This is a genomic window from Cohnella laeviribosi DSM 21336 (genome assembly GCF_000378425.1).
GTDB lineage: Bacteria > Bacillota > Bacilli > Paenibacillales > Paenibacillaceae > Cohnella > Cohnella laeviribosi.
The window spans coordinates 57,672-114,998 of sequence record NZ_KB899809.1; the positions used below are offsets into that span (position 1 = coordinate 57,672).

Annotated in this window: 55 protein-coding genes and 1 pseudogene (2 of these 56 running past the window's edge); 8 read left to right on the top strand and 48 right to left on the bottom strand. The window is 56.0% G+C overall.

Annotated elements, in window-relative coordinates; translation table 11 throughout:
- The 7 genes from F560_RS0101575 to F560_RS0101610 form a co-directional block, all read right to left on the bottom strand.
- On the bottom strand, window positions 1-73 hold the 5' portion of the coding sequence (locus tag F560_RS0101575; protein WP_019003944.1) for an ABC transporter substrate-binding protein. It extends 1,292 nt beyond the left edge of the window; only the first 73 of its 1,365 coding nucleotides appear in the window; its start codon is at window positions 71-73; the stop codon falls past the left edge of the window.
- Window positions 74-217: 144 nt separating this feature from the next.
- Window positions 218-1,609 carry an ABC transporter substrate-binding protein gene (locus tag F560_RS0101580; RefSeq protein WP_019003945.1) on the bottom strand — a complete coding sequence of 464 codons (1,392 nt, stop codon included), beginning with the start codon at window positions 1,607-1,609 and terminating at the stop codon, window positions 218-220.
- Window positions 1,606-3,459: a cache domain-containing sensor histidine kinase gene (locus F560_RS0101585; RefSeq protein ID WP_019003946.1), complete on the bottom strand. Its 1,854-nt coding sequence runs from the start codon at window positions 3,457-3,459 to the stop codon at window positions 1,606-1,608. Before F560_RS0101585 ends, F560_RS0101580 begins: the two co-directional genes overlap by 4 nt.
- On the bottom strand, window positions 3,456-5,024 hold the full coding sequence (locus tag F560_RS0101590; protein ID WP_019003947.1) for a response regulator: 1,569 nt from the start codon (window positions 5,022-5,024) through the stop codon (window positions 3,456-3,458). Before F560_RS0101590 ends, F560_RS0101585 begins: the two co-directional genes overlap by 4 nt.
- A gap of 291 nt (window positions 5,025-5,315) precedes the next feature.
- Complete coding sequence (locus F560_RS0101600) at window positions 5,316-7,283, bottom strand: glycoside hydrolase family 127 protein (protein WP_033395649.1); 1,968 nt, start codon at window positions 7,281-7,283, stop codon at window positions 5,316-5,318.
- 194 nt (window positions 7,284-7,477) lie between these two features.
- Window positions 7,478-8,701: an MFS transporter gene (locus tag F560_RS0101605; protein ID WP_019003950.1), complete on the bottom strand. Its 1,224-nt coding sequence runs from the start codon at window positions 8,699-8,701 to the stop codon at window positions 7,478-7,480.
- Window positions 8,702-8,761: 60 nt separating this feature from the next.
- Window positions 8,762-9,217, bottom strand: a complete 456-nt coding sequence (locus F560_RS0101610; protein WP_019003951.1) for a CBS domain-containing protein — start codon at window positions 9,215-9,217, stop codon at window positions 8,762-8,764.
- Between the two features lie 120 nt (window positions 9,218-9,337).
- Between F560_RS0101610 and F560_RS0101615 the strand changes: the two genes are divergently transcribed.
- Window positions 9,338-9,763: a MarR family winged helix-turn-helix transcriptional regulator gene (locus tag F560_RS0101615; RefSeq protein ID WP_019003952.1), complete on the top strand. Its 426-nt coding sequence runs from the start codon at window positions 9,338-9,340 to the stop codon at window positions 9,761-9,763.
- Between the two features lie 16 nt (window positions 9,764-9,779).
- Here the strand turns inward: F560_RS0101615 and F560_RS0101620 are convergent, their stop codons facing one another.
- From F560_RS0101620 to F560_RS0101650, 7 genes are all read right to left on the bottom strand, one after another.
- Complete coding sequence (locus tag F560_RS0101620; protein WP_019003953.1) at window positions 9,780-10,577, bottom strand: patatin-like phospholipase family protein; 798 nt, start codon at window positions 10,575-10,577, stop codon at window positions 9,780-9,782.
- A gap of 23 nt (window positions 10,578-10,600) precedes the next feature.
- Window positions 10,601-11,212 carry a sterol desaturase family protein gene (locus F560_RS22220; protein WP_019003954.1) on the bottom strand — a complete coding sequence of 204 codons (612 nt, stop codon included), beginning with the start codon at window positions 11,210-11,212 and terminating at the stop codon, window positions 10,601-10,603.
- A 91-nt stretch (window positions 11,213-11,303) separates the two neighbouring features.
- Entirely contained in the window at window positions 11,304-11,984 is a 681-nt protein-coding gene (locus F560_RS0101630; protein ID WP_026298039.1) for a LexA family transcriptional regulator, read from the bottom strand.
- A gap of 134 nt (window positions 11,985-12,118) precedes the next feature.
- The gene (locus F560_RS0101635) at window positions 12,119-12,652 is read right to left on the bottom strand and encodes a tubby C-terminal domain-like protein (protein ID WP_156828855.1); all 534 of its coding nucleotides are present in this window, start codon (window positions 12,650-12,652) and stop codon (window positions 12,119-12,121) included.
- Window positions 12,653-12,682: 30 nt separating this feature from the next.
- Entirely contained in the window at window positions 12,683-13,567 is an 885-nt protein-coding gene (locus tag F560_RS0101640) for a hypothetical protein (RefSeq protein WP_026298040.1), read from the bottom strand.
- 20 nt (window positions 13,568-13,587) lie between these two features.
- A complete protein-coding gene (locus tag F560_RS0101645; RefSeq protein ID WP_019003958.1) occupies window positions 13,588-14,655 on the bottom strand; it encodes a DNA glycosylase AlkZ-like family protein in 1,068 nt (355 codons plus the stop codon).
- Window positions 14,652-15,617, bottom strand: a complete 966-nt coding sequence (locus tag F560_RS0101650) for a helix-turn-helix transcriptional regulator (protein ID WP_019003959.1) — start codon at window positions 15,615-15,617, stop codon at window positions 14,652-14,654. Before F560_RS0101650 ends, F560_RS0101645 begins: the two co-directional genes overlap by 4 nt.
- Window positions 15,618-15,815: 198 nt before the next feature.
- Here F560_RS0101650 and F560_RS0101655 point away from each other — a divergent pair, with 198 nt between their 5' ends.
- On the top strand, window positions 15,816-16,598 hold the full coding sequence (locus tag F560_RS0101655; protein WP_033395666.1) for an IclR family transcriptional regulator: 783 nt from the start codon (window positions 15,816-15,818) through the stop codon (window positions 16,596-16,598).
- Window positions 16,599-16,632: 34 nt separating this feature from the next.
- Here F560_RS0101655 and F560_RS0101660 read toward each other — a convergent pair whose 3' ends face one another.
- The 11 genes from F560_RS0101660 to F560_RS24410 all read right to left on the bottom strand — a co-directional run bounded on the left by F560_RS0101660 (window position 16,633) and on the right by F560_RS24410 (window position 27,100).
- Window positions 16,633-17,877 (bottom strand): Zn-dependent hydrolase, encoded by a 1,245-nt coding sequence (locus tag F560_RS0101660; protein WP_019003961.1) that lies wholly within the window; start codon window positions 17,875-17,877, stop codon window positions 16,633-16,635.
- Window positions 17,867-18,397, bottom strand: a complete 531-nt coding sequence (locus F560_RS0101665; RefSeq protein ID WP_019003962.1) for an L-2-amino-thiazoline-4-carboxylic acid hydrolase — start codon at window positions 18,395-18,397, stop codon at window positions 17,867-17,869. Before F560_RS0101665 ends, F560_RS0101660 begins: the two co-directional genes overlap by 11 nt.
- 35 nt (window positions 18,398-18,432) lie before the next feature.
- Window positions 18,433-19,158 carry an ABC transporter ATP-binding protein gene (locus F560_RS0101670; RefSeq protein WP_019003963.1) on the bottom strand — a complete coding sequence of 242 codons (726 nt, stop codon included), beginning with the start codon at window positions 19,156-19,158 and terminating at the stop codon, window positions 18,433-18,435.
- Window positions 19,155-19,931, bottom strand: a complete 777-nt coding sequence (locus F560_RS0101675; protein ID WP_019003964.1) for an ABC transporter ATP-binding protein — start codon at window positions 19,929-19,931, stop codon at window positions 19,155-19,157. The genes F560_RS0101670 and F560_RS0101675 overlap by 4 nt, the downstream gene beginning before the upstream one ends.
- A complete protein-coding gene (locus F560_RS0101680) occupies window positions 19,931-20,899 on the bottom strand; it encodes a branched-chain amino acid ABC transporter permease (RefSeq protein ID WP_026298041.1) in 969 nt (322 codons plus the stop codon). Before F560_RS0101680 ends, F560_RS0101675 begins: the two co-directional genes overlap by 1 nt.
- Window positions 20,900-21,772 (bottom strand): branched-chain amino acid ABC transporter permease, encoded by an 873-nt coding sequence (locus F560_RS0101685; protein ID WP_019003966.1) that lies wholly within the window; start codon window positions 21,770-21,772, stop codon window positions 20,900-20,902.
- A gap of 64 nt (window positions 21,773-21,836) precedes the next feature.
- Window positions 21,837-22,964, bottom strand: a complete 1,128-nt coding sequence (locus F560_RS0101690; protein WP_019003967.1) for an ABC transporter substrate-binding protein — start codon at window positions 22,962-22,964, stop codon at window positions 21,837-21,839.
- A 258-nt stretch (window positions 22,965-23,222) separates the two neighbouring features.
- Window positions 23,223-23,942 carry a YebC/PmpR family DNA-binding transcriptional regulator gene (locus F560_RS0101695; RefSeq protein ID WP_019003968.1) on the bottom strand — a complete coding sequence of 240 codons (720 nt, stop codon included), beginning with the start codon at window positions 23,940-23,942 and terminating at the stop codon, window positions 23,223-23,225.
- A gap of 490 nt (window positions 23,943-24,432) precedes the next feature.
- Window positions 24,433-25,611 carry an SLC45 family MFS transporter gene (locus tag F560_RS0101705; RefSeq protein ID WP_019003970.1) on the bottom strand — a complete coding sequence of 393 codons (1,179 nt, stop codon included), beginning with the start codon at window positions 25,609-25,611 and terminating at the stop codon, window positions 24,433-24,435.
- A complete protein-coding gene (locus tag F560_RS0101710) occupies window positions 25,608-26,354 on the bottom strand; it encodes a glycerophosphodiester phosphodiesterase (protein ID WP_019003971.1) in 747 nt (248 codons plus the stop codon). The genes F560_RS0101705 and F560_RS0101710 overlap by 4 nt, the downstream gene beginning before the upstream one ends.
- Before the next feature lie 161 nt (window positions 26,355-26,515).
- Window positions 26,516-27,100, bottom strand: coding sequence for a hypothetical protein (locus tag F560_RS24410; protein WP_019003972.1), 585 nt, complete (start codon window positions 27,098-27,100; stop codon window positions 26,516-26,518).
- 277 nt (window positions 27,101-27,377) lie between these two features.
- Here F560_RS24410 and F560_RS24415 point away from each other — a divergent pair, with 277 nt between their 5' ends.
- Window positions 27,378-28,622, top strand: coding sequence for a copper amine oxidase N-terminal domain-containing protein (locus F560_RS24415; protein ID WP_019003973.1), 1,245 nt, complete (start codon window positions 27,378-27,380; stop codon window positions 28,620-28,622).
- Between the two features lie 100 nt (window positions 28,623-28,722).
- On the opposite strand, the gene F560_RS0101725 is transcribed toward F560_RS24415, so the two are convergent.
- Window positions 28,723-29,397: a GOLPH3/VPS74 family protein gene (locus tag F560_RS0101725; RefSeq protein ID WP_019003974.1), complete on the bottom strand. Its 675-nt coding sequence runs from the start codon at window positions 29,395-29,397 to the stop codon at window positions 28,723-28,725.
- 184 nt (window positions 29,398-29,581) lie between these two features.
- Window positions 29,582-30,619, bottom strand: coding sequence for an ABC transporter substrate-binding protein (locus tag F560_RS0101730; RefSeq protein WP_026298043.1), 1,038 nt, complete (start codon window positions 30,617-30,619; stop codon window positions 29,582-29,584).
- A 233-nt stretch (window positions 30,620-30,852) separates the two neighbouring features.
- Between F560_RS0101730 and F560_RS0101735 the strand changes: the two genes are divergently transcribed.
- Both F560_RS0101735 and F560_RS0101740 read left to right on the top strand, forming a co-directional pair.
- The gene (locus F560_RS0101735) at window positions 30,853-31,833 is read left to right on the top strand and encodes a FecCD family ABC transporter permease (protein ID WP_026298044.1); all 981 of its coding nucleotides are present in this window, start codon (window positions 30,853-30,855) and stop codon (window positions 31,831-31,833) included.
- Window positions 31,830-32,885: a FecCD family ABC transporter permease gene (locus F560_RS0101740; protein ID WP_019003977.1), complete on the top strand. Its 1,056-nt coding sequence runs from the start codon at window positions 31,830-31,832 to the stop codon at window positions 32,883-32,885. Before F560_RS0101735 ends, F560_RS0101740 begins: the two co-directional genes overlap by 4 nt.
- 840 nt (window positions 32,886-33,725) lie before the next feature.
- Here F560_RS0101740 and F560_RS26165 read toward each other — a convergent pair.
- The 4 genes and pseudogenes from F560_RS26165 to F560_RS0101760 form a co-directional block, all read right to left on the bottom strand.
- Window positions 33,726-34,523, bottom strand: a complete 798-nt coding sequence (locus tag F560_RS26165) for an enolase C-terminal domain-like protein (RefSeq protein WP_281167159.1) — start codon at window positions 34,521-34,523, stop codon at window positions 33,726-33,728.
- 72 nt (window positions 34,524-34,595) lie between these two features.
- Window positions 34,596-34,928, bottom strand: a pseudogene (locus F560_RS26170) (starvation-sensing protein RspA); the annotation flags it as partial.
- Between the two features lie 20 nt (window positions 34,929-34,948).
- Window positions 34,949-35,761 carry an SDR family NAD(P)-dependent oxidoreductase gene (locus tag F560_RS0101755; protein ID WP_019003981.1) on the bottom strand — a complete coding sequence of 271 codons (813 nt, stop codon included), beginning with the start codon at window positions 35,759-35,761 and terminating at the stop codon, window positions 34,949-34,951.
- Window positions 35,762-36,029: 268 nt separating this feature from the next.
- Window positions 36,030-37,001, bottom strand: coding sequence for an iron-hydroxamate ABC transporter substrate-binding protein (locus F560_RS0101760; protein WP_019003982.1), 972 nt, complete (start codon window positions 36,999-37,001; stop codon window positions 36,030-36,032).
- Between the two features lie 272 nt (window positions 37,002-37,273).
- Here F560_RS0101760 and greA point away from each other — a divergent pair, with 272 nt between their 5' ends.
- A complete protein-coding gene (gene greA / locus F560_RS0101765; RefSeq protein ID WP_019003983.1) occupies window positions 37,274-37,750 on the top strand; it encodes a transcription elongation factor GreA in 477 nt (158 codons plus the stop codon).
- Window positions 37,751-37,793: 43 nt separating this feature from the next.
- Here the strand turns inward: greA and F560_RS0101770 are convergent, their stop codons facing one another.
- The 9 genes from F560_RS0101770 to F560_RS0101810 all read right to left on the bottom strand — a co-directional run bounded on the left by F560_RS0101770 (window position 37,794) and on the right by F560_RS0101810 (window position 46,238).
- Window positions 37,794-38,891, bottom strand: a complete 1,098-nt coding sequence (locus F560_RS0101770) for a glucosaminidase domain-containing protein (protein ID WP_019003984.1) — start codon at window positions 38,889-38,891, stop codon at window positions 37,794-37,796.
- Window positions 38,892-39,096: 205 nt separating this feature from the next.
- Window positions 39,097-39,723 carry an FMN-dependent NADH-azoreductase gene (locus F560_RS0101775; protein WP_026298045.1) on the bottom strand — a complete coding sequence of 209 codons (627 nt, stop codon included), beginning with the start codon at window positions 39,721-39,723 and terminating at the stop codon, window positions 39,097-39,099.
- A 172-nt stretch (window positions 39,724-39,895) separates the two neighbouring features.
- Window positions 39,896-40,555, bottom strand: a complete 660-nt coding sequence (locus tag F560_RS0101780) for a response regulator (RefSeq protein WP_019003986.1) — start codon at window positions 40,553-40,555, stop codon at window positions 39,896-39,898.
- A gap of 2 nt (window positions 40,556-40,557) precedes the next feature.
- Entirely contained in the window at window positions 40,558-42,216 is a 1,659-nt protein-coding gene (locus tag F560_RS0101785) for a GAF domain-containing sensor histidine kinase (protein ID WP_019003987.1), read from the bottom strand.
- 40 nt (window positions 42,217-42,256) lie between these two features.
- Window positions 42,257-43,222, bottom strand: coding sequence for a 2-hydroxyacid dehydrogenase (locus F560_RS0101790; protein WP_019003988.1), 966 nt, complete (start codon window positions 43,220-43,222; stop codon window positions 42,257-42,259).
- Between the two features lie 110 nt (window positions 43,223-43,332).
- Window positions 43,333-44,595: a molybdopterin molybdotransferase MoeA gene (locus F560_RS0101795; protein WP_019003989.1), complete on the bottom strand. Its 1,263-nt coding sequence runs from the start codon at window positions 44,593-44,595 to the stop codon at window positions 43,333-43,335.
- Between the two features lie 134 nt (window positions 44,596-44,729).
- On the bottom strand, window positions 44,730-45,203 hold the full coding sequence (locus F560_RS0101800) for a glutathione peroxidase (RefSeq protein ID WP_019003990.1): 474 nt from the start codon (window positions 45,201-45,203) through the stop codon (window positions 44,730-44,732).
- Window positions 45,204-45,418: 215 nt separating this feature from the next.
- Window positions 45,419-45,922 carry a ferritin gene (locus F560_RS0101805; RefSeq protein WP_019003991.1) on the bottom strand — a complete coding sequence of 168 codons (504 nt, stop codon included), beginning with the start codon at window positions 45,920-45,922 and terminating at the stop codon, window positions 45,419-45,421.
- A gap of 88 nt (window positions 45,923-46,010) precedes the next feature.
- Window positions 46,011-46,238 carry a DUF1450 domain-containing protein gene (locus tag F560_RS0101810; RefSeq protein ID WP_019003992.1) on the bottom strand — a complete coding sequence of 76 codons (228 nt, stop codon included), beginning with the start codon at window positions 46,236-46,238 and terminating at the stop codon, window positions 46,011-46,013.
- Between the two features lie 177 nt (window positions 46,239-46,415).
- On the opposite strand from F560_RS0101810, the gene F560_RS22240 reads away from it, so the two are divergent.
- Window positions 46,416-46,829, top strand: a complete 414-nt coding sequence (locus tag F560_RS22240) for a FixH family protein (RefSeq protein ID WP_156828857.1) — start codon at window positions 46,416-46,418, stop codon at window positions 46,827-46,829.
- 50 nt (window positions 46,830-46,879) lie between these two features.
- On the opposite strand, the gene F560_RS0101820 is transcribed toward F560_RS22240, so the two are convergent.
- From F560_RS0101820 to F560_RS0101835, 4 genes are all read right to left on the bottom strand, one after another.
- Window positions 46,880-47,569 (bottom strand): sulfite exporter TauE/SafE family protein, encoded by a 690-nt coding sequence (locus F560_RS0101820; protein WP_019003994.1) that lies wholly within the window; start codon window positions 47,567-47,569, stop codon window positions 46,880-46,882.
- Window positions 47,550-49,775 carry a heavy metal translocating P-type ATPase gene (locus tag F560_RS0101825; protein WP_019003995.1) on the bottom strand — a complete coding sequence of 742 codons (2,226 nt, stop codon included), beginning with the start codon at window positions 49,773-49,775 and terminating at the stop codon, window positions 47,550-47,552. Before F560_RS0101825 ends, F560_RS0101820 begins: the two co-directional genes overlap by 20 nt.
- 87 nt (window positions 49,776-49,862) lie before the next feature.
- Entirely contained in the window at window positions 49,863-50,813 is a 951-nt protein-coding gene (locus F560_RS22245) for a radical SAM/SPASM domain-containing protein (protein ID WP_051088283.1), read from the bottom strand.
- Window positions 50,814-50,836: 23 nt separating this feature from the next.
- Entirely contained in the window at window positions 50,837-51,262 is a 426-nt protein-coding gene (locus F560_RS0101835; RefSeq protein ID WP_019003997.1) for a GNAT family N-acetyltransferase, read from the bottom strand.
- Between the two features lie 363 nt (window positions 51,263-51,625).
- On the opposite strand from F560_RS0101835, the gene F560_RS24815 reads away from it, so the two are divergent.
- Window positions 51,626-52,216 carry an SDR family NAD(P)-dependent oxidoreductase gene (locus F560_RS24815; RefSeq protein ID WP_083931926.1) on the top strand — a complete coding sequence of 197 codons (591 nt, stop codon included), beginning with the start codon at window positions 51,626-51,628 and terminating at the stop codon, window positions 52,214-52,216.
- On the opposite strand, the gene F560_RS0101850 is transcribed toward F560_RS24815, so the two are convergent.
- The 4 genes from F560_RS0101850 to F560_RS0101865 form a co-directional block, all read right to left on the bottom strand.
- The gene (locus F560_RS0101850) at window positions 52,140-52,556 is read right to left on the bottom strand and encodes a PaaI family thioesterase (protein WP_019004000.1); all 417 of its coding nucleotides are present in this window, start codon (window positions 52,554-52,556) and stop codon (window positions 52,140-52,142) included. The two genes, F560_RS24815 and F560_RS0101850, sit on opposite strands and share 77 nt — an antisense overlap.
- Before the next feature lie 71 nt (window positions 52,557-52,627).
- The gene (locus F560_RS0101855; protein ID WP_019004001.1) at window positions 52,628-54,313 is read right to left on the bottom strand and encodes a long-chain-fatty-acid--CoA ligase; all 1,686 of its coding nucleotides are present in this window, start codon (window positions 54,311-54,313) and stop codon (window positions 52,628-52,630) included.
- A 30-nt stretch (window positions 54,314-54,343) separates the two neighbouring features.
- Window positions 54,344-56,128 (bottom strand): acyl-CoA dehydrogenase family protein, encoded by a 1,785-nt coding sequence (locus tag F560_RS0101860; RefSeq protein WP_019004002.1) that lies wholly within the window; start codon window positions 56,126-56,128, stop codon window positions 54,344-54,346.
- Window positions 56,129-56,155: 27 nt separating this feature from the next.
- Window positions 56,156-57,327, bottom strand: the 3' portion of a protein-coding gene (locus F560_RS0101865; RefSeq protein WP_019004003.1) for an acetyl-CoA C-acyltransferase. 13 nt of this gene lie beyond the right edge of the window; only the last 1,172 of its 1,185 coding nucleotides appear in the window; the start codon falls outside the window, past its right edge; the stop codon is at window positions 56,156-56,158.

A 57,327-nucleotide genomic window follows, 5' to 3' on the forward strand; every position in this document is an offset into this window, starting at 1 on the left:
CCGAACAGGCGGAAACAAGCAGCATCAAGACAAGCCATACCGCAACAGCGCCTTGCCAAGTCTTTCTTTTCATGTTTTAAACCTCCCTCAAGTAATCGAAGCGCTTTCAACTTCGATATCTAATATACCTTCAAGAAACGGCCGAAAAATTGTAACAAATTTTGATCCTTGTAGATTTTTTAAAAAAAAGAAAACGGAGTAAACCCGTCTCCGCTTCCTATGTTCCGTCAGTCCTATTTTGTTCGAATACCGGTTTCAATCGATCCGAGATTTCGTCCAGAGCCTCACTGGCCGTTTTGTCTCCAAGCCAAACCGGATATAAACCTTTGGTGACCGTCGGGTACACCTCGGCTTGATTTTTCAGGTAATAACCGACGCCGGGCACGCCATTTTCGATCAGTTGCCTCATCATCGCATTTTTGAAGCCCGGAGGATGCGCGCGGGGATTGGAATCCACCCATCTGGCGATCAGTTCGGGATCGGTATACCATTTTTTTAGCACCGGCATCCATAAACCATCCGAGTATAATTCAAGCGCCTTTTCCGGATCGGTCAGCCACTTGAACAAAAGCCAAGCCTCGTCCGGGTGTTTGGAGGATTTAAAAATGACCGTTGCTCCCGCTAAACTAACCGTTATGCTCTTTTTCAGTTTAGGCAGAACACCGATATCAAAATCAACGCTTGCTCTTCCAAGATCAAGATTGATCCACTGCCCGTCAATGATCATAGCGGCCAACCCGGACTGCAAGGCAACACTCAACGCAGGCATCGATTTCGAATCAAATGGAGAAGGGGCTACATGGTGCACATTCATCAGATCGGCCAATTTCTGAATGGCTTCCGCCGACTCCGGACTATTCAGTATGAAACGGTTCCCGTCCGGCGTGACCCAGTCGCCGCCGTTGCTGAATATAAAATTATTTAAAGGCTCCGACCAGGTTTCGAACATAACGCCGTATTGAACGATGTTGTTCCTGTCGAATTGCGGATGATGCGCGTTGCGTCCATTTCGATCCAGGGTCAGCGTCTTGGCCGCTGCCACAAACTGCTCCCAAGTCCATGCTTCCTCGCTCCTGGATGGCGGGGCCGGAACGCCGGCTTTATCCAACAAGTCCCTCCGGTAAAACAAACCAAAACATTCGCCCGCCGTGCTCATTCCCCATGCAAAATTCGGGTCTCGCCCGTACCAGATGTAGTCCAAGAAATCTTCCTTCTTGACAGTCGGGTCTTTTTCTAAAAATTCATATATATTATGAAGCTTATCTTGCTTATCAAATTGCTCTCCCAAATCGGTTGTCATGTACGCGATATCCGGCTCCTCGTTCAACACGGACATCGCCTTCAGCTTGGTGTTGTAATCCAAATTAGGAAGCTGAACGCTTTCAACCGTGATCCACGGATACATTTGCATGAATTTATCTAAAGTACTCTCAATCGCTTTTTTCTCTTCGAGCGATCCCCAATATGTAAATCTTAACGAAACGCGATTTCGCTGTTCTGTCATTGCCGGATTGGCATGTTCATCCCGTTTTCCCCAAAAAAAGAGAACCCCTACGAAGAGGCCAATGACCAGGATACCCGCTAACAACAGTACGTACCTGTTCTTCATCCCGCTTCCTCCCTTTTAACAATTTCCAGAGGCATTCGAACGGTGACAGTGGTTCCCTCGCCGGGTGCGGATTGAACGGTTACGCCGTAATTTTCGCCGTAGATGGCTTGAATTCGCCGGTACACATTGTTTAGGCCCACACTGCCCCCGTTCTGGTTCATCAGCCGTTCGACCTGATCGCGGGTCATCCCCTTCCCATTATCCTGTACAATAAAAACACGGACATGATGTTCGATATAACACTTTATGGTTAGCTTCCCCTTCCTGTCTAAGCGTTCGAATCCGTGAATAAGCGCATTCTCGATAATAGGCTGCAAGAAAAATTTCGGGACCGTCGTTTGCAAAAGAACGGGATCTACATCGAACTCAATCGTGAATTTTCCTTCAAACCGCTTGGTCATGATCGAAATATAGCTCTTTAGGTAAGTAAAATCCTCTTCAAATGTAACAAGGTTGTCTTTCTTGACGATATATTTCATCATGTACGACAAACCTGTAATCAGCTCGCTAATCTCGTCCTCTCCCTTTTCCAGGGAAATCAGACTGATTAAATTCAAAGTATTGTGCATAAAGTGAGGATCCAATTGCAAATTCAGCGATTTGATTTCCGCTTCTTTCTCGCGGATTTTGATGCCATAGTTCTCTTCGATCAATTTCTGGATTTTATCGTTCATGTCGTTGAACTTACGCATCAGCACTCTGAATTCAAAGCTACCGTGCTCTTTGAATTTGACTTGAAATTTCCCTTCCCCCGTAATCAAAATCGCCCGAATCATCGTCCGAATCGGATGCGTGATAATGCCGGACAAATAGGAAGATAAGCCAATAAAAAGCAGCGTTAATACCCCCGCCGATATCAGCATATTGCGTATATAAGTGCTGATGATCGGATCTAGCAGCTCGTTCGGCGGTATAACGGCAATCGTGTACCATCCGGTAATGGAGGATTGGTCGAAACTAACGACCCTCTGTTTTCCTTCAATCTCCAGCATGTCAACGCCTGTTTTCTCCGTCACAACTTTGCGCAGATCAGGCCAGCCCACTCGCTCGGTCAGCCATTGTTGGTCCCGGTGCGAAATTACCCTTCCGGAATCGTCGATTACGAAATAAAAGCTTCCTTCCGTAGGCAAGCTTCCTGTAAAGACATTTGTAAATAATGATTCTTTAAAATTGACAATCAAGACCGGATTTTCTACTGACGAATTGAAGGCCGATTCGTTTCTGGGAAAAGGAATATTGATTTTGCAAACGGCGGATAACAAGTATTTATAATCGATCTCAGTGTTCCTTAAGTAATCGACATTAAACATCTCCGAGAAATTATAAGTCGGGATCCATACGATACGTCCGTCCCCGGCGTAAGCAGCATCGAACAATGCGCTTTCCCGAAAAGCGCCTTTCGGGATGAAGTTTTTTCCATGTTCACTGTTGGAAGAAGAATCCTGCCCGAATGTGAAATAGGTAGTGGCCAATTGAACCGAATAGATGTCTTGAGACTGAGCGAAATATTTATTTAGAATCTTGGTGATCCTTAAATCCGCATCCAAAATCTGCTCTCGGTTCCCGGGATCGATGCCGGCGAAAATCGTCTTGAAATCGGGATCCTCCGCAAACGCGATGATCATCTCCCTGACCCTGGAGAGTTTCGAATCGATGATCTCATTATTTTTCCTGACGATCGTATATGCGTCTTTTTTCGCCATGTCCATGATCGTATCTTTTCCGAGATTATAGTAACTCACGCTGAATAGAACGATAGGAACCGTGATTAAAATGATATAACTTATGATCAGCTTGGTTTGCAAACGGCTATTCCGAATCGCATTTATGAGCGAAGCTAGCATATTCATCCTGTCTTCACGCTTCCCGACGATTGCCTGAACGTATTCGGGGTTATGCCCGTTTCCCGTTTGAATACTTTGTTAAAGTATGCAGCGTCATGAAATCCTACCTTGAGCGCAATATCGGAAATTTTGTCGTCGGTTTCGAGCAGCAGCCGCTTGGCTTTCGAGATTCGCAAACGAATCAAGAATTCGGAAAAACCGATGCCCATATGAGTTTTAAAAAAATTACTGCAATAGGACGGGCTAAGACGCAATTGCCGTGCCATAGAATCCAGCGAAATATCGTCCATGTAGTGCTGTTCCAGATACTCGATACAATGTCTGACAAGAGCGGCATTTTTGTTGTTCTGCAATTCCAGAACCGCATCGGACCACTTCAAGAGAAACTCCTTTACCGCATATTGGACGGATTGAATGTCTTCGCAAGAAGCGATTCTCGTCTTCATCTTCTGCTCGTCATCGGATAAGGCCGATTCGGACAGTATGCCTTTTAATTGCATGCCGATTCGCATGACAAAGTGGATCAAATCCGTCTTTAAGACATCCGGGTCGGGAAACGGCGCTTTGGAAACCTGTTTGAACATCGACATGACCGTTTCGGATACCAGTCTCCAGTCAGAAGCGCGAATCGCTCGCAAGAGAATCTCTTCTTTTCCTATGAGTAAAGACGAAGTGCTTTGGACAAAAGGACTTGTCATTTGAAAAGGAATAAGGGAGTTCGAAAAATAATAGAATCTATGCCGCAATGCGATCTTCGCTTGGCCATACGCCTGTTGAATATTTGAAACAGAGAGTGCCATCTGGTCACTAATTCCAACCGCGAGCCGAAACGTAAATTTGTCTTCGATTTTCTCTAGGAAAAGCTGAAGGCCTTTATTCATATGGGTCAAATGAATTCCTGTTAGAGGAGAACGCAATCCAACCAAGGCTACCCATTCACGGGAGGGTGTCTTGATTATAAAAATCACTTTCGCTTCAAGTCCTCTAAGCTGCTCATCCAATTCCCGTCTCAAAACATCATTGACCTGCACGGAACATTCGGGTGTACGATCAGAACCGAAAGCGAGCACAATGCCAAAGCCTTGTTCCTGCAAGATTTGGCCGATATCGGTTTCCATCTGGTTGGTTAATTGTCCCGAAAGCAGCATCTGAAACAGGTGATCCCGATAGACGGAAGATTTTAAACGCAGGTCTGCTTCTTTAGCCAGCGCATTCTCGATTAGACCCAGAATATGCTTGATCTCTTGAAGGCCAATCGGTTTTACCAGATAATCAAGAACGCCATGGCGCAAGGCATCTCGTGCATACTGAAATTCGCCGTAACCTGTCAGTAAAACCATCTTAATGTGCGGCATCCGCTCGGCGATTCGCTTTACAAGTTCGATCCCATCCATTCCCGGCATTCGAATATCTGTAATCACCGCATCGATGTCCACTGACTCGAGGACATTCCATGCGGACTTCCCGTCGAATGCTTCATAAACCACGTAATTCTCCCGAAATCTCTTAATCACGCCGGCGAGAGAATGTACTTGCCGAGGTTCGTCGTCAATAATCAGCAGAGATACCATGAGCTTCACTTCTCCCAAATGAGTATGCTTTACAGAATGTAATCGCTTCCGATTTGCGAGGAGAACGTGCCTTGCTCGCTTGATTTATGATTATACAGGATTTTTACGGAATCCGGTTTCATCGTTGAATCCAAACACCCGTCTGATAAAGCGGTTTCAAAAACCAATGTAGCACCTTTTCGATATACGGGGATTGAAGAATATTTTAAATCTTGTACTATTTTTTGCCCCCTTCCATTCTGTTTAAAAAGTAAAGCCTTCTTCACATTCGAAGAAGGCTGTAAATTCAGATTAGGCTTCTTCAACCCAGACTTTCATCTCCCCGACACCGCGATTGGCCCAAGCGAAGTACGGAATGAACGTCGCGTTAACCTTTTCCAGCGTATACTTTGCTTCCCGTTTGTATAACGCATCTCCCCAATTATCCGTATTTCGCCTCAAAGCGGTCGCTTTTATGGCAACCATTCCGTCTATTGGACGGTTGGTTTCCTCAAGCGAGAACTCCGCATCTTTCGGAAGAAGCAGATGATGCAGATTCGCCCCATTGTCCGCTTCTTCCAAGCAATATACAAGCGGCCCCCGTTGAATGGCAACCTTCCCGGCCGTATGACGGATTAACGGATGGCCATACACGCGGTTTATCGGCATAGACAACGTCAAGTCCACCTGATCGCCCGATTTCCATTTGCGACTCAGCCTGATATAACCATCGGTTGTGAGATCCTTAACGGGCTCAAGAACGCCATTCACGTAAACCTCCGCATGATCGCACCATTCCGGGATGCGAAGCGCCAATGTCGCCGTAGTCTCCGAATCCGTACCGACAGTAAAGCGAATTTTCCCGTTCCAGGGATATTCGGTTTCTTGTTCCAATACAAAGCGAGTACCGTCGATGTCGATTTCCGCCATTCCCCCGATGTATAAGTGAGTATATATGGTTCTTCCTTGAACGGTATAGATATACTGTCCCAAAGAGGCCAAAAGACGGGCTACATTAGGCGGACAACAAGCGCAGCCGAACCAGGGCTGCCGCTCCGGCTTTACGTGGTGGTAGATATGGTTTGCCGTACAGACATGCGGGTTCACCTCAAGCGGATTGACGTAAAAGAATCGTTTCCCGTCGCGCGACATACCGCCGACTACTGTATTATAAAGCGCTCTTTCCAGCACGTCCGCGTATTGACTCTTGGGCTCCAGCATCAGCATGCGGTACGCAAAGAAAATTAAGCCGATGGACGCGCAAGTTTCCGCATAAGCCGTATCATTCGGCAGATCATAGTCTGTGGTAAATGCTTCACCCCGGCTTTGCGAGCCGATCGCTCCGGTAATATAGAGATTCCTGGATACCATGTTTGCAAATAACCGTTTGCAGGCCTCATACATTTCGACATCGCCGGCTTCCGCGGCAACATGCGCCATTCCCGTCCCCATATAGACAAACCTTACCGCATGGCCGATCGCTCTGTCTTGTTCTTTGACCGGCTTATGGGCCTGGCTGTATTCTTTCTCATCGATCATAAACGAGTTTTCCCAATGTACGGTTCTTCCCCGTTTATCCGCCTCGATGTCGTAAAAATGAGGCTGTTTCCCTCGCTCCTCCAAGAAAAACCGGCTGAGATTTAAATACCTGACATTGCCCGTGGCTTCATAGAGCTTCATCAATGCAAGCTCAATCTCTTGGTGTCCGTCATAACCCTTAAGTTTTCCTTCCTCAGGTCCGAAAACGCTGTCAATATGGTCGGCCAGTTTGCAAACAACGTCTAGCAGTTTTCGTTTGCCCGTCGAATAATAGTAAGCAACGCCCGCTTCGATCATATGACCGGCACAATAAAGTTCATGGCACTCGCATAGATTTGTCCAACGCTTTCCCGGTTCTTTCAATGTGTAATACGTATTCAGATACCCGTCGTCATGTTGAGCTTTGGCAATCAAGTCGATCGTCTCGTCTGCGATTTTCTCCAAGTGGGGAGCATTACGGGTTGCCAGCAAATAGGCGACAGCTTCGAGCCACTTCGCCACGTCGCTGTCTTGAAATACCATGCCGTAAAACTCCCCTTGCTCTTCGCCCGCGGCGATCTTGAAATTGCGAATCGCATGGCTCGGTGGCGCATGCTGAATCCGGTCATTCAAAGCATCCCATTGGTAAGGGATGACGACCTTCTCTACCAAATCGATATACGAAGACCATAACGAATCCCGAATCCGCACATGGTTCAACGGAACCATTCGAGACTTCTCTAAATTCCCCTTTGCAAGCATGCCTAAACCTCCCTAGCTGTTTTACGCCTCTGCTCTCAAGACAATGGCGATACCCCATTGTAGCAATCTATTAGAACCAGGGAATAAAAGGATTTCATTATTTTTGTACTATAAAAAATGAAAAAGAGACGCAGTTTTATGAAAAGCTGCGTCTCGCTTGCATTTGGGGGTCTGCGATCGTGTTCAAACGAATCTCAATGGGCCGCTGCATGGTCCACATGCTTCACATGCGCATGATTGATTCCGATGAACAGGACCGAAACGATAACAAACGCCGCGCCTACAAGGAACGGCACATGCGGATTGTATCTCTCCGCCAACTTGCCTGCCAGATAGGGGGCCGCAGCGCCTCCGATAAAGCGTAAGAAGCTGTAAGCGGCGGATGCGGTCGAACGTTCAACCGGGGCGGCATTCATCACGGCCGTCGTAATCAACGTATTGTTGTTGCCCAGCAAGGCGCCGGCAATTACGATCGCAGCGATGACCAGCCATTGCGTCGACGTCCAAATGCCCATAACGGCCAGCACGGCCGCGAACAGCGTCAACATGGCGCACATGGATTTGACCGTACCGAACCGCCCTTGCAGCTTCGGCGCCATGAAGACGGACGTTACGGCCAACAAAATGCCCCAGCCGAGAAAGACGTAACCCAAACCGTGTTCATCCAGATCCAAAACAAAAGGCGAATAGGCAAGCAGCGTGAAGAAGCCGAAATTATACAGGCAGGCCGTCAACCCAAACACGACAAGCGAACGATGCTTCATCGCGCGGAACGGTTCCAGCAGGGACGTTCTTTTCGCGGCGGTTGACGCCTTTACGTTCGGCATCATCAAGATCAGGCCGATAAACGCGATCGCCATCAACGACGCAACGCCCAGAAACGGCCCTCTCCAATCGATCGCGCCCAGCCATCCGCCCAGCAGCGGACCGACCGAAATGCCCAACCCGATCGCCGCTTCATATAAAATGACGGCTTTTGCCGCGCTGCCGCTAGAGAGCGAGACGATAGCGGTTAGCGCGGTCGCGACGAACAGCGCGTTGCCCAATCCCCAGCCCCCGCGCATCCCGACCAACACGTCGATCTGGCTTGAAAACCCGCCCAATGCCGAAAAAAGGGCAATGACGAAAATCCCCAACAGCAGCGTCCATTTGATGCCCAGTCTGGATGAGACGGCGCCCGTAATCAGCATGGCTACGGCCATAACCGCATTATAGCTGGTGAACAACAGGGTCACTTCGCTTTCCGAAGCGTTCAGTTTTTTGGCGATGGCAGGCAAAATCGGATCCACAAGGCCAAGGCCCATAAACGCAATGATGCAAGCGAAAAAAACCGCCCATACCGCTCTCGGCTGCTTAAGAATACTGGCCTCTTCCGGCGCAAGCGAAGCTTGCGAAGCGGTTGAGGCCGACGGTGGCATAACGGATGACATCTTTGGCTTCTCTCTCCCTTGCCTCATTTCGAATTTGCGAATCTGCCGTTACAGCAGCGCTTTGAAGGTATGCCGGATAATATCTCCGCGGCTGATGATCCCGACCAATACCCCGTTGCGCTCGACCGGCACTTTTTTGATTCGTTTCTTCCCCAGAATAGCGGCAAACTCTTCAACTTCCTCGTCCCAGGAAACTTTAATGACCTTTCGCGTAGCAATGTCCAGAACATTCAGATCCAGCAGATTCCGGGCCCTTTCCTCGAACTTCTCATGGTCGCCTTTAAATACCGCCGCAAAGTAAAGCGAATCAATGACCACGTCCTTATGCTTGCCGATATATCGCATAATATCGCCGTCGCTGATGTAAGCGACGATTTCGTTTCGGTCGTTCACCACGGGCAGCCCGCTGATCCGATGCTCGATGAACTTTTCGATAACCGCGCGCACCGTGTCGTTCTGCTTGACTTTGTGCACGTGGCGGATCATAATGTCGTGCGCCTTCAAATCCGTCCCCCTCCCTCTCCCTCATTTGCAAATCTCCTCAACAAGTTGTATTATGCAAGTATATGATTGTATTATACAACTATCCAGGACGATGTTCAATACGCTGCGAGGTGCTACAGCATGCAGGAAAATGCGATAGAGACCATTGAGCTCGAAATGGCCGTCCTGTTTCGCCGATTTACGTCGATCACCCATAAAAAATTCGGCAATCTGGACCGGTCCGCCTACCTTTTGCTTCATCAAATCTCCGCTCACGGTTCGGCCGGGGTCAAAACCTTGGCGGACGAGTTCCGTTTGGACATTTCGACGGTCAGCAGACAAACCGCGGCTCTTGAGAACAAAGGATATGTATACCGTATACCCGATCCTTCGGACAGGAGATCCTACTTTCTGCAAATTACGGAATTGGGGAAAAAGGAATTGCTCGCATGCAAGCGCGCGCGATTGGCCAGAATCACGAAGCTGTTGGAAAATTGGTCCGAAGAAGAACGCGAATTGTTCGGACGGCTGTTGCGGAAATTTAACCGCACGATCATTGAAGAATAAGGAACCCGTTGCCCGTTTACGGATTGGTCCTGGATTGCCGCGCCATTTGCCGCTTCAGCTCGCCGATGATGCGTTCGGCCGCTGCCTCGCCGGCTTCGATGCATTCCTGCCATTTCGAAAAATCAAATGCCGGAATATGCCCGACTTCCGGCCGGATGACGACATCGGCGAGGCGGAGGCTGCTGTGCCTTCTTTCGGCCGTCATGAGGCTGTAGGACCGGTACACCACTTCGATCAGGTTGCGCGGCGGCTTCTTCTCGTGTTCCCGCGACACATCGACCGCAATGACCAATTGGCCGCGCTCCCGGTCCAGTTCCTCCACGGGCAAGTTGTTCAACACGCCTCCGTCCACCAGCATCATCCCTTCGTGCAACAGAGGAGAGAAGATCCCCGGAAAGGCCGTTGTCGCCCGAAGCGCCGTCAGCAGATCGCCTTTGTCGAAAACCACCTGCTTGCCTTCCATCAGATCGACGGACACCGCTTTGAACTGGATGGGCAAATCCTCGATTCGAACGGAACGCTTTCCCTGCTGCCTGAGCAGCTCGTTCACGGCGGCATGAATGCTGTTGCCGGCAATCAATCCGCGTTTGCGGATGCCGACATCGATCAGGCGGTATTTGGGCGTCTTCTGGATAAAAGCTTCAAGGGTATCCGGCCGAACGCCCGCCGCGTACAGCCCCCCCACGGCGCCGCCCATGCTGGTGCCCGCGATGCGGTCAACGGCTATCCGGTGTCTTTCGAATGCCTTCAGCACGCCAAGGTGGGCGAGCCCGCGGACCGCACCGCCTCCCAAAACCAAGCCCACTTTCCCCATACCTAAGCTCCTTTTTGGCAAATTCACCCTTCGTTACGGAAAGACGAGGAATTTTCCGTTTCGGTACCCGCTTTCCTTGCCGGCCGATCGCTCTCTTTGTGGGTTCCCATAGCATAATCCAGGACAGGGTGCGACACTCCGTACCAAGCGTATTCGTCTTTATAATGATGCAGCAAATGTTTCTTTTTCATCCATCTTCCCCATGCCGTCCGAGGAACGACCGGCCGGTGCGCCGCGTAGTGCATCCATTGATAATAGAGTTGGAACAAAAGCGTGCCGGTCACGACGGGCGCAACGACGGAAATCCGGCGAAACAACAGCCATACGAGCGGAATATAGACGCAATAAATCAAAATATCATAATGGACCGGGCTGAATAAATATTTCATCTCCTGCGGCTGCCGGTGATGCTCGGCATGCCCCCGGTACAATACGGGCAAAAGCCTCGGAAACTCGTGCAGCAAATACCGGTGCACGACGTACTCGGCAACGGCGTAAACCAGCGCGCCCAAAGCCAGCGCGAGGATCGTGGCATAGCCGTCGAAATAATAGCAGCACAGCGTTACGCCGACGATGCTCAAAGCGGAAATAAATCGAATGACGCTGTGGGTATAAAACTCGCGATACTTGAACATGGAAGATGCTCCTTTCGTTATGAGATGTATACGAGACGTAAACATTTCACCCGAAAGACCCAAAAACAGAACAAACGAAGGCGGCTTGCGCCTATACCGAAAAAGCCTCGCTCAGAAAATCCGACAGCATTTCCTTTTCCTCGCCGGAAAGATCCGCGATCGATTTCAGCAGCTTGGAGACGAGCTCCGTAACCTCAATGCCCAGATCATCGTTCAACGTTTGGATCGCCGTTCCCAGAACGGTGCCGATAAACATCGTCATGCCCGTCTCTTTGCTCGGCGCCTTTTGAACGCTGTGGTGAATCAAGGACTCGGTTTTGCCTCCGAGCTTCTTCAGGTACATCATCAGCAAGCCGATCGCATAAGCGCAAAAATGAATGCGCGTGTTCCTTTTCGAGATTTCATCGATCATTTTCCGGAGCGCCTCGTTGAGACTGCGGTTCTTCAAATCCTTAAGCAGCCTCGAAAGATTCCCGACCGTCTTTTTCCAATCCGCGGGATCGAAGGTTTCGTTTCGCGGCTGGTCAAAAAGGTCCAACGCTTTGGACGTGGGAACGAACACCACCTGGGAGCGTCCGGTTTCCTTCGCATTCACCTCGTAGCTGCGCGAAATAAAGCCCAGTTTTTCGATTTCCTTCAGCATGTCGTAGGCCGTCCATTTGCTGACGCCGATCGATTTGGCCAAGGTTTCGTAGTGAATGGGCAAATTCGTTTTCCTATACAAGTCGGTCAATTTATGCAAAAATTGCAGGCGCCGTTTCGTAAGCGACACGACCACACCTTCTTCCCTTCGCCGCCGCCGCAAATGAAAAGGTATTTTTGGGTTTTTTGTGATTCAATCGTAGCATCGAATCCGAACAACGTCAAGACGAATGCAGCGTTTTTTACGCAATAAGCCAATCTCGGTCAATACAGGGTATGGAATAAACGGTCAAGGCATGCGGCGAAGATCGGACACAGCGCATCCCCGTGCATGACGATTTCCCGTTTGATCCCCTTGCCGAAGGAGACATTCTTCATTTCGCATATAATGGCGTTTCCGTTCGAATTCAAGATTCGGGTTGTTCGATCCAAGAGGTCCTTCGATACGGTGTACGTTTGGCCTTCATGCACCAATTCGAATTTGGGATGCGTGGCGATTTTGGATTGATCCCGCAGCGTCGACGTTACGCTTTCTCCGCCTTCGCGCGTTACGGTGACCGTCCACTTCTTTCTCCCAAACCATGAGGAACCATCGACGATTTCGACCGATGTCCCTGCTTGCAGATCTTCTCCTTTCAGGCTTAACTCCCAATGGTCGATTGCCCAGCTTAACGCTCGATTCATCTTATTTTTGTAGGTCTTTCGGATCGAACCGATTGCCTGATCGTGCTCATCCTTTAGGAGGATCGGCGCCGTTGACCGTTTAAGCAAAGGCCGGTTGTAAACATATTTCTTCATGATAAACCCCATTTATGCGTTTCGTAACTTTCAGAGAATCCCGTACGACCTCAGCGTCTTTAGCCGTTCCACCGTTATCCAGCCGCGCCACTCCGCTTCTCCGCCGGAACTAACCGGCGGCCAGTTGATCGGCCATCCTCCGTCCTCCTGCTGCTGGCAGACAAGGGCCCGCAGGTGCTTTTGCACATCCGCATCCGAAATCAACTTGTTCGCGTAGCTGTCGCGAGCCGGCGCCCAATCCAGCACTTTGTGGACGTAGCCTTCGGCCTCCGGGTCCCGCTCGATCGTGCCGGGGCGGCTCAGCCATTCGTCAACCGCGGGCCAATATGCGCTTGCCCTCTCCTGTTCCGGAGTATGCTGCAAAAACACGATCCATTGTACGCCGTCATGATATCCGGCCGGCTTCTCCTGATCGAAAACGCGCCATATATACGCAACGTTTTTCAGAAACCATTCCTCCCGGTAAAAATCCGTCCGCAGCTTCTGCTTGTAAAGCAAACCGACGATTCGGCCGGTCGGGTTGATCGAAGGCCGGTCGTCGCGTTCCGCCGCCCACCACGGCGCATGCGGATAATCGCCCGCGCTTCGAAAGACAAACGGGATTCCGCCGTCCTGCAGCGTAATGTCCCGCAAATACCGGACGATGCCTTCCAAAATTTGCGGATCGAATCCGTCCACCTCGTCCATGATGGTTAGCGCCATTTCGGTCGGCACGGGCTGGCTGTGCGGACAGCGGATGTCCGGTTCGAGCGCGTTTCCGAATCCGCCGTCCCGATTTTGGTAAGGGCGGAGCGCCTCGATGACCGCCTCTTTCGAGCCCTCCTCAAAAAAATATTCGTACCGTCTCCGGTCAAGAAGCCGCGCGTATTGATAAAGAAACGACTTCGCACGTTCAAGTATTCGACGATTCTCCATGAATACGGATGCCTCCTTGTTCATAACGGTTTTCCGTTATACATGACGATGTTGTGGCGTTCGGGCGAATAGATTTTTCTTACCGCATCCAAGATCTCCTCTTGCCTGCGTTCGGCTTGATCCGGAGGCAGCTCCACCAATATGTCCTCAACATCATGAGGCCCGATCCTCCAATGCCCCAATACCGCGCCTTGGAACGTTCCGTCGATCAGCAAAAACTGCAGCACTTCGTACCCTTTGTACCGCCGCTGAAGCTCATCCATATGCGCCCGCACGAGAAAATCCGACTTGTCCAGCATAAACACGCATGGCGGAATATCCGAGGGAACAAGTCCTTCCGCATCTTTCGCGTAAACGAAGCCTTCTCCAATGCCTTCCATTTCCGCCGTAACGATCTGGCCTCCCTCCACCAAGGCCTCAATCCCTTGACGGATGGCTTTGGCGGGCAGTTGCGACCAGCTCTTAATATGGGCTTCTGTTGCAAAAACCATCGCTTGGATAAAGGAATGGAGAACCTCGGAAACGGCTTGCGCGTATCGGCCTCCGTCAGCATTGATCTCAAACCATTCCGTGGCAAAATCGAACCATCCCGTATCCCAATCCGTATCGGGCTGATGCTCGTAAACGAGGAACGCCTCTTGCAACGCCTGCAGCGCTTTCGAAATTTCGCCGGCCGGGTAGCCTTCCAGTTCCTGCTTTAATTGCTCTTTCGACAATCCTCCCGAAGTCTTAAGCACCGTCAAAATATCATCGTGGATCGGCTTTGCTTTGGCCAACGGCTTGCGAAAGGCGACGGCATACCGCTCCAAATCTTCCTGAAGCACATACCCGATGCGCCCGCCGCAAAATCTTCCTTTGATGATCGCATTTCGTTCCCTAAGCTTGCCGGCAAGTCCATCGTCGTCAAACAGGGTTCGATGCACCAGTCTCGGCGGATCGCCAGGGCGGGTGTTATGTACGGGCGCCACGGGCTGCAGCAGCTTGAACAGTTCAAGATACTCCGGCTCGTCGTCCGGACTTTCGATGGGCGCAAGCAATCGCTGCCTTCTCAGCCGTTCTCCGATCACTTGCTCGTAGGACAGTTTCAACCCTTTTCCCTCCCGGATTTCGGATCGAATCGGTAGCGGTCGCCTAATCGATTCGCCATTTCAAATAGCTCGTTTCGCAAATGTTCGGGCTCGATCACTTCGGCGTCCAGACCCAGCGTGAAGAAAAAGCGCACCGCCCATCCCCACTCTGAAGCAGGACACCTAAAATCCAGTTCCCATTCCTCTTCGGATACCTGCTTGACGGAATCGCCAATGTGAAAGTCCTGTTCGGCAAGCAACGCTCCCCGGTAAGTCAATTTCGCGAGAATGCGTATGGAAGATTCGGGCCGATCTCCCCGTTTCCCTTCTTGCCGCCGGCCTTTCCCGGGTTCATCCCCCGGCTCATCGATCCTTTCGATTTGTTCAAAGCGATCTACGCGAAACGTTCGTTGTTCCTCGTGCGCGGCCGAATACGCCTCGCAATACCAGAAACCGTGCGCCGCGTATATTCTTCGGGGCAACAGCTTCAGCCAGCGGCGATGGTTTTCGGAACGGTAGAGGACATGAATCCAGCGCGATTCGGCCGTATGTTCCAGTAAGGCGGATAAATGAGGCGTCTTCGCCCTTCGCTCCGGCACCTCGATTTCAACATGCGCAAGGACCGGTTCAATTTGCTTCAAGGTCTGTTCCGGCAAAATGGCCCTGATTTTGTCCGCCACGGTCCATCTTGCCTCGCGGAACGGGGTATCGGCCATTTTCGTCAAGCTGCGAAGCGCAAACAGAACGGTCAAGGCTTCCTGGGCATTGAGCTGCAAAGGAGGCAGTTGGAAGCCCTCCATCAGGCGAAAGCCGCCCGCAGGACCCGGTATGGCGTACAACGGAACGCCCATTTCCGAAAGCGACTGCATATCCCGCAAAATCGTCCGTTTGGACACTTCGAATTTATCCGCCAGCCTTTGCGCGGTTTCCGGCCTTTGCTGCAAGGCGATCAGGATCGCCAGCAGCCTGTCCTTCCGTTTCAACTGGATCCCCCCGCTTCTGAACCCATTATAGCACCCTAATGGTGACACAAGGGTTGTCACCATTTTTCGAACCATACGGATTTCCTCGCCCGTTTCCCTTATATCACAATCCTATTGACATTATCAAAGAAAGCAAAGAACATGGAGGATGTAGAGAAAAATCCATGCCGGCCGCAAGGCATGTTGGAGGTCATCCGTTTGAGCGACAATAAACCGCGCCTGATTCAGTCCGTGAAGCGGGCTCTCGATATCATCAACTGTTTCGATTCCTTAAACGTCCAACTGTCGCTTAGCGAAATCAGCGAGAAACTCAATTTGAACATCAGCACCGTATACGGCATTCTGAACACGCTTTGCGCGTACTCCTACATCGACAAAAACCCGCACAACGGCAAATACAAATTGGGGCTGGAATTCCTGCTGAAAGCCAACCTCGTCTCGCAAAGCCTGGATCTGAAGGAAATCGGCCACCCCTTTCTGACCGAACTGACGAAGAAATACCATGAAACCTCCCATTTGTACGTGTATCAGAACGAGCAGATTTTTTGCGTAGACAAGGTGGAATCCCCCAGCACTTACTTTATTATCAGTTCAAGAGCGGGAAGCAAGCTGCCCATGCACGCATCCGCGTCGGGCAAAGTCTTTTTGGCGAGCATGCCCGAAGAGGAGCTTCAGACTTTTCTGAAAAAGTACAAGCTGACGAAGCTGACCGACAAAACGATTACGGACAAAAGGCAGCTCATGAAAAATTTGCAGCAGATTCGGGAATTGGGTTACGGGATCGAAAACGAAGAGATTGAGGAAGGGGCCTACAGTATCGCCGCACCCGTCAAAGATTCGGCCGGCCGCACGATCGGCACGATCAGCATGGTAGGTTCGATTTCGCGCATAAAAGAGAACGAGGAACCGATTCGGGCGGATTTGCTGAAAGCCGCAAGCGCCATCTCCTGTCAATTCGGGTATCAGTTCAAGACGAATTAGACATGGAACAGGAGCCGCTCGCGGCCGGTTTCGTTCATGGCTTTCGTTCATTGGCCAACTGGAGAAGCGTATAATAAAGCACTTCCGCTCCCGCGCCGCAATCCTCCTGCGAGCTCCACTCCTTCGGGGAATGGCTGATGCCTTCCCGGGAACGGACGAAAATCATCCCGATCGGCCATCGCGATCGGAACTGCATGCCGTCATGGCCTGCCCCGCTCGGCAATGCTGGCGGCTGCTCGATCCCGGCTTTTCGGCAAGCCGCCTCGATAGCCGCCATGATTTCCGGAGAGCAAGGCGCGGGCGCCACCCGTTGCAGCGTGCGGACCGCCAGTTCGACTTGATGCGACGCGCAGACCCGGTTGCCGTATTCCTGAATGCTGCTTTCGAGCGCATTCCGGACCGCTTCATCGATATCCCGCAAATCCAGCGTGAATTCCACTTGCTCCGGGATGACATTGACGCCGCCCGGAGCGGCCCCGATTTTCCCGACCGTCGCGACCGCGTTCGGATACTTGCCGGCCTCCCGGTAAATCCAATTCATCCATTCCGAAGCGGCCCGCAGAGGGTCCCTTCTCATGTTCATCGGCGTCGCGCCGGCGTGGCCCGCTTGACCGGTCAGCGTAAACTGCAGCCAGAGCGGCCCCGCAATGCCCGAGACGACCCCGACGGGCAGACGATGTCTCTCCAGCACGGAGCCCTGTTCGATATGAAGCTCCACGTAGGCTTTTACCTGCCGCGGATCTTTCGCCGCTTGACCGATGCGGTCGGGATCGTAGCCCGCCGCCCGCATCGCGTTGGCGATGGACAGATGCCGCTCGTCCTTGTGCCGTTCCAAATCTTCTTGCCGCAGCGTTCCCGCAAGTGCCCGGCTGCCGATCATGCCGAACCCGAATCTGGAGCCTTCCTCATCGGTAAAGGCGACGACTTCGATCGGATGATCGGTGGCGATTCCTTTTTCCTCCATGCTTTGCAGAGCTTCGATCGCCGCCAGCACGCCGAGCGCGCCGTCAAACTTGCCGCCATGGGGAACCGTGTCGATGTGGGATCCGGTCAGGACGGCCGGGGCCAGGGGGTCGGCGCCTTCCCGGCGCCCGATCACATTGCCCGCACTGTCTTCGCGAACGGCCAGTCCCGCTTCTTTCATGTAAGAGATCACCCGATCCTTGGCCCGCCGCTCTTCTTCGGTAAACGAAAAGCGGGTGACGCCCCCGCTGTCCTGCTTTCCGATTTCGCCCAGTTCCATCAGCCGATGCCACAATCGGACGGCATTAATCTCCATTGTCCCCACGTCCCTCTTCCGCCGCCTTTTCCTTCATCTGGAACCGGAAATGGCAGTGGCCTTCTCTCAGCAGATACTTGTCGTGCTCCACTTCGAAATTGGCGTTATACCCTTTGGCAATGGCCGGGTCGATCATCTGGCAATACAAAATGCCGTATTCCTCCATCCCGTCCTTCTTCCACTGGTCGCCAAACGCGCATCTTGTAAACGTTTGTTCGATCTCCTGCGGATGATACACCGTTTCGTATTCGAACAAGTCGCTTCGTCCCATATCGTAATGGGGCAAATAATTGAGCATGTCGTTCGGATGTCCGGCTGCGGCCGCCCGGCGGGCGATATCTCTTCCCCGCTCCTCGCCGAACGCCCGCACGCCTTCCCGGACCGCTTCTTTCCCCTCTTCCCCGAACCGGTCGACGACCGCTTTGGCGACGTGGGCAAACAGCTTGGCCATAATCGTGTACGGCGATACCGGCTCCAGGCTCTCATCCTGCTTGATGGTTTTTTGGTTGGCTTCGCTCATCGTCAAGCTCCTCTCCAATCGTTATGATTCATTCTTCAATGCATGCCGAGATAAACCGTTTTGACGACAGCATTGTTTTTTAATTCCTCGGCGTCGCCCTGAACGACAATGCTGCCGGTCTCCATGACGTAGCCCCGATTTGCGGCCGCCAGCGCCATCTTGGTGTTCTGTTCCACCAGCAGCACGGATACCCCTTCCCGGTTCACGCTCCGGATCGCCCGGAAGATTTCCTTCACGATAAGCGGCGCAAGCCCCATGGAAGGCTCGTCAAGCAGCAGCAGCTTCGGTCTGGCCATCAGCGCCCGGGCGATCGCGAGCATCTGCTGCTCCCCTCCGCTCATCGTTCCCGCGAGCTGATTTTTTCGCTCCGCAAGACGGGGAAACAGTGAAAACATCTGCTCGATGTCCTGGCGGATAGCCGCTTTGTCTTTGCGGATATAGGCGCCCATTTTCAGATTCTCCAGCACCGTGAGATCGGCAAAGACGCCTCTTCCCTCGGGCACGTGGGAGATGCCCCGCTGCACGATCCGGTGCGGTTCCAGCTTCGTGATCTCGCTTCCTTCGAACCGGATGTTCCCCTGGCTGGCTCTGACGATGCCGGAAATGGTGCGCAAGACGGTCGTTTTGCCGGAACCGTTCGTGCCGATGAGCGCCACGATTTCGCCTTGATAAAGGCGGAGATTCACCTGTTTAACCGCCGGAATCGCCCCGTACTTGACGCACAGGTCGTTGATTTCCAATAATACGCGATTCTCCGTCAATCCCAATCGTCCTCCCCGCCCAAATACGCGCTGATCACTTTGGGGTTTTGCTGAATTTCGGCCGCGCTGCCTTCGGCGATTTTGACGCCGTGATCCAGTACGACGATCCGGTCGGAAATGTTCATAATCAACCCGATGTCGTGCTCGATCAAGACGATTTCAATGTTGAACTCGCGGGAGAGCTGCCGGATTTTCTCCACCAGCTGCTTCTTCTCGGCCGGATTCATCCCCGCAGCGGGCTCGTCCAGGAGCAGCAATTCGCAGCGGGTGACAAGCGCCCGCGCCATCTCCAGCAGCCGCTGCTCCCCGTAGGGCAGGCTTCCGGCAAGCACGTCGAGTTTATGGTCCAAACCGACCGCCTTGAGCACCTCGACGCATTCCTGCGCGATCGCGGCACGCCTTTCGCGCCGCCGGCCCGTAAGAAAAATCGCCTCCAGCACGCTTTCCGTATTGCACTGGGGATGGGCGACCAGCACGTTTTCCAATACCGTCATGTTTTTGAGCAGCCGGGCGTTCTGGAACGTGCGCGCGATGCCGATTTTGACCCGTTCATAAGGCTTCAGCTTGTTGATGACCCGATTTTTGTAGGTGATTGTTCCGGACGTGGGCCGGTAGATGCCGGTCAGCAGGTTGAACAGCGTCGTTTTCCCCGCCCCGTTCGGACCGATGATGGCCAGAATTTCGCCCGTCCGCACACTCAGATCGATGTCGGTCAAAGCATGCAAGCCGCCGAACCGAATGGACACCTTTTCCAGCTTCAGCAATTCGTCCATTATTTTCGCCCGCCCTTCTGCGCCAAACCGTAAAAGTTGTATTTCCGGTGTTTTTCACCCCAGAAGCCCGAAGGTTTGAAAATCATCATGAGAATAATGGCCAATCCCAGCAGCATCATCCGGTAATCGTTCATGTAGCGAAGAATCTCCGGAGCGAGCACCAGAAGGATGGCGCCCAGGATCGACCCGGGAAGGCTGGCGGTGCCGCCCAGAATGACCATCGCCAAAATATTGACCGAATCCAGATACCGGAAGGAATCCGGGCTGACGTAGGAAATGTAGGCGGCCCAATACGCGCCGGCGACTCCGGCGAAGCAGGCTCCCAGGCTAAAGGCGAGCAGCTTGTATGGGTTCGGCCGGATTCCGACCGACTGGGCGAGCGTCTCGTCTTCGCGTATCGTCAGCAGATTCAGGCCGATCCCCGAATGGACGATGCGGTTGATGATAAAATACGTCAATAAAACCAGCGCCAGAATCAGATAATAAAATTCGATCTTTTCGGTGAAGGCGTGCCCGAACAGGCTTGGAGCCGGTATTCCGGGCAGCCCCATCGGCCCCCGGGTGACGTCGACCCAGTTCACGAAAATCAAACGGACAATTTCGCCGAATCCGAGGGTCACGATGCCTAAATAATCCCCTCGAAGACGAATGACCGGGCTTCCCAGCAGCAAGCCGAACAGGCCGGTCACCGCAGCGGCCGCGGCCAGCGCGAGCCAGAACGATGCCGAGCCGTGAAGCATGATCAGCGCGGCGGTATAAGCGCCGATTCCGTAAAATGCGGCATGCCCGAGCGCGAATTGCCCGGCATAGCCGACGATCACGTTCAAACTCAGCGAAAGTATCGCGTAAATGCCAATGATAATCGCAATATGCAGGATATAATCATCGATTTGCTGCAGCAATAAAGGCAAAAGGATGAGCAGCCCGACGATCGCGAATCTGCCGGCACGGCTTCTCAAGTCGACCACCTACACTTTGTTGATATCTTTTTTTCCGAGGATGCCTGTAGGCCTGATCATGAGCACGATAATCAGAATGGTGAACGAAATGACGCTTTGATATTGCGTCGAAATATAGGCTCCGCCCAGGTTTTCGACGACGCCGAGCAGGATGCCGCCCAGCATCGCCCCCGGAATGCTGCCGATGCCGCCCAGAACCGCGGCCGTAAAGGCGTTGATCCCCGCCATGTACCCCATGGTCGGATATACCGCATTATAATAAATCCCGACCATGATCCCGGCGCAGGCGGCAAGCGCGGAACCGATCGCAAACGCCAGACTGATCATATGATTCGTATTGATCCCCATCAGCGCCGCATTCGTCAGGCTCATCGAGGTGGCCCGCATCGCCGTGCCGGTTTTCGTTCGGGTGACGAACAGATGCAGTCCCAGCATCAAGATAAAGGAAAGGACCAGAATCAAAATCTGGATTTCCGAAAAGGTGATGCTGCCGACGGTAACGGTGCCGCGGCCGAACGCGGTCGGAAACGGATGCATTTCCGTGCCCCACAGCTTTTGCGCCAGACTGACAAGAAACGTGGACACGCCCAGCGCGCTGATCAGCGGAACGATGCGGTCCGCCGTGCGCAGCGGCCGGTAAGCGACCCGCTCGATAACGACGCCGATGGCCGAAGTTGCGGCGGCGGACAGCAGAAACGCAAGGTACAGGGGCATGTGCAGATGCTTCATAAAAAACAGCCCCAAAAAGCTGCCGAACATAAAGATGTCGCCATGGGCGAAATTCACCATTTTAAGAATGCCGTAGACCATCGTGTACCCGAGGGCGATCAAGGCGTAAATGACCCCGATGGTCAAGCCGTTAACCAACTGTTGCAGGAACATACGAACATCCTTTCAAAAAAAGTAGAGCAGGAAATCAAGCGACGATCCCGCCCTACCATTTCAATCATTGATAAAGTTCAAAGGCCCCGTTGCGGATAGTCAGACGTTCGGGAGTCGTCACCACATCCCCGTTTTCGTCAAAGCTCAGCACGCCGGTAGGTCCTTTATAATCGTGAAGTGTTTTCAAATATTCTTTGATTTTCTCCCGGTCGGCGCCATTGTGCTTGATCGCTTCGATCACGACGGACGTCGCCACGTACGCGTAAGCGGCGTAAGTGTCCGGCTTGCTGTTGTATGCGGTTTGGTAGGCCTCGGCAAACTTGGTGGCTTCCTCGTTGTCGCCGCCCGGATAGAAGAAGCCGATCAGCTTCATGTTTTCGACCGCATCTCCGCCCAATTCGAGCAGCGCTTCGGAATACAGGCTGTCGACGCCGATATAGTCCGTTTTCAATCCGAGCTTCTGCGCCTGCTGGGCAATCAGAGCCGCCTCGTTGTAAAAGCCGCCGATAAAGATGGCATCGGGCTGCTTCTCCTTGATTTTCGTCAGCACAGTGCTGAAATCTTTATCGCCCGGATTGTACGATTCTGCCGCAACGATCTCGATATTGTTTTTCGGAGCGGCTTCTTTATACACATCCAGCAGCCCCAGGCCGAAATCGGACTGTTCGTAAATCAGCGCCACTTTGCGGTAGCCCAGCTCCTTGGACCAATCCGCCAAATAGGCCGCCTGGAACGCGTCGGTCGTAATGACGCGGAACGTGTACTCGCCAGCGTTGGTCACCGCAGGCGCGCTGGAAGACGGCGAAATTTCCACGATCTTGTTCTTGTTGTAGATCGGCGCCGTCGCCAGCGTGGCGGAGCTGTTGAAGTGCCCGACGACCGCCAGGATGTCCTTATCGGTGACGAATTTGTTGGCGACGTTCACCGCCTCGTGCGGATCCCCTTTATCGTCCTGAATCACGATTTTGACTTTTTTCCCGTCGATGCCGCCGGCATCGTTCACCTGCTTGGCCGCCAGCTCGGCGCCGTTTTTGAACGCTTCTCCATATTGGGCTTGAGTGCCGGAAATCGGAGCGGCCAAGCCTATTTGAATGGCGCCGTCGGCATCCTGTTTGCCTCCGTTCGCGGAGCAGCCGGCCAGCAAGGAAGCCGCCAATGCGATCGACGCCAAGATCGACCCTGTTTTTTTCATGTCCAATTCCCCCAAAACTTTTATTAATCCTATGAGATAAGTACGTTTTAATTATAATGCTTTTTCTCGGAAATACAATATTTTTTTCTGCATCGTCACAATTGATTTGATAATATCAAATTTTAACCGTTTCGAAAACGAAAATAAAGACTTGTTCTCCCTGATCGTCAGGGGAACAAGTCTAATTTGAGCGCATGTTTATTCTCTTATTCCGGCTTGGCTTCGGGGCGAATGCAAGGAGAGCGCGTCTTCGGCCGCTCACTCGCCCAAATCGACGTTGTGATAGACCTGCTGCACGTCTTCCAGGTCTTCCAGCGCGTCGATCAGTTTCTCGAATTGCGCCTTCGCGTCTTCCGGAAGCGTCACGTACGTTTGCGGGAGCATAGTCAGTTCCGCGACCGTAAATTCCGTGATTCCGGCGTTTTTGAACGCTTCCTGCACGGCATGGAACTGGTCGGGGTCGGCATACACGATGACGGACTCCTCCTCTTCCACGACATCCCTCACGTCGACGTCCGCCTCCAGCAAAATTTCAATCGCTTCGTCCACCGTCTTGCCCGTCAGGCCGATCACGGCCGTCTCGTCGAACATATAAGCGACCGAACCGTTGACCCCCATGTTTCCGCCGTTTTTATTGAATGCGGCGCGAACCGATGCGGCCGTGCGGTTCACGTTGTTGGTCAGCGCGTCGACGATTACCATCGATCCGTTCTGGCCGAACCCTTCGTAGCGAAGCTCGACATAATTTTCGTCGGAGGCGCCTTTCGCTTTCTCCAGCGCCCGGTCGATGATCGCCTTGGGCACATTGTACGTTTTCGCCCGTTCCAGCACCACTTTCAAAGCGCGGTTCGACTCCGGGTCCGGTTCGCCTTTTCTGGCGGCAGCATAAATTTCAATGCCGAATTTGGCGTAAATGCGGCTTGTATTCGCATCTTTGGAAGCTTTTTTTTCTTTGATATTGTTCCATTTGCGGCCCATTCTCGATTTCCTGCCTTCTTTATTTTTTACATTGAACATTATACATCAAACAAGCCCGCTCGGCGACATGCTCTTCGGCAAGGTGCCTCAGCCCGGCGTCTTTCGGTTGACGGGAATCTTGCAAATGCTCGAATACGTATCGTTGGCCCGTTTTACAAGACCGCCCTACCTTGCCATCAAGTTTGCATATAAAAATATGTATCCTACTACTGGAATGAAAGGAGGGAAATCTAATTGGCCGTATTTATTTGGGCTTCGGGCGCGCTCCGGTCGCGGTGGCAACCGATGCAACGGTCAACCTTTTTGTAAACAACCGGTCGGCAACCGTGCAAACCGGCAGAGCGATCCTCTGGAATATGGAGACGGTTCCCAAAACGGAGGACAGCTCGGAAACCGAAAATCCGTAACGCCAAACAGACCGTCCCGTTTGTTCGGGGGAACGGCCTGTTTTTTTGCGGGCAACAGATGAAAATATCATCGCCCTTCCGGCTTACGAAGAAGATCCGGCGGACATGCCGTTATGTTTGACGCGCGTCAGGAACAGCAGCGCCAGCAGCATGCCGCCGGCCGCGCAGACGAACAGCGAGCCGTAGCCGAACGTGTCGATGACCAGACCGAGCAGCGGCGGCGAAGAAATCGCGGCGAGCGAGGATGCGAGGTAGTACAGCCCCGTTCGCGTGCCGATGCTTCGCTCGCTGCCGGTCGACACGACAAAAGGATAGGAATTGATATTGATGCACGCCCAAAAGATGCCGCCAAGCGCCAGCAGCATGCGCAGCACGGCCAGCGTCTCGACCAGCGGAACGGCGGCGAATACGAGAAACAGCCCGCACACGCCGAGTGTAATCGTTTTTTTCTTGCCGAAGCGGTTGCCGAGCCAGCCGCTCGGAATCGCGAACAGCACGAAGAACAGCGAGAAAAACGTCAACGAGAACGAGGCTTCGCTTTCCTTCAGCCCCAATTGATGCTTGCCGTACAGCGTGAACAGGGCCTCGACGCCTTGATACGAAACGAACCAGCAGAAGATCGCCAGAAGCAGCATGACGGTCGTGCGGTCCAGCTCGCCGCGCAGCCTGATCCGCTGCGGCTGTGCCGCAACCGGCACGACCGCATCCCGGCTTTCCTTGACGGAGCGATGCAGGATGAGAAGCGACAACAGCGTAATCGCAGCCGCCGCCAGAAAGGGAAACGAAGGATGGGCGTCGTATAAAGCCGACCCGGCGGCATAGGCGATGATGCCTCCGACGCCGCCCATGAAGTTGATGATGCCGTTGGCCTTCGTCCGCTGCGCTTCCGGCGTCAGATCCGGCATCAGCGCGATCGTCGGCGAACGGTAAAGGCTCATGGCCAGATTCATGAGCACCATAAACAGAATCAAAGTAAGAAAATTCGTGTGGAAGGGAATCAGAACGACGAACAGGGCGGCAAGCGGCATCCCGATCAGCAGGTACGGCATTCGCCTGCCGAACCGGGATGCCGTCCTGTCGCTGCGATGGCCGATCCACGGCTGAAGAAACAGGGCGAAGTAATTGTCAATCGTCATCATGAAGCCGATCAACGCGGTGCTGCTCAGGAATGAATCGAGAAAAAACGGAACGAAGGCGTTATAGAGCGCCCAGGTGATGCTGATGCTGAAAAATCCGAAACCGAGCAGCCACGTTTTTCTCATCCGCCCGGCACCTCCGCATCTTTGAGCAATTCCGCCAGGCGGTCGGGATAATCGGTGATGATGCCGGACACGCCGGCGGCCAATAGCCTACGCATCTCGGCCGGTTCGTTGACGGTGAACGGATGATAGGCAATCCCCCGCTCGGCCGCCTGGGCCACCCATTCCGGCAGCACCGCGTAATGGTAGGCGTGAAGCGCTTCCGCGCCGATCCGCGACGCATAGTCCCACGGCTCGTACAAGCCTTCCATATACAGAATGCCCGTCCGCACTTCGGGGGCCAGCCGCTTGCACTTTACCAGCGAATAATGGTTGAAGCTGGAGAGGATGACGCGGTCGCTCATCCCGAATCGGCGAACCTCCTCGACGACCGCTTCCTCCAACCCCGGATACGGAACGACGCCGTTTTTCAGCTCCAGATTCAACAGAAGCGAATAAGGCTTAACCAGCTCCAGCAGCTCCCGCAGCGTCGGGACGCGTTCCCCACGGAATGCCGGATCGAACCACGACCCCGCATCCAGCCGCTGCAGCTCTTCCAGCGTTACGTCCTTGACCAGCTTGGGCGAACCCGCGGTTCTGGCCAGCGATTCGTCATGGATCAGGACCAGGCTGCCGTCCGACGTCATCTGGACATCGGTCTCGATCGCCGTGGCGCCAAGCTCGATGCAGCGCTCAAACGCGGCCATCGTGTTTTCCGGAGCATGGCCGGAAGCTCCCCGGTGCGCGATATTCAAAACGGCTTTCAATTGGCTGACCCCCGTTTCGGGCTGGATTTATCCAAATTATACAATAGAACACTTCGGGAATAATCTGCTTTTTTGTAAAATTTCGTTTCTCCCTCCTTCCAAAATCGGCATCCCGCCGGGAGAGCCCATCCGGTCTCCGTTCGTGTGCCGCCCATGGCCGGTCAGGCCTGCAGCTTCAACTGCAGAACAGCCGATCGGTAGGCCGCCACCATGCCGTTTGCGAACCCTTTCGCAAATGCATCCGAGGTTTGACGGTGATGCGCTTCCGTTTCACTTGCGATCCGTTCGAATTCGGAAATGCAGTACGCCGCAATTTGTCCCATGCTTTCCTTGCCGGCTCTTTGTTCCAGCTCCCAGCGCAATTTTTGGACGATCAGCCGGTAAGCCAAAGCCATTCCTTCAAACACCCCTTTCCGGGCTTCCGGCGGGATCTCGGCCGGAATTTCGGCAAGCGGCGCCGACTGCGCGGTTCGGGCCGCTTCTTCGCAGCGTTCAATTTCCCTAATGACGGTTTCGATCTTTTGGGTAATCTCTTGTTCCCACTCTTCCTTTTTATAGTCGAATTCCCACCGCAGTTTTTGGGCCGCCATTTGATAGGCCAAGGCAATGCCTTCGAAAAATCGCTTTTCACCCGGCTCCGCCGCTTCATTCATCTGTTCCCTGGCCCGCTGATGGCGATTTTGGAACTCCATGATGCAATCCTCGATTTTGGCGCCTCGAAACATTTTCTTCCGATAATCTTCCATGGATCATCCCCCCTGCTTTGTTTACATATATGATAACATATGTATACACAGTTGTAAACAATACCTTTCATCGAATCGCGTCGGGTAAGACTAAAGATCTACGCCGCCATCGTTTATGGTTGATTAGGCTCAGGAACCGGTTCCTGATTATGCCGGGCTGGAAGGAGATGTTCCGCATTCCGTAGAATGGAACTTGCATACCGTGGACCGGAACCCGCATACCGTAGAAGGGATCCGGTCGTTTCCGGGGTCAAAACAAGGAGGTTGTCTCTTTACAATGAACAAGAAATATGGCAAAACCCTCATCTCTTCGCTGGTCTTGTCGCTGGGATGCACTGTTTTCGCTTACTCGGCATCCGCCGCAGACTCGGAATTCATTAATCAAATTTCCAAAGAGTACGCCAGCTTCGAAGCCCGGCACCGCACGCAGTACGAAACGTTTCTGAAACAGCAGCAAGACGATTACCAAACGTATTTGAACCAGGTGACCGCCGATTTTAACGAGCTTTATCGGCTGCTGAAGAGCGATTTTGACGCGATGCAGAAAAAACTGGATCAAGATATCGAACAGCTGCGCAAAAGCTACAATGATAACAGCGAAGACTTTAAAGCGTATGTGCGGGCGGCGGATTCGGGACGAGCAGACAGCGCCATGGATGCGTACGAGGATGCGATCAATCCGAACGAGGCGGGAACCGCGATGGATAATTACGAGGATGCGATCAATCCGAGCGAGGCAGGAACCGCGATGGACTTGTTCGAGGATGCGATCAACCCGAGCGAGGCGGGAAGTCCGATGGACCAGTACGAAGACGCGGTGAATCCTAGCGAAGCGGGAAGCCCGATGGACGAGTTTGAAGACGAATCGAACATCAGCAGCGCAAATTCGACCATGGATCTCTACGAGGACGGCGACATTACGAAGGAAGAAGCCCAGAAACGGATGAAAGCGGCCGCCGAGAAAGCCGAGACCGCCCTCCGCAATCAATTTGTCAATACGAGCGCGAGCATTCAGAAAGTCAGAAACGAAACGCTTCAGACGATTCACAATACCCGCTTGTCTTCCGTCTCTGCGATTCTGGAACAGCGAAGCCGGACCATCAAGGAGCTCTCCGAAGCGAGAGCGAAGCTTACCGGCACGGGCATTTCGTTCGGACCCCTGACCGTCAAGGGTTGGATCTCCGTCGTCATCAACGGCAACTACCAGATTTTCAAACAGCCTCCCGTCACGCAGAACGGCAGCACGCTGGTCCCGATGCGGGCGATTTTCGAGCAGCTTGGGGCGACGGTGCAGTGGAGCGACAAGGAGCAATCGGTCACCGCCAAAAAAGGAAATCAGGTGATCTGGCTCAAAATCAACAGCAAAACGGCCAAGATCAACGGCAGCACCAAGACGCTCGAGGTAGCGCCGCAAACGATCAACGGCCATACGATGGTGCCGCTGCGCTTCGTCAGCGAATCGCTTGGCGCCAACGTGAAATGGGACAGCTCGACTTCGATCATCACCATTACGTCGCAATAAAAACAACAAACGCCTCATCCGGCTTGCACGGCCGATGAGGCGTTTGTTGCATGGCGGGGCTAGGCCACCGTTATTTTGCAGGCGCCGGCGCTCCGGAGGGTCAAGTGGCGGCCGCAACCGCGATCCACGTGAAATCCATTTCTTCGATCGCTTTGCGGATCTGCCGGATCGACTTCCACTGGCCGTCCTGCTCGTCTTGAAGTTCGCGCAGCCGCTTTTCCAAGGCATTTCGTTCATAATCGGAAAAATACCCCTTCAGCAGCTTGCCCGTCTCCAGCATCATCGTCAATAAAGCGGTCTGCCGGGTAACGGGGCCGCTCTCCAGAAGCTCGGCGCGAATGCGCCGGACAATCCGATCCTTCGACGCATCCGAAGGCACGTAACGCTTGGCGGAAAACACCAGCATGACGCGGTGGCGTTCTTCCCGCAAATCCCCGTTGCGAATGAGCGGTCTTGCGACCGCTTCAAACAGCTCGGACCGTTCCCTGCTTCTCGAATACAGCCGCTGCACCCACTTCTTGAGCGTTGCGGGCTTGGCGCCGCTCAATTTCCGGATCATCCATTGTCCGGCTTCGTCGTCGCGATAGCCGGCGCGGACGACCTCGAGTTTGCCTTTCTCACCGATCCGAATGGCTTCTTTGGCCAATAGCTCGATCAGAACCGCTCCCGCCGCATAAGTATGCAGATAAGAGCGCATAGGTTTTCTCCACTTATGGGTTGCGCCGTCGGACGCCAACAGAATGAATTCCTGCGCCAGGGTTAAAGCCGGCTCCATCATGTTTCCTCCTTCCATAGTTTGCATGGGACCTCGCGCTTTTAACGTACCATACCCCCTCCGCCTCATCAAGCTGCCGGATCTGACGATCCAGGCCCTTCAAGGAGCGAATGGCAACGACAAACGGCCTTCGTCCGCAACAGCGCGGAGAAGGCCGTTCTTGTGGAGAATCTTTTATTGCGGTTTACTCCAGTTCATAGATTTTATACAGTTGATCCAGCAGCAGGTTGGCCGCTTTGATGCCGCCGGCGGTATTCCAGATGGCGTCGTCGACCTTGTAGGCTTTGCCGTTCTTGACGGCCTTCAGGTTTTTCCACAGCGGATCGTTCGTCCACTCTTCCTCGGTCTTGCTCGCTTTGCCGTCTCCCGTCTCGTAGGTAAAGTAGAACAAACGGTCGGCATCGACTTCCGGCAGACGTTCTTTCGTAATTTCGTCAACGAATGTGTCTTTCGCGTTTTTCGTCATTTCGTTCCGGGCCAGCCCGATTTGTTCAAAGATGATTCCCGAGAACGTATTGGTATGGTACACGCGGGTCTTCCCGTCCATGAAACGGACGACCGATACCGTCTCCTTCAGCTTGTCGCCGGCCTTGTTGCGGAAATCTTCGATCCGTTTGTCGAAGTCGGCCAGGATTTGATCTCCTTCTTCCTTTAATCCGAGGGCTTCAGCATACAGCTTGAAGTTCACCTTCCAGTTGCCGCGCAAATCCTCCGACATGACGGTAGGCGCGATCGCGGAAAGCTGGTCGTAGATTTTTTCCTGCCGCATTTTGTTGCCGATAATCAGGTCCGGCTGAAGTCCGGCAATCAGCTCGATGTTCGGCTGGCTTTCTTCCCCGACCTCGGTTACGCCCTCCATCTCGGCGGCGATATGGTCGTACCAGGGATTTCCCGTCCAGGAGCGGACGGCTCCGACTGGCTTGATGCCGAGCGCAAGCACCGCTTCCGTTCCTTCGTTGGTGAGAACGACGACCTTTTTCGGTTTGCCTTTGATTTCGGTCTTGCCCATTGCATGCTCGACTACGCGCACTTGATCGTCGGAAGCATCGGCTGCGGCGGTAGCGCTGGAAGATGCGGAAGCGCTCGGCGACGCTCCGCTATCCGAAGGACTGCTGCTCGCGTTGTTGGCTTGCTTGCCGCATCCGGCCAAAGCAAGAACAACCGTAAGACATAAGATAACCGACCACAACGAACCTTTTTTGGTCAAACGACCTAGAGACATGTACGACCCCTCCACTTTAGTGAATAATTTTGATAATGATTATCAATACCAACGAAAACTATACGGATTCCCAAGTTGTTTGTCAACAAAAAAATGGATCGGCGATGAAACGTATCTTTCAAAAGGCGGCCTCAGCTAATCGAAAACGATTATCAAAATCATTGACATGAGGTTAGCCTGATTCTACAATGCTTATGAATACATCGTGATGAAAGTAGGCCGATAACCCCGATATGAAATCATTTGGTTTGGTTGCATCGATTGTAGCGCTTGTTGCGGCCATTGCGGCCAGTATCGCGTTTGGGGTTACGAATATCCCCCTTTCCGTCGTGTGGGATTCGCTTGCGCATTTTAACGGCGGCAACGAACATCTGGTCATTCGCACGACAAGAGTGCCCCGCGCCCTGATCGCGGCTTCCGCGGGAGCGTGTCTGGCCGTAGCCGGAGCGGTCATGCAAGTCATCACCCGCAACCCCATCGCCGCTCCAAGCACGTTGGGCGTCAACGCCGGCGCCGTCTTTTTTATCATTCTGGCGACGGGATGGCTGAATGTGTCGGGGCTGCAGGCGCTGACCTGGGTCGCGCTGATCGGCGCGGCGGCGAGCGGAGCCTTCGTTTTCTTTCTTGGCAGCATCGGCAGGGACGGCATGACTCCGGTGAAGATTACGCTTGCCGGGGCGTCGATGGCCGCTTTCTTCTACTCCCTGACACAAGGGCTGATGTTGTCGGACGGAAAAATGTTCGATCAGGTGCTCGTCTGGCTGGTCGGTTCGGTCGCGGGCCGGGATTTAAGCCAGCTTGTCGCCGTCTGGCCCTATATGGGGTGCGGTATGCTGATCGCTCTGCTCCTGGCGGGTCCGCTTAACGTTCTGGCCATGGGCGACGAAATCGCCCGCAGTCTCGGGCAAAACACCAATCTTGTCCGAACGCTGGCGGCTGCGGCCGTCATCCTGCTTGCCGGCGGTTCCGTTGCGGTCGCCGGACCGATCGCCTTCATCGGAATTATCATTCCGCACATCGTCCGTTTTCTCGTCGGCAACGACCATCGCTGGATTTTGCCCTACTGTGCGGTTCTGGGAGCGCTGCTCCTGGTTGCGGCCGATTTGGGATCCCGTTTTATCGCCATGCCCCGGGAAGTGCCGGTCGGAGTAACGACCGCGATTCTGGGCGTGCCGTTTTTCGTCTATCTTGCAAGAAAAGAGTTGCGGACATGAACAACACTAAATTTGCATGGTTTCGTTCTCCCCGTTTCCGGTACGCTTGGCTATTGCACAAAAGAGCCTTGCGGGTATCCGGCATTCTGCTCGTTATGTGCGCGGTTTTGATGGTCGCGAGCATCGCCTTCGGGAGTCAGTACGTCCACCCTGCGACCGTCGTTAAAGCGGTTTTCGGCCAGGCCGATCCGATGAATCAGGTGATTGTGGAAAAGCTGAGAATGCCCCGCGCCATTGTGGCGGTGCTGGTCGGCGCCTCCCTGGCGGCGGCGGGAGCGGTGCTGCAGGGCATCATCCGCAATCCGCTTACGTCGCCCGACGTTGTCGGCGTTACGGAGGGGGCGTCGTTCGGAGCGGTCTTGTTCGTTTATGTTTTCACGAACCAGGTTTCCATCCATTGGATGCCGCTTGCCTCGATCCTTGGCGCTTTTGCGGTCACCGGGCTGCTTTACGTTCTCGCCTGGAAAAAAGGCGTGTCGCCGCTCCGGCTTGTGCTGATCGGAATCGGCATTTCCGCCGCCATTAAATCGTTATCCTACATGCTGATCATTTCCGGTCCTCTCCAGCTTGCGGACAGATCGCTTACCTTTATGACCGGGAGCATCTACGGCGTCTCTTGGGAACGGGACGTTGCGACTTTATTGCCTTGGATTGCCGTCCTGCTGCCCTTTACCTGGCTTCAAGCCCGCAAGGTCAACATTCAGGTCCTTGGTGACGATATTGCGGTCAGCGCGGGCGCGCGGGTTCAGCGGGACCGTCTGCTGCTCCTGCTGCTCAGCGTTTCCCTGGCGGGATCCGCCGTCGCGATCGGGGGCGCCATTTCCTTTATCGGCTTGATGGCTCCTCACATGGCGCGGAGATTGACGGGGCCTTCATTCGGCAGCCTGCTGCCGGTCAGCGCATTGCTTGGGGCCATCATCCTGCTCGCCGCCGATCTGATGGCCCGCACCGTGTTCTTCCCGCGCGATATTCCCGCGGGCGTGTTCACGGCGGCGATCGGGGCGCCGTTCTTCATGTACTTGCTGTACCGCAAACGGAACGGCAACGGATAGGCTGTACCCAAAGCCGGTCTGCTCGCCTGCGGTCTGCTCGCCTGGCGGAATGTAAATAATGAAGAAATGGCGGTGCAAGGGGGTTATCCCTTGCATCGCCATTTTTTGCTTCCGGCCCATTCTTGGTTTCGGCCCTTTCTTAGTTCCGGACCTTACTTGGTTCCGGTCCAATCGTGCTTTCGGCCCATTCTTTCGATCGGCCGATTTGGGCTATCGGTCGAATTTGGCTATCTCCCAATTCTTGCAGCCGGTCCATGGCCGCTTTCTTGCGCAAACGCCGGGCAAGCGAAAGTCTTCCAGCCTCAGGCCCGCCTTCGGCAGGCTCCGAAGCCGAAAACGCCGGAATCCCGATCCCCTCTTCATTTGTCCAAATGCCCTCTCCGTCTCGCGCATCCCCCGAATCGGCAACGCATCCGTACGTTTTCTTGCCGTTTCGCTTTCCGCTTTACACCTCTGCATGCACCCCGTTCCTGCCCAACCGCCCCCGCGGACCGGATGCTCGATTCAATTGCTTCTATGACACTTAAATCGAGGGTGGGCGCGAAATCGGGCGCTGCAGTTGCTGTCTTAGCAACTGCATTCCTGCCCAACCGCCCCCGCGGACCGGATGCTCGATTTAATTGCTTCTATGGCACTTAAATCGGGGGTGGGCGCCAAATCGGGCGCTGCAGTTGCCGTTATAGCAACTGCATTCACGCCCAACCGCCCCGGCAGGCCGGATACCACGTTTTGGCTTAAGCTTCTTAGTTCTTGTGGCTGGTTTTGCAGGGATGATCCTTTGAGACCGCCCAATAGAGCCGACCGAAACGGAGCCGCCAAGCGTGCGCAGCACCCGCCGCTTCACGGCCTGGCCGAAGTTCCGTCCGGCAGGCGGGCCAACGTCCAGCCGGGAATACGGTTGACGCACGGATACCGGGCCGCGAGCGCTTCGTCGATATCGATCCCCAATCCCGGACGGTCGTTCAGATAGGCGTAACCGTTTCGCAGCTCCGGACAACCGGGGAACACTTCACGGATTCGCTCGGAGAAGCCGTACCATTCCTGTACGCCGAAATTGGAAACGGACAGATCGAGATGCAGGTTGGCGGCATGCCCGACCGGCGATACGTCTCCGGGGCCGTGCCATGCCGTCCGCACGCCGAACGCCTCGCACAGCGCCGCCAGCTTGCGGGCCGGCGTGAGCCCGCCGATCGCGCTGACGTGCACGCGGATGAAGTCGATCAACGAGCCGGTGATGAGCGGCGTCCATTCCCGCGGATGAGTGAACAGCTCGCCCATCGCGATCGGCGTCGCGCTTTGACTGCGGATGGCGGCCAGCCAGTCGAGCTGCTCGGGCGACAGCGGATCCTCGAGAAAGTAGAGCCGGTACGGCTCGAGCTGCTTGGCCAACCGTACCGCCTCGATCGGCGAGACCCGTTCGTGGACGTCGTGCAGCAGCTCCGCCTCAAAGCCGATGGCGGCGCGAAGATGCTCAAACAGCCGGGGAACGCTGCGCGCGTAGGCGTCCGGATCGTAATACGCGCCGGGCAGCGCGTTGTCCGGAGAGCGGATCGCGTGCCCGCGCCCGCCGTACCCGCCCAGCTGGCAGCGGATATGGCGGACGCCCTGTTCCATGAATTTCCGGACGTTCTCCTCCACTTCCCGTTCGTCTTGACCGTCCGCATGCCGGTAGACGGCCGCCGCTTCGCGGCACTTCCCTCCGAGAAGCTGGTAGACGGGCAAGCCGGCCAGCTTGCCTTTGATATCCCACAGCGCCATGTCGATGCCGGAGAGCGCGTTGTTCAGCACCGGCCCGTTGCGCCATTACGAGCTCACCATCGCCGTCTGCCAAATATCCTCGATGCGCTGCGGATCTTTGCCGATCAGAAACGGCCTCAGATAATGCTCGATCGCATTCGCCACCGTCAAATACCGCTGCGTAAACGTTGCGCATCCGAGTCCGTACAGATCCGGCTCGGAGGTCTCCACCTTCACCACGACCAAATTGATGCCTTCGGGCGCGGTCAATATCGTTTTCACGTCCCGTATCGCGATTTCCCCCATGCGCGCTTCTCCTCCCCTCTTTATACGCGAGGCCTGCCCCAGCCGTAACCCGCTTCCGGGCTCGTATCTTCGGGCATGCCGGGCAGAATGAGTCCCCCATCCACCCGAAGCGTCGTTCCCGTAATATACGAGGCACGGTCGGAGACCAGCCAGGCGACGGCTTCGCCGATATCGGCCGGCGTCCCGGCTCGTCCCAGCGGAATTTTCCGGCCCAGCGCTTCGTAATGCCTCCGTATGGCGTCGCCTTCGCGCGAGGCGATGGCGCCCGGAGCGACGCAATTGACGCGGATGCCGTGCGGCGCCAAATCCAGTGCGGCCGATTGGGTCGCCCGGCTCAGCGCGGCCTTGGAGCCTCCGTACACGGCGTCGCCGGCATAAGCCCGCTCGCTTCGCGTCGACGCGATATTGACGATGCTTCCCCGGATTCCCCGCTCGATCATTTGGCTGGCGGCAGCCTGCATCGCAAGCAGCGGCGCCCGGAAGTTCAGATGGACGATCCGGTCGAATTCGGCGGCGCTCAGCTTGATCACGCTTTGAAACTTCGAGATGCCGGCATTGTTGACCAGAACGTCCAGCCGGCCCAGCTTCCAAGCGGCTTGCTCCACAAGGCGGGCCGGCGACTCCGCTTTCGTCAAGTCGGCCTGAAATATGAAACACGACCGGCCGTAGTCGGCCGCCACCCTTTCGGCTACCGCTTCCGCTTGCGCCTCCTCCTCAAAATGGCTGATCGCCAAATCGTAACCGCAGGAGGCGAGAGCCAGCGCAATCCCTCTCCCGATCCCGACCGCGCCCCCCGTAACCAGCGCCGTTTTTCCCGTCATACGCTCATTCATGCACCCGCAGCTCCTTTGCCCGGATCGTTACAGCCAAGCGAACATGCCGAAAACCGATCGAACCGCGAACAAGGCTTGCGATCCGTCCCGGCACCACGCGTCAGGAAAAAGACAACCCCCGGAAGAAGCCTCCTTTCAATAAAAAATAGTTTTTCATGCAGATTATACCAACTATTGATTGGCGGATAAAGCAAGCAATTGCCTTCTTAAGCGGGAAAAAAACGGCAGCAGCCAGCCGAAAATCGGCCGACTGCTGCTTGGAGACCTTTTATTTTTGGTTTTCCCGATTTCGCTCGATCAGCATATCGGCGAACAGATCGATCTGTCCGGTAATCGCAATCGGATCGTAGCGGTAGAAGGTGTTAAAGTCGTTGATGAACAGACGATTGTTCTTCACCGCATCGAGGTTTTTCCAGACGGCGGAAGATTGCAGTTCCTTCAGCTTGTCGCCCTTGTTCTCCGGATCGTAGACCGTCAGAAACATGTAGTCCGCCGCGTATTCCGGCAGCACCTCCATCGATAGCTGAAGCGTTTGGTTGTCGTTGCGGTTTTTCTCCGGCATCTTTAATTTCAGCGCGTTGTACAGCGCTTGCCCGCCCCGGCCCGCATTGTCGCCGAACGTCCACAATTCGCCTTTGTCGGTCAGCTCGTAAATGCCGAAAGTCGCGTTTTCGTCGACGACTCCCTTCAGCCTCTCGCGGCCTTCCGCCGCTTTCTTCTCGTAATCGGCGATAAACCGCTTCGCCTTCTCCGGCTCGCCGACGATGTCGCCGAACAGCTCGACCGTTTCGTAAATGTTCTTAGCCGTATTGTAGGGAATATGGATCGTCGGCGCGATTTTGGACAGGGCGTCGTAGTTGTCGTCGTACATGACGACGATCAGGTCGGGCTGAAGCTCAAGCACTTTTTCCGTATTGATGGGAGCCCCGACGTCCTGCGCATCTTTCAGCAGATCCTTCAGAAAAGGATTGTCGAACGCGGAAGGTTCGACGCCGACGACATGGCCGCCTGCGGCCAGCAATTCGCCGCCGTAATAGTCCGTCACGATCCGTTGCGGTTTGACCGGAATGTCGACGGCGCCTTTGGCGGTTTGGAAGCTGCGGAACGCCTTCCCTTGCGATGCGGAAGCGGACGGCGAAGCGGCTTCGTTTGCGCTTCCGGCGCCGCCGCAGGCCGCCAGCGCCAAGGAAACGAGAAGCAGGATGGCGGCGATGGCCGGCACCGGTTTTCTCTTGATCAACGTAAAACCCTCCTATGAATGTGTGCGGGATGCGTGTGACAGCGAGTTCTTCATTTAAAAGATAATGAGAATCATTGTCATTTGGAATATAGCAAACGGAATTCCCTGCTGTCAATACGGAAGTTCAAAATCCGACATTCTTGAAATTCGGGTCGTTATGCGTCATTATTTATATTGGAGCCTTGATAAACGAGCCTCCGAACCGCGCTGTTCGGACTCTGCCTCATAGAGACGATCGCTTGAATCGATGTCATGACAAAGGAGAAATGGATGTGTCTCAGGAAGAAATCATTTTGACCCCGGAAGGATACGCGAAGCTGGAACAGGAGCTGGAGGAACTGAAAACCGTCAAGCGCAAGGAAGTCGCCGAACGCATCAAAGTCGCGCTCAGCTACGGCGACCTCAAGGAAAACTTCGAGTACCACTCCGCCAAAAACGATCAGGCCTTCGTTGAAACCCGCATCCTCACGATCGAGAAAATGCTGAAAAACGCCCGCATCGCCGAGAAATCGGACAATTCGACCGTTCAGGTCGGTTCCGTCGTCGTTTTGTACGACGAGGAATTCGACGAAAAGCTTGAATACAAAATCGTCGGACCGTCCGAAGCGGACGTCGCCCAGCAAAAAATCTCGTACGAGAGCCCGGTCGGGAAAGCGCTCATCGGCAAATCCGTCGGCGACACGGTCCGCGTGGAAGCGCCGATGGGGATCCTTACCTACAAGCTGCTCGAGATCAAGACGGGCGATTGACGGCCCGATCGGCAGCCGGCGGTAACGATCCCCCGCTTGCCGTTTACAGCTTTTTGTAATCGCGCTGCATGATTTTGCTGACGAGCCCGGTCCATTTCGGATTTGCCGGACAGTATTTCCGGGCGATTTTATCCACGGTCGTATAACCTTTGCCGATGTAGTTCTTCGCAATCAGCTGGCCGAATTTTTTGACGCATTCTTCCTTCGTCTTGAAGGCGAAGGCCCGCTTATTCTCCTCGCCGCCGGAGGCGTTCAGGCCGAACAGATTGTTCTTTTTCCTGGCCAGACTGCTTTTGCCGTTGCCGCTCTCCAGCTTCATGACGGCAATCGTAAAGAAGGCGTTGATTCCGTATTGTTCTTCGATTTCCAGGATGACCTCTTCCAGGCCGTAATGGGCAAGGGCGGTTCCTTCGAAAATCGTTTCGATATGCTCGGCGGTGAGTCCGGATTTCGTTTGGACCTTGTTGGTCGGTTGCTTAGGCTTGGAGGGGGTTGAGGGAGGCGAAGACGGCGAAGGCGCCGGGGACTTTAATTCCGAATGCGCGGGGGCGCTTGAGGCTGGGGACAAGCCGACGGCCGGCGGCGTTTCCCCTGTCCGGTCGATGCGCTTGGCGTAGCCGCCATGTACATATCCGCCGCCTTTCAGGAGAAGCCAGCCGCTATCCGTTTTCTTAATGACGTCAAGGATGTCGCCTTTTTTGACGACGTCGATGATTTTGGACTTCGCATAAGCGTTCGCGCGCACGTTGAGAAAATACGCGGTCACTTCATATGTATCCGCTGGGGCGGGCTTTGCCTTTGCCGCTTCAGACGCTTTCGCGCCGGACGCTGCGGCTTTCGTCGCCGCGGCGGCAGATCCTACTATAACCCGATCCGTTTCGCCCAAAGCTCCCGGCTTCGCAAAGGCCGGAAAGGCTGTTGCCGATGGCGTGAAGGCCGTCTCCCCGGTTGAAGCGCCGACGGCCGGCAGGGCCGTTACGGCTGCAGAAACGGAGGACGACGAAAGTATGCGTGCAGCCGCATCCACGGTCGGAGCGGCCGCCAGATTGTTCGAATGAAGAAAGCATACGCCTACCGTCAAGAGCAAGGTTGCGCAAAGCGCGCAGATGGAGAAGTACACGCTTTTTGCCATACGCAGCATGAGATGCACCTCTTTCTCGGATTGGTGAAATGCCTTTCCTTTTTTGTTTAGAATCGATTGTACAGACTGCCCGCTAAAAAGCTTGTCAAAAGGACTGACGGAATCGTTTGTTTATTTGTCGAATGCCCTTAAATGAGAAGATCTTCATTTAGAACAAAAAAAACCGCCTCGCAGCGGTTTTTTTTGCAAAAGAGACGGGATTTCATTAAAACTCGGCGGCCGCTTTTTGCGCTTCGGCGACACCTTGCGCGATAATCGCCTCCGCCCGGTCGGCCAGTTGGTTGTGGCCTTCGACGATGACGTTTGTCGTATCGGTCACGCCGAAGAACGCCAGGATGTTGCGCATATAGTTGAAAGCCATTTCCGCGGAAGCGGCGGGGCCTTCGGAGTAGATGCCTCCCCTTGCGACGAGCAGCGCCACCTTTTTGTCCGAAACCAGGCCGACCGGTCCTTGCTCCGTATATTTAAAGGTTTTGCCCGCTTGGCAAAGATAGTCGATATACGTGTGCAGCACAGCCGGAACGGTGAAGTTCCAGAGCGGAAAAGCGAACACGACTTTGTCCGCCGCCAGGAACTGATCGAGATATTTGCCGGATACGGCGACGGCGGCTTGTTCGGCGGGCGTCAGTTCCATGCCGCGGGCGGCTTTGAAGTTGCCGTTGATCATATCCGCATTCAAGTACGGCAGATCTTCCTTGTACAGATCCAGCTCGATAATGGTGTCGTCCGGATGGCTTTTCCGATAGCTTTCCAGAAAAGCGTAATACAGCTTGACGCTAACGGCCTGCTCGACCGGACGGTCGTTCGCTTTGACAAACAATACAGTGCTCACGCGGTTCCCTCCATCCATTCTACTCTATTTTTTTGTTACCTCCTTTATTTTATATAGTTCGATTGCGGCGAACATCGGAAATTAGGCCGAAAAAAAGGCATAAAAAAACCGCCCGAGGCGGAGGGCCGGTCGTAAGACTTTAGACGTAGAGGCGGACGGCGGCATAAGCCCGTTACGGTTTCGGATTCAGCATGTTCACGGCGAACAGCGCGGCCTGCGTCCGGTCGGTCAGACGGAGCTTGGCCAGTATGCTGCTCACATGCGTTTTGACCGTTTTCTCCGCGACAACCAAAGTCTGGGCAATCTCTTTGTTGCTCATGCCTTTGGCAAGCAGCTGCAGCACTTCCTTCTCTCTTGGAGTCAACGATTCCAGCGCTTCGCGGCTGCGCTCTCCGTCCGGCTCGGTCTGCTGCGGCGCCAATTGCGACAGGAGCGCGTTGGAAATATCAGGGTGCAGCTGAATATTGCCCTTGTATGCGCTGCGTATCGCTTCCGCCAATTGGTCGGGCTCGACGTCTTTGAGCATGTAGCCGACCGCTCCCGCTTGCAGCGCCGGCACGACATGGCTCCGGTCCGAAAAGCTCGTGAGAACGAGCACCTTGATTTCCGGATGCCGCTCGGCAATGAGCGCGCTCGCTTCGATCCCGTCCATGACCGGCATTTTCAAGTCCATGAGCACAATGTCGGGCTTCAGTTCGGCCGCTTTCTCCACCGCTTCCTGTCCGTTATGGGCTTCGCCGACCAATTCGAAATCGGGCTGCATATTTAAGAAAAACGAAATGCCTTTCAAGACGATCTGATGGTCGTCGGCCAGCAAAATTTTGATTTTCAACGTTATTCCCTTTCCTCGCAGCACTTCTCCTCGATGACATGGATGGGAATCGTCGCTTTGACGACCGTCGGTTGCCCATGGCCTCCGGTAAACGTCACGGAACCGCCCAGCGCTTCCGCCCGCTCGCGCATGGAACGCATTCCCATGGTAAGCTTTCCTTTTTTCTTGCCGGAAGAAAAGCCTTTTCCTTTATCCATAATTTCGAGCGTGGCATCCGTATCCGACTTGACCAGCCGGATGTACGCCGTATTTGTGCCCGAATGCTTTTTGACATTGTTGAGCGCTTCCTGGCCAATGCGCCACAGCGCCTCTTCGATCGAGCGCGGCAGCGATTTGACGCCTTCCGCCCGCTCGTACACGGTCAGATCCATCGCCTGCGCATATTGCTTCAGCGCCGGCAGCAAGCCGTTTTCGAGTCCTGCCGGATGAAGCTGCCAGATGAGGGAGCGCATCTCCTTGAGCGTATCCTGGGCAAGCTGCCGGATTTCCTGCAGCGACCGCGACACGACCGGATCTTTCTCCCCCAGCGCCGTTTCCGCGCCTTTGGCCAGAAAAGACAGCGAGAACAGTTTCTGCATCACCGAGTCGTGCAGATCGCGCGCCACCCGATTCCGCTCCTCCATCCGCGCCAGCTCGCTGCGCTGCTCGTAGATGCGCAAGTTCTCCACGCTGAGCGAAAAATGATCCCCCAGCGAATACATGAAATCCGTATGATACTCATCGAATTGCCGCTTCTTCGGGCTGCTGACGAACAGAACTCCGATCGCGCGGGCACGGATGCGCAGCGGTATCGCAGCGGCGGACGCAAACGGCGGAATGCCGATCGCGCTCAGCGCGCCGCTTGCAACTTCGTCGCAGTGCGAGACGATGACGAGCCGGTTTTCCCGAAAGGCGGTGTTGACCGGTTCGGCCCGATCGACCGGAAGCGTCTGCCAAGTCTTGTTCACCTGGCCGTTCGCATATTGGGCCTGAAGGGCCAGCTGCTGCTGATCGCGGACAAACAGCGAAACATTCGGCCAGTCGAAAGCTTGTCCGATCGCCTGAACGGCGCGCAGCGGCAAATGGCGGATATCCTGAACCGAGTGAATCTCCTGAATGACATCGCCGAGCTTGGCATACAGCAACGCGCTCCGTTCCTGCGCCTGGTACAGCCGGATTCGTTTGATGGCCGATCCGATTTGGTAGGCGACCGCCTGCAGCAGTTCAAGCTCGTTGTCGGATAAACGCTCTTTGCCCGCTTCGGCCACATTCAGCAGGCCGAAACGGTCCTTGCCCGATTCGAGCGGAACGGTCGCATGATGCGTGATGCCCCCCGTATCGCACCGGTTGACGTCCGCCGCATAAGGAATGCGCGAACATTCGATAATATTGACCGCGCGGTGCAGCTTCCCCTTGCGGTAGCGATCCACGCACCAGCAATTGTCGCCGCACATCGCGGCCTGATTCCGGGCCTCGAGCGCGGGAGGAAGGTTGCTTGCAACCGCGCAGAACTCGTTTCCGCAATCGTCGAAAAGGAAAATCCAACCGGCCGTAAAGCTGGTCGTCTGCAGCAGCTTGGATAAAGCCCCGTTCAGCATCCGGTCCATGTCGTTGGTCGTATTGATCAGTTCCGCGATTTCTTTCAGGGCGACAAGCTCATTGCCGCGAATTTCCCCGCACAAGCGCTTCCCCTCCCTCATCTTGCCTGCATCGGTTAAACGCTCAGCTCGTCACGATATTCGGCGGCCTTCGCCCTTCCAGCGCGGCGACGAGATTTTCGGCGGCAAGCATGGCCATATCCGCCCTCGTCCGGCCGGTGGCCGAACCGATGTGCGGAAGCAGCACCGCATTGGGGAGAGAAGCGAGCGGATGGCTGCCGCTCAGCGGCTCCCGCTCGAACACGTCGAGGCCCGCGGCATAGATCCGGCGGTCGCGCAGCGCCTCGTATAGCGCCTGCTCGTCCACGGTTTCGCCGCGGGAAGCATTGACGAACACCGCCGTATTTTTCATCAGCTTAAATTCATTTTCCCCGATTAGGCGGTGCGTATCCGGCGTAAGCGGCGTCATCAGCACGATAAAATCGGACTCGGCCAGCAATCGGTCCATCGGCCGGTACTGCGCGCCAAGCTCGGCCTCCGCCTCGGGCTTGCGGTTCCGGTTATGGTACAGAACGTTCATGCCGAAGCCCCATTTGCCTCTGCGGGCCACCGCTTCGCCGATTCTCCCCATGCCGATGATACCCAGCGTCCGGTGGTGCACGTCGATGCCGAACAGATTGGCGCCGTCCGCTTCCGACCATCGCCCCGCCCGAACGTAAGCGTCCAATTCCGCGATGCGCCGGGCCGCAGCCAGCATCAGGCCGAAGATCAGATCGGCGACCGTTTCGTCCAGCACGCCGGGCGTATTGGTGCCGATAATTCCCCGCTTCTTCATTTCGTCCAGATCGAAATTGTTGTATCCGACGCCGATGTTGCTGATCACCTTCAACCTGGGCGCATGGTCCAATTTCTCCTTCGTGATCCGGTCGGACGTCGTCGTCAGCAGCCCGTCCGCTTCCGCGAGAAGCCGGTGATACTGCTCAAGCGGCATCGGCCCGGACTCGTTCCACATCGTATACCGGCAATGCTCGGCGATGAACGACTCAACCTCGGCCGGAATCGGCTTCGTAATCAGCACGTTCGGTTTCATGCCAGATCCACTCCTTTGCCCTGGGGCTCGTTGCAATTGAGTCTAATGTAACGCGCCGGCGCCGCGCCGTCAATTCGCGCCGAACGCCGATCTGCATTGCGGACGGTTCGTCAACTGTCGGACAAACGCAGCACCCGCACCCGCTCGCCTTGCTCCGCGCCTTTTCCGCCCGCCGGAATAAGCGCCAGCGCGTTGGCGGACGCGAACGCGGCCATGTTCCCCGCCCGGTCGTTGCCCAGCGGCGTGACCAGCCAGTCGTCACCGGCGAATTCGACCCGGCAGCGAACGTACCGGGGATAGGGCGAGGGCTTGGAGACGGATTGCCGCAGGATGCCGGCCGCCCACTCGTTTTGAAAGGCTGTCCGGCCGGCGCTGCGGACGACCAGCGGCTTCAGCAGCAACTCCATGCCGGCGAAGCAGGCCGAAGGATTGCCGGATAAGCAGAGCACGGGAATTCCGCGGACCTTGTAAGCCGAAGTGGGCGTTCCCGGGCGCATATGGACTTTCGTGAACAGCGGCTCGGCGCCGAGCCGCTGCAGCGCGTTGGCGACTACGTCGTAGGTCCCGACCGAAATGCCGCCGGTCGTCACGACGATGTCGGCTTGGCCCAGCGCCCGCTCCAGGCCCGCCGCAATCGCATCCGCGTCGTCGGGCAACGGATCGGCGAGGCTGGCGGACGCGCCCAGCTCACGCAGCCGGGCTTCCAGCATCAAGCCGTTCGCATCGTAGATGTGGTGCTTGGGCAACGGTTCGCCCGGCCTGACAAGCTCGTCGCCGACCGGCAGGATCATGACGCCCGGCCTGCCGAACACCCGCACCTGCGCGCAGCCGAACGCGGCCAAAAGCCCGATTTCCTTCGCGCCGAGACGGGTTCCCTTGTGCAGGACCGTCGCGCCTTGCGGGATGTCCTCGCCCGCCTCCGCGACGTGTTTGCCCTTTTCCGACGCGCGGTCGACCCGGATGCGGTCCGGCTTGTCCGCCCCGGCGATTCGGGTGACGGCCTCCTGCATCAGGACGGTATCGTACCCGTCCGGAACCGGCGCTCCGGTATAAATCCGCAGAGCGCCGCCAGCGGCATGAGCGGGGCCGGGCTCCGGCCCTCCCGCCTTCGATTCGTCCCCGACGGGGAGCAGCACGGGGTTATCCGGCGACGCCGACGCGATCGTTTCGGCCCGCACGGCATAGCCGTCCATCGCCGCCCTGCGGAAAGGCGGCATCGGAAACGGACTGATCAAATCTTCCGCCAGCACCCTGCCTAAGGCTTCCGCGATCGGGACGGTCTCGGCGGGCGGAACGGGCAGACCGGCGCATAAACGTTCGACCGCTTGTTCAACGGAAACGCTTATCGGCCTGGAGCTTGAACTGTTGGACATATCGCCGCCTCCATCATTTATCGTTAACGGCCATTCGAACAAAAAAGCCCGTCCCTGTCGCACGGGAGCGGGCTGCGTCACTGCATGTACCGTATCGCATTCCGAATATAGAATATATAGAAATCCGTAGCTCGTCAAGCGAGAAGGCTTTTGATTTTCCCTTCGATTTCGGCCGGCGTGACCTGCGGATCGATGCGCTCGACGACGTTTCCTTCCCTGTCCACGAGGAACTTCGCAAAATTCCACTTGATGTCGAACTGCTCCGCCGGGCCGCGGCTCGTCAAATACTTGAACAGCGGATGGGCGTTGTCGCCGATGACGTCAACCTTCGCAAACAGCGGGAACGTCACCCCGTAATTGAGCTTGCAAAACGCCTCGATTTTCTCTTCGCTCTCCGGCTCCTGCTCCTTGAACTGGTTGCAAGGGAAGCCGAGAATGACAAGCCCTTCGTCCTTGTAGCGTTCGTACAGCGCCTGCAGGCCTTCGTATTGCGGCGTCAGTCCGCATTTGCTGGCCGTGTTCACGATCAACAGCACTTTTCCTTTGTAGGTTTCCAGCGAGATTTCTTCGCCTCGAATCGTTTTCGCCTTAAAATCGTATACGGACATGGCAAAGCCTCCCTCCATTTGAAAACGGTATGCGCCGCCTTAAATTTAAATCAATTAAATTTTATACAATTTAATAGAGCGTGTCAAACGGCCTGCCGAAGGCCGGGATACAGGACAAACCGGAGTCCCGGCCCATTCAAGCCGCGTTAGGACAAGCTTCCTCTTGCCGTATCACGGCTGCTGCCGGCCCGAATGCCGCTAGGCGCTGCTTTCGCTCACTCGGCCGGCGGCGTAAACGTCCGCTGCGCGAATTCCGCGTCCATCATGAAGAACGCGTTGCTGTCCTTGTCGATGCGCTTCAGCTTCTGAATGATGTTATCGAACAGAGCCTCTTCCTCCACCTGCTCGTCGATAAACCATTTGAGGAAATACATCGTCGCGTGCTCGCGCTCGTTCAGGGCGAGATCGGCGAGATGATAGAACCGTTTGGTGTTCTGCTTCTCATGCTCGTAGCCGTGCTCGAACACGTCGAGCATGGATTTGTATTCGTTTTTCGGTTCCGGCAACGCAGACAGCGTCGCCCGCTGGCCCCGGTCGTTCAGGAATTTGTATATCTTCATGGCGTGAAACCGCTCTTCTTCCGCCTGAACGATGAAGAAATTGGCAAAACCGTCCAAGCTTTCCGCCGAACAATAAGCGGCCATCGCAAGATACACATGCGCTGAATAAAATTCGAAGTTCATCTGCTCGTTTAATGCCCGCCCTAGTTCTTTATTCATCGCTATGCACCTCTAATCCGTGGAATGGCTCTATTTTAGCATAACTCGTACGGGCGCAGCATCCATTATTTCCATTTTTCGCGGAAACTTACCGCGCTTCGATCCATTCCGTCAGCCGTTTCTGCAATTGTTCGGGCGTAGGGGCGCTTACGATATCGGATTGGATCAGAACGAAACATTCGCGTTTGCACGTCTTGCAGTTGCCGAGGCAGTCTTTCTTTTTCCACTTGATCTCCGCATATGTGCTTTTCAACAGCTTGTAAACCGGTTTCGTTCCGTTCTTCAAATTCCGCTCGCAAACCTTGATTTTTTTCAATACGCTCACCCCGTATGCCCAACGGCGGATTGGCTTCCGTATAAATGATAATGATTATCATAATCTTCGTCAATACGGAAACAAGCGTCCGCTTCATTGTTGTATGTTCCCGGGAGCGAGCACATAGGCTTTGGTAGAACGAGGGAGAATCCGAACCGAAACGAGGTGCCGGAAGCGGTGAAAAAAATCGTGTGGAGCTTGCCGCTGCTTGTGGCGATCGTCGGCTATGCCGTCGTCCGCTCCCCTGTCTCTTCCGGATCCGAAGCGAAAGCGAGCTATGCCGACGGCCATCTCCTGCTGGACATGAGCAAAGAGCAGACCGACGCCCGCATGATGAAGGACGTATCGTTTCGCATTCGCATCCGCGATGCCGAAGGAAATCCGGTCCAAGGGGCGGCGGCGGGGCTCAAGGTGCTGCTGTCGATGCCCGGCATGTTCTGCGGCACGGTGCCCGCTCAAGTGTCCGAAACGGAGCCGGGCGTCTATACGGCAACCGGCGTGCCGGTGATGCGGGGAAAATGGCAGGCGGAGGCGATCTATCGGACGGAGGACGGCGCGATTCGGCTGTTGTATCCGTTCAAGGCGGAATAATCCCGCCCCTTGATCTCTCGCTTTGCGAGCAAGCATAGCGCGCCGGCAGCTCACCACAGCCAGGGATGGATCGAAGCGATCCATCCGTTGACGCTCAGCCCTTTCATGATCGACAAAAACCCCATCAGCACGGCGAGCCCGTGCCCGGCTTTGTTCATCGCCCTTCGCCACCTGCGCCCGATTCGGCCGGCGGTCAGCGCGGACAACAGCAGAACGGGAAAAGTCGCAAGCCCGAACGCCAGCAGCATCAGTGCCCCTTCCAGCCAGGAACCGGACGCGGCCGCGTTCATTTGCATCGCGTACGTTAACCCGCAGGGCAAAAGCCCGAGCAGCAAGCCGGTCAGAAAGACGCCCAGCAGTTCGTACCGCTGCCGCAAGCGGGCAAAGGCTCCGAGCACGGCGTCGTGGCCGGGAACGGTCCGGCGGTAAACCGGCAGCGTGTACTTCCTGAACGTCCACAACAAGATAAATGCTCCGCCGAGCATGCTCGCGATTCCCTGGATGCCGACGAACCGGCCGGCCATATTCAGAAACGAACCGGCCGCCCCCATGATGCCGCCGACCGCCGAATAGGTGAGCACCCTTCCGGCGTTGTAGGCCACAATCGGCTTCAGCGGCGGACCTTTGGCGTTCAGGGCGAAGGAGGAGACGATGCCCCCGCACATGATCAGGCAATGAGGCGCGCCCGTCAGTCCCGATAATACGGCGAGCGTCAGAAAATTAGCGGACAGGTTCGCCATGTTCCGCCTCCTTCCCGAACCGGTGCAGCCGCAAGGCGTTGCCGACGACCAGCAGCGAACTGGCCGACATGCCGACGCAGGCCAAGCGCGGGTCCATCAGGCCGAAGGCGGCAAGAGGAACGGCCGCCGCATTGTAGAGGACGGCGAGCAGCAGATTTTGCCGGATGTTCCGCATCGTCCGCCGGCTGATGGCCATCGCCCGTCCGATGTCGGTCAGCTTGTTGCGCATCAGCACGATGTCGCCGGCCTGCATGGCCGCATCCGTTCCGCCGCCCATCGCCATGCCGATGTCGGCTGCGGCCAAAGCGCCCGCGTCGTTCATGCCGTCGCCGATCATGGCGACGGTCCGTCCTTTCCGCTGCAAGCCGCGGACAAGCTCGTATTTCCGTTCCGGATGCACGCCGGCATATACATGCTTAATCCCGGCCTGCAGAGCCGCGCTCCGGGCCGCCTCCTCCTGGTCCCCCGTGACCATCCAGATTTCGGCCCGCTTGCCCAACTGGCGGATCGCCTGAGGAGCCTCCGGCCTGAGCCGGTCGGCAAGCTCCAGCACGCCCTGCAGGCTGCCGCCAACCGCCACATAGAGCGCGGTCGTCCCTTCGGGAACGGCGTAACGGGCGTACGCGTTCGTTTGAACGCCTTCCGATTTCAGCCACTGAAGGCGGCCCACATGCACCCTTTTCCCGTCCACGATTCCCGTCGCGCCTTGGGCGGTCAACTCGACGGCTTCGGCGGCAGCGGGAATGACCAGACGATAGCGGTGCGCGGCTTGAACGATCGCCTGGGCGAGCGGATGCGCCGACTGCCGCTCGACGGCCGCGGCCGCACGCAACAGCTGCATCTCCTTCCCCGGAGCGCAGCGGATGGCCGCAAGATGCGGTTTTCCTTCCGTCAGCGTTCCGGTTTTGTCCATCAGCAGATGATCGACATGCTGCAGCACCTCCAGCGCGCGGCCTTCCTTGAACAAAATGCCCGAGCGGGCCGCGATTCCCGATCCGATCAGAACCGAAAGCGGCGTCGCCAGGCCCAGCGCGCACGGGCAGGCGATAATCAGCACAGACAGCGCATGTTCAAGCGCAGCGGCATAGGCGGAAGCGGAATCGCCCGAAGGCCGCATCGCCCAGGCGGCAAACGTCGCAAGCGCGCAGGCCAGCATCGCCGGGACGAAATAAGCCGCCACCCGGTCCACCTTGCGCGCGATCGCCGGCTTCGCATTTTGCGCTTCCTCCACGAGCCCGATCATGCGGGACAACCGGCTTGCGCCCGTCCCGGCGCTTGCGGTCACCAGCAGCTTCCCGCTTGCGCTGCGGGTCCCGCTGTAAACCGGATCGCCGACACGCTTGACCGCCGCGGCGCTCTCCCCCGTCAGCAGCGACTCGTCCACTTCGCCCTGTCCGCCGGAGACGATGCCGTCCGCGGGAATCCACTCGCCGGCCTCGATCGCCACCAGATCCCCTTTTTTCAGCTCTTCCGCGGGAATCCACTGCTCCTCGTCGCCCCGGACGACCCGAACAAGCCTCGCCTGAAGGTCGTACAGCGCGTTCAAGTCTTTTAACGCCCGGCCTTTGGCGATCGATTCCAGCAGTTTGCCCAGCAGAATGAACGTCATGATCATCGCAATCGTATCGAAATAGACGGGCGGATGTCCGGCATGGCTGTGCCCTTCCGCAAGCGGCATCCGAAACACCTGGTAATGGCTGTAAAAATAAGCCGCCGAGGTGCTGAGAGCGACGAGTACATCCATATTCGCCGTCCGCGCTTTCAGCGCCTGGTACGCGCCGTAATAAAACGGGAACCCGACGCCGAATTGCAGAAACGTCGCCGCAATCCACTGGAAAACCGGCATTTGGAACAACGGAGGAACCCATACGCCGTCAGGCCCGGCCAAATGGCCGAGCATCGCCCACAGCAGCGGAAACGACAAGCATGCGGACAGCAGAACGCGCAGCGCATAAAACCGGATCTCGTCCCGCGACCGCGCGGCCGGGTTCGCCTGTCCGTCCGATGCGCGGTAGCCGAGCTGTTCGATGCGCCCGCAGATGGCCTTCAGCTTGACCCGTTTCGGATCGTACCGGATCAGCGCTTGGGCCAGCGCCAAATTGACCGAAGCCTGTTCGATGCCTTCCATGCGCCCGAGCGACTTCTCGATCCGAGCCGAGCACGCCGCGCAGGTCATGCCCGTTATGTAGAGGCGAACCGTCGCCATCGTATTCCCCCTCCCCCTCCATACAGTCTATGGACAAAGCGGGGCGGTCAGAATACGAGACGCGGGGAAACCTGCCGCGCCGTTATTTCAGGGATGGAGAGCGCCGGACGGCTGCGGCAAAATCAATCGCTTGGCCGGCGCGGCGGTTCCGAACCGCTTCCGGTAACCGCATTTGCGGCACAGCTCCTCGACCGCCACCCTGCGCGAGAAGCCGTCGACCAGGCGTTTCGCCCGCTCCCCCTCTATAATTTCGGAGAACGGCTTCTGGTGGATGTTGCCGAGATTGATGACGCCCTCCCCGTCCAGACAGCAGGGCACGACCGTGCCGTCGACCAGAATGCCGGCCTGGTTGCGCAGCCCGTAGCAAAAGCCTCTGCCGTCGTCCTCCTCCGCGTTCAGGTCGGGCCACTCGAATTCATAGTCCTGGTTCAAATAAACCCGCTCGGCAAGCTTCAGCCCTTTGCCCGGTTCGACCTTCTCTTCGATGCGAAAGTCCAGGCCGAATTCCTTCTCGATGGCCGCGAGAATGTCCCGGTTGCGGGCCCGCTTCGCGTTGGTCTCGTTGTCCGGGGCGAGGTTCCACAGCCTTAGCGAGATGATCATGGACGTGCGTTCCCTGGCTTCCCTTACGAACGACAAAACGCTTTGCACATAGCCTTCCTTATCGGCGGATCCCGCGTGATTGGAGGAGCCTGCGTGCCCGTCGAAGCTGTGGAGGGAAACGTTCATTTGGCGAATCGCCGGCTTCGTCAGCAGCTTGTGCCCGACCTTGTGCAGCAGCGTGCCGTTGGTGGTGATGTTCACTTTAAAGCCGTGTTCGTGGCTGATATCGAGCAGCTCGCCGATTTTCGGATGCATCAGCGGCTCGCCTTTAAGATGGAAGTAGATCGAATCCGTATATGGCTTGATTTGTTCCAGGCGGCGGACAAACGCTTCCTTTTCGATAAACTTCGCCTGCCGCCCCGTCTGCGGACAAAAGCTGCACGCGAGATTGCAAATGCTTGTGATCTCCAAGTAAAATTTCTTGAACCGCTTCAACCGCTTATCGCTCCCCATCGGCCTTATGCCTGCTCCTCGACCGCGCAATCGTACGTGCAACGGAATCTCTCGATTCCGGGAATCTTTTCCCCGAGACTTTCAATCGTAAATCCGACGCTGCGGTAAAAGTCGACCGCGTCCTCGTCGATCTCCGCGACCAGGATCCGCGGTTTTTTGAGCCCGATCAGTGACAGCAAAATGGCGGTTCCATACCCTTTGCCCCGCTTGTCCGGCACGACCGCGATATGGTTCAGTTCCAGCGTCCCGTTCTCGTGCAGGCGGAAACCGGCCAGGCCGGCAAGCTCGTCGTTCGCATAAAACCCCATGATTTCCAGACGATCGTCACCGCGGTAAACTTGGATGAATTCTTCCGGATCGCTGTAAGCGGAAAGCTCGATCAGTTCCTGAATCTCCGGTTCTTCCAGTTTGTGTTTGATATCGATCAGCATACGCGCTCTATCTCCGTTTCTGTTCGGGAATCCCGCCCCGTGCCGCCAGACGGCAACCGGACGGCTTGCATCCCGTCTTTCGTTTCTTTACCCTATTATACTTTTGTGCGCCCGCCTTTGAAGCCTTTTTTTATCGCGGCCGGGCGCGGAACTTTTCGAAAAAAACAAACAAAATTACGAATACAAAGTGCCAAGCGCCGTGACGGGCCGTTACGAGGACCTCGCGCTTCTCGTATCGTTTCTGGCTTCCGGCGAGGCCCGCCATTTGAACGGAGCGGATATTCGCCTTGACGGCGGCTTTCTTCTTCATTATATGGATCATAAAATATGGATCATAAAATGAAACGCCCGAAGAGAGGTGGCATGCGGTTGGATGGACAAACGGAAGTGCATGCGGAAGAGCAGCCGGACAATCGCGGGCTAGCACGGCCAAATTCGCAGGCGGAACGGCCTCCGAACGGACAATTGGCCGGCAAAGCGGCGCTTGTGACCGGCGCGGGAACGGGCATCGGCCAAGGCGTTGCGGTCGAGCTTGCGCGGCGCGGCGCGAAGGTGGCCGTCCATTACAACAACAGCGAAGCCGGAGCGCTCGAAACGATCCGCCGGATCAAGCAGTTCGGCGGCAAATCGGCCGTATTTTTGCAAGCGCTTAACCCTCTTCGTGCACCCCCGCTTCAAATGATCGATAATCGCGGCTTGATTCCATTAAATGGAGCAACGCCGGAACGGGACAATCGGAGGTTTTGCCGGAATTTGACGTTTACAGCTGCTTTTAGGATCATGAAAAAGCCCGGTCGCCCGGGCTTCAGACAAAATGGCAAACGGAGTTGCCGTTCCTGCGTTCCTGCGCTTGGATTGCGCTTCGGAAGCTTAGATTTCACACGACCCGGAACGTGCCGGTGCCGAAGGCGCACAAAGTCCCGCTCTCCGTACGGGCGAACGCTTGAGCCGTAACGGATTTCCCCGAGATGTGAAGCGGCTCGGCCGTCACGATCAGCTTTCCTTCTCTCGCCTGCGCGACAAAGTTCATATGGAGATTGGTCGTGACGACGTTGGCTTCGGGCTTGGCGATCATCGCCAGAAGTCCCATGGCCGAATCGACCAGCGTCGCATAGACGCCGCCGTGAACGATTCCGATCAGGTTCAGGTGATGCGTCCGAATGTCCAGGGTGACGACGACCCGGCTGTCCGTCGCGCTCTCGATTTCGCAGCCCAGAACGTCCCAGAACGTTCCCGCAGCCGCCTTTCTCCACTGCTCCATCTTCGGATGGACGCCGTTTGGTTCCGCTTCCATTTTTGTCCCTCCTCGTCTCGACATTGCCGCCGTCAGCCGGCGTTTCGCGGAATCTTAGGCCGAAGGCCTCATTACAGCCCGGCGCCGGTCCGCTTGCTCGCCTCCTCCTCCAGCAGCTTCCGCCGGAGCACTTTGCCGGCCATCGTCTTCGGAAGCTGGTCGCGGAATTCCACGATTTTCGGAACTTTGTAGGCGGCCAGCCTTTCTTTGCACCAGCGCACGATCGCCGCTTCATCGGGCGCGGAGCCGTCTTTGGGCACGATGTACGCTTTGACCGTTTCTCCCCGGTACGGATCGTACACGCCGGCGACCACCGCTTCCTCCACGTCGGGATGCTCGAACAGCACTTCCTCGACTTCGCGCGGATAAATATTGTACCCGCCTGCGATGATCAAGTCTTTCCGCCGGTCCAAAATATAGAAAAAGCCGTCTTCGTCTATCCTGCCCATATCGCCCGTGAGCAGCCACCCGTCGCGCAGACATTTGGCCGTCTCCTCGGGGTTGTTCCAGTACCCCTTCATCACCTGCGGGCCGCGCACGGCGAGCTCGCCGATCTCGCCCGGCTCCGCTTCCTCCAGCGTATCGGGACGGACGATTTTCGCGTCGGTGTCGGGAAACGGGATGCCGATGGAGCCCGTCTTCCGCTTCTCCCAAATGTTGTTCGCGTGCGTGACCGGCGACGCTTCCGTCAGCCCGTAGCCTTCGATCAGCTTGCCTCCGGTCAGCTCTTCGAAGCGGGTTTGCACCTCAAGCGGAAGCGGAGCCGCGCCGCTGATGCAGACATTGATCGAAGAAAGATCGTATTTGGAAATGTTCGGATGGTTGATAATGGCCACGTACATGGTCGGCGCGCCGGGAAACACCGTCGGCTTTTTCCGGTGAATCGTCTTCAGCACCTGATTGATCTCGTATCTCGGCACCAGGATCAAGGTGCCCGCTAGCGAAATGCCTTGGTTCAGCAAAACCGTTAACCCGAAGACATGGAAAAAGGGCAGCGCCGCCATATACTTTTCCTTGCCGATGCGGCGGCGGTAAAACCAAAGCTGCGTTTGAAGCGTGTTCGCGACCAGATTGGCATGGGTGAGCATGACGCCTTTGGCGTATCCGGTCGTGCCGCCCGTATACTGGAGCAGCGCCAGATCGTTTTCGGCATCGATCTCGACATGGCATGGGGTGGGCGGGGACTGCTTGAGCAAGTTCAGGAAGGGGAGCAGCTTATCGGTGTAGGACAATTTCACGTACGTGCCGTCCTTTTTGGCTTTGAGCGGGTACAGCACGTTTTTCGGAAACGGCAGGAAATCTTTGATCGAGGTGGCGACGATATAGTCCAGCGGCCGGTTCTCGGTGGCCTGCCGGACCCGGCCGACCAGCGCGTCCAGCGTAACGATGATTTTCGCTCCCGAGTCTTTCAATTGATGTTCCAGTTCCCGGGTCATATACAGCGGGTTCGTCATGACGACAATGCCGCCGGCCAGCAGGATGCCGTAATAGGCGATCACCGCCTGCGGACAGTTCGGCAGCATGACGGCAACGCGGTCGCCTTTGCGAACGCCCAGCCGGAGCAGGGCATTCGCAAATCGGTACGAGTGGCGAAGAAGCGACCGGTACGAAATCTTTTTTCCCAAAAAATCGAGGGCGACTGTATGCGGAAAAGCTTCGGCAGACCGGACGAGAAACTGCGCCAGCTGGTGCTTGGGATAATCGAAAGTCGGCGGCACTTCGTCGGGATAATGGGTTAACCAAGGTTTTGCCGTCATCGCCTTGTCACTCCCATCTCGCAGAATGCGTTACACGACGTACGATTCCGACTCGATTACGTTTGCGGCGATTTGCCGTTTTAAGCCCAGCGCGTTGACGGGGGTCCGTTTCGTCCATTTTTTCAGCGCGGACAGCAGCGTGCGGAGCGTATCCCCCGTTTCCATCGCGGCCAGCGCTTCTTTCGCCCACGCCTCGATCCGTCCGAATTCGTCGTGGACGAAGGCGGTTGCCATTGCGATCGCAAGCTCCGCCTTCCGCTCGCCGGCGCGATCGATCCGCTTCCGGGTTCGGAGCAGCACGCTTTCCATCGCATAGATCGCGATCATCATATCCGCAAGAAGGCTGACAATCTCCTGCTCCTTCTCAAGCTTCGTCTGATACTTTTGCACGGCCTGGGCGCCGATCAGCAGAAAGATTTTTTTGGCCATCGACAGCAAATGGGATTCCTGCGCCAGCGGACCTTCCAGGCTCGGGACCGGCCTCGGCTCCGTCAGCTCCGCCTGCAGCGCCATCGCCTTCGGCAGCAGCGGCAGCTCGCCCTTCAAAGCTTTCTTGATCAGCGCTCCCGGAATGAGCAGCCGGTTGATTTCGTTGGTTCCTTCGAAAATGCGGTTGATCCGGGAGTCGCGGTACATGCGTTCGATGGGATACTCCTGGATAAAGCCGTAGCCGCCGTGAATTTGCACGCCTTCGTCGACGACAAAATCGAGCGTCTCCGAGCCGAACACCTTGTTGATCGAGCATTCGATCTGGTATTCCGCGATCGCCTTGGCCGACTGATAGCCGACATCCGGACTTGCGTGATCCACGTCGGCAAGGCCGACGTCGAACAGACCCGCCGTCCGGTACACCATGCTTTCCAGCGCGTAGGTGCGGACGTTCATCTCGGCCAGCTTTTTGCCGATCAGCGGGAAGGAGGAAATCGGGCGGCCGAACTGCCGGCGTTCGTTCGCGTATTTGGCGGCGAATTCGATCGCGTTTTTCGCCGAACCCACGCAGCCTGCGGCCAGCTTGAAGCGCCCGATGTTCAAAATGTTGAAGGCGATCAGATGGCCTTTGCCGACTTCCCAGAGCAGGTTCTCCGCCGGCACCTTCACATCCTCCAGAATCAGCGGGCACGTGGACGAGCCCTTGATGCCCATCTTCTTTTCCTCCGGCCCGACGCTTACGCCCTCCATCGTCCGTTCCACGATAAACGTGCTGAAATCGGTTCCGTTCACTTTGGCGTAAACGATAAAGAGATCGGCAAAACCCGCATTCGTAATGAACTGCTTCGTTCCGTTCAGCACGTAATGGGTGCCGTCCTCGGACAGCTTTGCCGTCGTCTTCGCCCCGAGCGCGTCCGATCCGGACGACGGCTCGGTCAGGCAGTAAGCGGCGATAATCTCGCCGGAGGCCAGCTTCGGCAAATATTTGCGCTTTTGCGCCTCCGTTCCGAAATAGACGATGGGCAGCGTGCCGATGCCGACATGGGCGCCGAACGACAGCGCGAACGAAGCCGCCTTCGTCAGCCGTTCGTTGATCAGCGTCGTGCTCACCTTATCCAGTCCCATGCCTCCGTAGGCTTCCGGGACGTCCGCCCCGAGCAGGCCGATCTCGCCCGCTTTGCGCAGCAGCCGCACCGTCAGGTCGTAATTCAGCTTCTCGACTTCCTCGTCCCGGGGGGCGACTTCCGCGGCCACGAACTGCTCCGTCGTTTCGGCGATCATCCGCTGCTCGTCGCTGAAATCCTCCGGCGTCGTCACGTGCCGGCTGTCGATGTCCTCGATCACGAAGCTGCCGCCCGGCACTTTAGCGTACGTTCGTTCGCTCATGCGATCCTCTCCTCGTTATCGGATGGTTCATTCGGGATGGACTTCCAACACGCCGGCCGCGCCCATGCCGCCGCCGATGCACATCGAGACGACGCCGTAGCCGCCGCCTCTGCGGCGGAGCTCCCCGATCAGCGTCGCCGTCAGCTTCGTTCCCGTGCAGCCGAGCGGGTGGCCGAGCGCGATCGCGCCCCCGTTCACGTTGACTTTGTCTTCGTCGATGCCGAGCTCGCGGATAATATGCAGGCACTGCGAGGCGAACGCTTCGTTGATTTCGAACAGCGCGACGTCCGCCAGCGAGATGCCGGCCATCTTGAGCGCCTTCGGAATCGCCCGGACCGGGCCGACGCCCATCAGCTCCGGCTCCACGCCGGAGAGGGCGAACGAGCGAAACGTCGCAAGCGGCGCAAGCTGCCGCCGCTCGGCTTCCCGCCTGCTCATGACGACGACCGCCGCCGCGCCGTCGCTCATCTGCGAGGCGTTGCCGGCGGTGACGGTGCCGCCCTGCTTGAAGCTCGGCTTCAGCCTTGCCAGCGCCTCCGGCGTCGTGTCCGTGCGGACGCCTTCGTCGGTGTCGAACAGAATCGACCGCGTCTGCAAGCGGCCGGCGTCGTCGAAGCTTTTCAGCTCCGCGCGGATCGGAACGATCTCGTCCTTGAACTTTCCTTCCGCGATCGCCTTGGCCGCTCTTTGGTGCGAGCGCAGGGCAAACCGGTCCTGATCCTCGCGGGAAATGCCGAAGCGCTCGGCGACGCGCTCCGCCGTGTGTCCCATCGCCATGTACACTTCCGGCATCCGCTCGACGATTCGCGGATTCGGCGACAGGCGAAATCCCGTCATCGGCACGCGGCTCATGCTCTCCACGCCGCCCGCGATCAGCACGTCGGCATGCCCGAGCATAATCCGCTCCGCCGCCATGGCGATCGACTGCAGGCCGGAGGAACAGAACCGGTTGACCGTCATCGCCGGAACGGTGACGGGAAATCCGGCGTACAGCGCCATAATGCGGGCGAAGTTCAGCCCCTGCTCGCCTTCCGGCATGGCGCAGCCGATGATGATGTCCTCGACGTCTTCCTTTTGCAGGCCGGGTGCCCGCTCGACCGCCGCTTCCAGCACGGCTTTGCCCATATCGTCCGCGCGCGTCTGCGAAAGGGCGCCCTTTTTCGCTTTGCCGACCGCCGTTCGCGCCATCGATACGATGA

Excerpts from the sequence above, each read along its gene's own strand:
- F560_RS0101580 (WP_019003945.1), bottom strand. The coding sequence starts at position 1,609 with ATGAAGAACAGGTACGTACTGTTGTTAGCGGGTATCCTGGTCATTGGC.
- F560_RS0101585 (WP_019003946.1), bottom strand. The coding sequence starts at position 3,459 with ATGAATATGCTAGCTTCGCTCATAAATGCGATTCGGAATAGCCGTTTG.
- F560_RS0101590 (WP_019003947.1), bottom strand. The coding sequence starts at position 5,024 with ATGGTATCTCTGCTGATTATTGACGACGAACCTCGGCAAGTACATTCT.
- F560_RS0101600 (WP_033395649.1), bottom strand. The coding sequence starts at position 7,283 with ATGCTTGCAAAGGGGAATTTAGAGAAGTCTCGAATGGTTCCGTTGAAC.
- F560_RS0101605 (WP_019003950.1), bottom strand. The coding sequence starts at position 8,701 with ATGCCACCGTCGGCCTCAACCGCTTCGCAAGCTTCGCTTGCGCCGGAA.
- F560_RS0101615 (WP_019003952.1), top strand. The coding sequence starts at position 9,338 with ATGCAGGAAAATGCGATAGAGACCATTGAGCTCGAAATGGCCGTCCTG.
- F560_RS0101620 (WP_019003953.1), bottom strand. The coding sequence starts at position 10,577 with ATGGGGAAAGTGGGCTTGGTTTTGGGAGGCGGTGCGGTCCGCGGGCTC.
- F560_RS22220 (WP_019003954.1), bottom strand. The coding sequence starts at position 11,212 with ATGTTCAAGTATCGCGAGTTTTATACCCACAGCGTCATTCGATTTATT.
- F560_RS0101635 (WP_156828855.1), bottom strand. The coding sequence starts at position 12,652 with ATGAAGAAATATGTTTACAACCGGCCTTTGCTTAAACGGTCAACGGCG.
- F560_RS0101640 (WP_026298040.1), bottom strand. The coding sequence starts at position 13,567 with ATGGAGAATCGTCGAATACTTGAACGTGCGAAGTCGTTTCTTTATCAA.
- F560_RS0101660 (WP_019003961.1), bottom strand. The coding sequence starts at position 17,877 with ATGGAGATTAATGCCGTCCGATTGTGGCATCGGCTGATGGAACTGGGC.
- F560_RS0101665 (WP_019003962.1), bottom strand. The coding sequence starts at position 18,397 with ATGAGCGAAGCCAACCAAAAAACCATCAAGCAGGATGAGAGCCTGGAG.
- F560_RS0101675 (WP_019003964.1), bottom strand. The coding sequence starts at position 19,931 with ATGGACGAATTGCTGAAGCTGGAAAAGGTGTCCATTCGGTTCGGCGGC.
- F560_RS0101685 (WP_019003966.1), bottom strand. The coding sequence starts at position 21,772 with ATGTTCCTGCAACAGTTGGTTAACGGCTTGACCATCGGGGTCATTTAC.
- F560_RS0101690 (WP_019003967.1), bottom strand. The coding sequence starts at position 22,964 with ATGAAAAAAACAGGGTCGATCTTGGCGTCGATCGCATTGGCGGCTTCC.
- F560_RS0101695 (WP_019003968.1), bottom strand. The coding sequence starts at position 23,942 with ATGGGCCGCAAATGGAACAATATCAAAGAAAAAAAAGCTTCCAAAGAT.
- F560_RS0101705 (WP_019003970.1), bottom strand. The coding sequence starts at position 25,611 with ATGAGAAAAACGTGGCTGCTCGGTTTCGGATTTTTCAGCATCAGCATC.
- F560_RS24410 (WP_019003972.1), bottom strand. The coding sequence starts at position 27,100 with ATGGAAGATTATCGGAAGAAAATGTTTCGAGGCGCCAAAATCGAGGAT.
- F560_RS24415 (WP_019003973.1), top strand. The coding sequence starts at position 27,378 with ATGAACAAGAAATATGGCAAAACCCTCATCTCTTCGCTGGTCTTGTCG.
- F560_RS0101725 (WP_019003974.1), bottom strand. The coding sequence starts at position 29,397 with ATGGAGCCGGCTTTAACCCTGGCGCAGGAATTCATTCTGTTGGCGTCC.
- F560_RS0101730 (WP_026298043.1), bottom strand. The coding sequence starts at position 30,619 with ATGTCTCTAGGTCGTTTGACCAAAAAAGGTTCGTTGTGGTCGGTTATC.
- F560_RS0101735 (WP_026298044.1), top strand. The coding sequence starts at position 30,853 with ATGAAATCATTTGGTTTGGTTGCATCGATTGTAGCGCTTGTTGCGGCC.
- F560_RS0101740 (WP_019003977.1), top strand. The coding sequence starts at position 31,830 with ATGAACAACACTAAATTTGCATGGTTTCGTTCTCCCCGTTTCCGGTAC.
- F560_RS0101755 (WP_019003981.1), bottom strand. The coding sequence starts at position 35,761 with ATGAATGAGCGTATGACGGGAAAAACGGCGCTGGTTACGGGGGGCGCG.
- F560_RS0101770 (WP_019003984.1), bottom strand. The coding sequence starts at position 38,891 with ATGCTGCGTATGGCAAAAAGCGTGTACTTCTCCATCTGCGCGCTTTGC.
- F560_RS0101790 (WP_019003988.1), bottom strand. The coding sequence starts at position 43,222 with ATGAAACCGAACGTGCTGATTACGAAGCCGATTCCGGCCGAGGTTGAG.
- F560_RS0101795 (WP_019003989.1), bottom strand. The coding sequence starts at position 44,595 with ATGTCCAACAGTTCAAGCTCCAGGCCGATAAGCGTTTCCGTTGAACAA.
- F560_RS0101800 (WP_019003990.1), bottom strand. The coding sequence starts at position 45,203 with ATGTCCGTATACGATTTTAAGGCGAAAACGATTCGAGGCGAAGAAATC.
- F560_RS0101805 (WP_019003991.1), bottom strand. The coding sequence starts at position 45,922 with ATGAATAAAGAACTAGGGCGGGCATTAAACGAGCAGATGAACTTCGAA.
- F560_RS0101820 (WP_019003994.1), bottom strand. The coding sequence starts at position 47,569 with ATGGCGAACCTGTCCGCTAATTTTCTGACGCTCGCCGTATTATCGGGA.
- F560_RS0101825 (WP_019003995.1), bottom strand. The coding sequence starts at position 49,775 with ATGGCGACGGTTCGCCTCTACATAACGGGCATGACCTGCGCGGCGTGC.
- F560_RS0101835 (WP_019003997.1), bottom strand. The coding sequence starts at position 51,262 with ATGCTGATCGATATCAAACACAAACTGGAAGAACCGGAGATTCAGGAA.
- F560_RS24815 (WP_083931926.1), top strand. The coding sequence starts at position 51,626 with ATGCGGTTGGATGGACAAACGGAAGTGCATGCGGAAGAGCAGCCGGAC.
- F560_RS0101850 (WP_019004000.1), bottom strand. The coding sequence starts at position 52,556 with ATGGAAGCGGAACCAAACGGCGTCCATCCGAAGATGGAGCAGTGGAGA.
- F560_RS0101855 (WP_019004001.1), bottom strand. The coding sequence starts at position 54,313 with ATGACGGCAAAACCTTGGTTAACCCATTATCCCGACGAAGTGCCGCCG.
- F560_RS0101860 (WP_019004002.1), bottom strand. The coding sequence starts at position 56,128 with ATGAGCGAACGAACGTACGCTAAAGTGCCGGGCGGCAGCTTCGTGATC.